The organism is Rhizobium sp. 01T444, assembly GCF_056398305.1.
This window is the reverse complement of sequence record NZ_JBFTPD010000033.1, coordinates 1-54,841: the sequence shown is the minus strand read 5'-3', so window position 1 is coordinate 54,841 and position 54,841 is coordinate 1. Positions and strand designations below refer to the sequence as shown.

The 54,841-nt window shown below is 60.6% G+C and carries 60 protein-coding genes and 1 riboswitch (1 of these 61 cut by a window edge); of the genes, 31 read left to right on the top strand and 29 right to left on the bottom strand.

The annotated features are described in order from the left end of the window. The 3 genes from AC1DTN_RS31085 to AC1DTN_RS31075 form a co-directional block, all read right to left on the bottom strand. Positions 1-387 carry the 5' portion of a hypothetical protein gene (locus AC1DTN_RS31085; protein WP_477924041.1) on the bottom strand. Its footprint begins 18 nt before the window's first position, so the window shows 387 of its 405 coding nt (coding positions 1-387); the start codon lies at positions 385-387; its stop codon lies off the left edge, out of view. Between the two features lie 150 nt (positions 388-537). Beyond that, positions 538-1,044, bottom strand: coding sequence for a hypothetical protein (locus AC1DTN_RS31080; protein WP_477924039.1), 507 nt, complete (start codon positions 1,042-1,044; stop codon positions 538-540). Between the two features lie 109 nt (positions 1,045-1,153). After that, complete coding sequence (locus AC1DTN_RS31075) at positions 1,154-1,417, bottom strand: KTSC domain-containing protein (RefSeq protein WP_113324682.1); 264 nt, start codon at positions 1,415-1,417, stop codon at positions 1,154-1,156. 252 nt (positions 1,418-1,669) lie between these two features. Between AC1DTN_RS31075 and AC1DTN_RS31070 the strand changes: the two genes are divergently transcribed. Both AC1DTN_RS31070 and AC1DTN_RS31065 read left to right on the top strand, forming a co-directional pair. After that, positions 1,670-2,362 carry a GntR family transcriptional regulator gene (locus AC1DTN_RS31070; protein ID WP_113324683.1) on the top strand — a complete coding sequence of 231 codons (693 nt, stop codon included), beginning with the start codon at positions 1,670-1,672 and terminating at the stop codon, positions 2,360-2,362. Between the two features lie 7 nt (positions 2,363-2,369). Next, complete coding sequence (locus AC1DTN_RS31065; protein ID WP_477924038.1) at positions 2,370-3,062, top strand: GntR family transcriptional regulator; 693 nt, start codon at positions 2,370-2,372, stop codon at positions 3,060-3,062. 250 nt (positions 3,063-3,312) lie between these two features. Here AC1DTN_RS31065 and AC1DTN_RS31060 read toward each other — a convergent pair whose 3' ends face one another. Next, a complete protein-coding gene (locus AC1DTN_RS31060) occupies positions 3,313-5,202 on the bottom strand; it encodes a bifunctional sugar phosphate isomerase/epimerase/4-hydroxyphenylpyruvate dioxygenase family protein (protein ID WP_477924036.1) in 1,890 nt (629 codons plus the stop codon). 235 nt (positions 5,203-5,437) lie between these two features. Between AC1DTN_RS31060 and AC1DTN_RS31055 the strand changes: the two genes are divergently transcribed. The 10 genes from AC1DTN_RS31055 (at position 5,438) to AC1DTN_RS31010 (ending at position 13,056) form a co-directional block, all read left to right on the top strand. Continuing rightward, a complete protein-coding gene (locus tag AC1DTN_RS31055) occupies positions 5,438-6,268 on the top strand; it encodes a transporter substrate-binding domain-containing protein (protein WP_113324685.1) in 831 nt (276 codons plus the stop codon). Between the two features lie 111 nt (positions 6,269-6,379). Beyond that, positions 6,380-6,829 (top strand): type II 3-dehydroquinate dehydratase, encoded by a 450-nt coding sequence (gene aroQ, locus AC1DTN_RS31050; protein ID WP_477924035.1) that lies wholly within the window; start codon positions 6,380-6,382, stop codon positions 6,827-6,829. Then, positions 6,826-7,494 (top strand): amino acid ABC transporter permease, encoded by a 669-nt coding sequence (locus AC1DTN_RS31045; RefSeq protein WP_477924034.1) that lies wholly within the window; start codon positions 6,826-6,828, stop codon positions 7,492-7,494. The genes aroQ and AC1DTN_RS31045 overlap by 4 nt, the downstream gene beginning before the upstream one ends. 7 nt (positions 7,495-7,501) lie before the next feature. Beyond that, the gene (locus AC1DTN_RS31040; protein ID WP_442205440.1) at positions 7,502-8,146 is read left to right on the top strand and encodes an amino acid ABC transporter permease; all 645 of its coding nucleotides are present in this window, start codon (positions 7,502-7,504) and stop codon (positions 8,144-8,146) included. Between the two features lie 64 nt (positions 8,147-8,210). Beyond that, a complete protein-coding gene (locus tag AC1DTN_RS31035) occupies positions 8,211-8,939 on the top strand; it encodes an amino acid ABC transporter ATP-binding protein (RefSeq protein WP_442205891.1) in 729 nt (242 codons plus the stop codon). 17 nt (positions 8,940-8,956) lie between these two features. Next, positions 8,957-10,021: a Gfo/Idh/MocA family protein gene (locus AC1DTN_RS31030; protein ID WP_477924031.1), complete on the top strand. Its 1,065-nt coding sequence runs from the start codon at positions 8,957-8,959 to the stop codon at positions 10,019-10,021. Beyond that, on the top strand, positions 10,018-10,845 hold the full coding sequence (locus AC1DTN_RS31025) for a shikimate dehydrogenase family protein (protein ID WP_439015571.1): 828 nt from the start codon (positions 10,018-10,020) through the stop codon (positions 10,843-10,845). Before AC1DTN_RS31030 ends, AC1DTN_RS31025 begins: the two co-directional genes overlap by 4 nt. A 312-nt stretch (positions 10,846-11,157) precedes the next feature. Continuing rightward, a complete protein-coding gene (locus AC1DTN_RS31020) occupies positions 11,158-11,997 on the top strand; it encodes a hypothetical protein (RefSeq protein WP_477924029.1) in 840 nt (279 codons plus the stop codon). Beyond that, positions 11,994-12,590, top strand: a complete 597-nt coding sequence (locus AC1DTN_RS31015; RefSeq protein ID WP_477924028.1) for a hypothetical protein — start codon at positions 11,994-11,996, stop codon at positions 12,588-12,590. Before AC1DTN_RS31020 ends, AC1DTN_RS31015 begins: the two co-directional genes overlap by 4 nt. After that, positions 12,571-13,056 (top strand): hypothetical protein, encoded by a 486-nt coding sequence (locus tag AC1DTN_RS31010; protein ID WP_477924026.1) that lies wholly within the window; start codon positions 12,571-12,573, stop codon positions 13,054-13,056. The genes AC1DTN_RS31015 and AC1DTN_RS31010 overlap by 20 nt, the downstream gene beginning before the upstream one ends. A gap of 134 nt (positions 13,057-13,190) precedes the next feature. Here the strand turns inward: AC1DTN_RS31010 and AC1DTN_RS31005 are convergent, their stop codons facing one another. Then, positions 13,191-13,526 carry a hypothetical protein gene (locus AC1DTN_RS31005; protein WP_477924024.1) on the bottom strand — a complete coding sequence of 112 codons (336 nt, stop codon included), beginning with the start codon at positions 13,524-13,526 and terminating at the stop codon, positions 13,191-13,193. Positions 13,527-13,996: 470 nt separating this feature from the next. Further along, complete coding sequence (locus AC1DTN_RS31000) at positions 13,997-14,221, bottom strand: hypothetical protein (protein WP_310386432.1); 225 nt, start codon at positions 14,219-14,221, stop codon at positions 13,997-13,999. Positions 14,222-15,122: 901 nt separating this feature from the next. Here AC1DTN_RS31000 and AC1DTN_RS30995 point away from each other — a divergent pair. Both AC1DTN_RS30995 and AC1DTN_RS30990 read left to right on the top strand, forming a co-directional pair. After that, positions 15,123-15,458: a hypothetical protein gene (locus tag AC1DTN_RS30995; RefSeq protein ID WP_442205432.1), complete on the top strand. Its 336-nt coding sequence runs from the start codon at positions 15,123-15,125 to the stop codon at positions 15,456-15,458. Between the two features lie 202 nt (positions 15,459-15,660). Continuing rightward, positions 15,661-15,945: a hypothetical protein gene (locus AC1DTN_RS30990; RefSeq protein ID WP_477924021.1), complete on the top strand. Its 285-nt coding sequence runs from the start codon at positions 15,661-15,663 to the stop codon at positions 15,943-15,945. A 326-nt stretch (positions 15,946-16,271) separates the two neighbouring features. Here the strand turns inward: AC1DTN_RS30990 and AC1DTN_RS30985 are convergent, their stop codons facing one another. Continuing rightward, positions 16,272-17,405, bottom strand: a complete 1,134-nt coding sequence (locus AC1DTN_RS30985; protein ID WP_477924020.1) for a hypothetical protein — start codon at positions 17,403-17,405, stop codon at positions 16,272-16,274. A 305-nt stretch (positions 17,406-17,710) separates the two neighbouring features. Here AC1DTN_RS30985 and AC1DTN_RS30980 point away from each other — a divergent pair, with 305 nt between their 5' ends. The 7 genes from AC1DTN_RS30980 (at position 17,711) to AC1DTN_RS30950 (ending at position 24,847) form a co-directional block, all read left to right on the top strand. Next, complete coding sequence (locus tag AC1DTN_RS30980; protein ID WP_477924018.1) at positions 17,711-19,630, top strand: adenylate/guanylate cyclase domain-containing protein; 1,920 nt, start codon at positions 17,711-17,713, stop codon at positions 19,628-19,630. 833 nt (positions 19,631-20,463) lie between these two features. Further along, complete coding sequence (locus AC1DTN_RS30975; RefSeq protein WP_477924016.1) at positions 20,464-20,889, top strand: hypothetical protein; 426 nt, start codon at positions 20,464-20,466, stop codon at positions 20,887-20,889. 88 nt (positions 20,890-20,977) lie between these two features. Beyond that, complete coding sequence (locus AC1DTN_RS30970; protein ID WP_310386442.1) at positions 20,978-21,205, top strand: hypothetical protein; 228 nt, start codon at positions 20,978-20,980, stop codon at positions 21,203-21,205. After that, a complete protein-coding gene (locus AC1DTN_RS30965; protein ID WP_477924014.1) occupies positions 21,202-22,665 on the top strand; it encodes a TolC family protein in 1,464 nt (487 codons plus the stop codon). The genes AC1DTN_RS30970 and AC1DTN_RS30965 overlap by 4 nt, the downstream gene beginning before the upstream one ends. Before the next feature lie 14 nt (positions 22,666-22,679). Next, the gene (locus AC1DTN_RS30960; RefSeq protein ID WP_477924012.1) at positions 22,680-24,029 is read left to right on the top strand and encodes a multicopper oxidase family protein; all 1,350 of its coding nucleotides are present in this window, start codon (positions 22,680-22,682) and stop codon (positions 24,027-24,029) included. A gap of 30 nt (positions 24,030-24,059) precedes the next feature. Then, positions 24,060-24,539, top strand: coding sequence for a cupredoxin domain-containing protein (locus AC1DTN_RS30955; RefSeq protein WP_439015583.1), 480 nt, complete (start codon positions 24,060-24,062; stop codon positions 24,537-24,539). Positions 24,540-24,562: 23 nt separating this feature from the next. Then, entirely contained in the window at positions 24,563-24,847 is a 285-nt protein-coding gene (locus tag AC1DTN_RS30950; RefSeq protein ID WP_477924010.1) for a copper-binding protein, read from the top strand. 381 nt (positions 24,848-25,228) lie between these two features. On the opposite strand, the gene AC1DTN_RS30945 is transcribed toward AC1DTN_RS30950, so the two are convergent. The 11 genes from AC1DTN_RS30945 to AC1DTN_RS30895 all read right to left on the bottom strand — a co-directional run bounded on the left by AC1DTN_RS30945 (position 25,229) and on the right by AC1DTN_RS30895 (position 35,439). Continuing rightward, complete coding sequence (locus AC1DTN_RS30945) at positions 25,229-25,558, bottom strand: hypothetical protein (RefSeq protein WP_477924008.1); 330 nt, start codon at positions 25,556-25,558, stop codon at positions 25,229-25,231. A gap of 62 nt (positions 25,559-25,620) precedes the next feature. After that, positions 25,621-26,529 carry an RDD family protein gene (locus AC1DTN_RS30940; protein WP_477924007.1) on the bottom strand — a complete coding sequence of 303 codons (909 nt, stop codon included), beginning with the start codon at positions 26,527-26,529 and terminating at the stop codon, positions 25,621-25,623. After that, entirely contained in the window at positions 26,526-27,605 is a 1,080-nt protein-coding gene (locus AC1DTN_RS30935; RefSeq protein ID WP_477924005.1) for a stage II sporulation protein M, read from the bottom strand. Before AC1DTN_RS30935 ends, AC1DTN_RS30940 begins: the two co-directional genes overlap by 4 nt. After that, a complete protein-coding gene (locus tag AC1DTN_RS30930; protein ID WP_477924003.1) occupies positions 27,602-28,909 on the bottom strand; it encodes a DUF58 domain-containing protein in 1,308 nt (435 codons plus the stop codon). Before AC1DTN_RS30930 ends, AC1DTN_RS30935 begins: the two co-directional genes overlap by 4 nt. Further along, positions 28,910-29,866, bottom strand: coding sequence for an AAA family ATPase (locus tag AC1DTN_RS30925; RefSeq protein WP_477924001.1), 957 nt, complete (start codon positions 29,864-29,866; stop codon positions 28,910-28,912). Next, positions 29,853-31,133, bottom strand: coding sequence for a hypothetical protein (locus tag AC1DTN_RS30920; protein ID WP_477924000.1), 1,281 nt, complete (start codon positions 31,131-31,133; stop codon positions 29,853-29,855). The genes AC1DTN_RS30925 and AC1DTN_RS30920 overlap by 14 nt, the downstream gene beginning before the upstream one ends. Beyond that, on the bottom strand, positions 31,126-31,854 hold the full coding sequence (locus AC1DTN_RS30915; RefSeq protein ID WP_477924076.1) for a hypothetical protein: 729 nt from the start codon (positions 31,852-31,854) through the stop codon (positions 31,126-31,128). Before AC1DTN_RS30915 ends, AC1DTN_RS30920 begins: the two co-directional genes overlap by 8 nt. A 29-nt stretch (positions 31,855-31,883) precedes the next feature. Continuing rightward, positions 31,884-32,327 (bottom strand): DUF805 domain-containing protein, encoded by a 444-nt coding sequence (locus tag AC1DTN_RS30910; protein WP_477923999.1) that lies wholly within the window; start codon positions 32,325-32,327, stop codon positions 31,884-31,886. A gap of 311 nt (positions 32,328-32,638) precedes the next feature. Then, positions 32,639-33,085, bottom strand: a complete 447-nt coding sequence (locus AC1DTN_RS30905; protein WP_477923998.1) for a DUF805 domain-containing protein — start codon at positions 33,083-33,085, stop codon at positions 32,639-32,641. 203 nt (positions 33,086-33,288) lie between these two features. Next, positions 33,289-33,960: a VIT1/CCC1 transporter family protein gene (locus AC1DTN_RS30900; RefSeq protein ID WP_477923997.1), complete on the bottom strand. Its 672-nt coding sequence runs from the start codon at positions 33,958-33,960 to the stop codon at positions 33,289-33,291. A 72-nt stretch (positions 33,961-34,032) separates the two neighbouring features. Then, positions 34,033-35,439 (bottom strand): DUF5939 domain-containing protein, encoded by a 1,407-nt coding sequence (locus AC1DTN_RS30895; RefSeq protein WP_477923995.1) that lies wholly within the window; start codon positions 35,437-35,439, stop codon positions 34,033-34,035. 225 nt (positions 35,440-35,664) lie between these two features. Between AC1DTN_RS30895 and AC1DTN_RS30890 the strand changes: the two genes are divergently transcribed. Together AC1DTN_RS30890 and AC1DTN_RS30885 are read left to right on the top strand one after the other, a co-directional pair. Next, positions 35,665-37,800, top strand: a complete 2,136-nt coding sequence (locus tag AC1DTN_RS30890; protein ID WP_477923994.1) for a M48 family metalloprotease — start codon at positions 35,665-35,667, stop codon at positions 37,798-37,800. A gap of 155 nt (positions 37,801-37,955) precedes the next feature. Then, the gene (locus AC1DTN_RS30885; protein ID WP_477924075.1) at positions 37,956-38,462 is read left to right on the top strand and encodes a hypothetical protein; all 507 of its coding nucleotides are present in this window, start codon (positions 37,956-37,958) and stop codon (positions 38,460-38,462) included. A 50-nt stretch (positions 38,463-38,512) separates the two neighbouring features. On the opposite strand, the gene AC1DTN_RS30880 is transcribed toward AC1DTN_RS30885, so the two are convergent. The 3 genes from AC1DTN_RS30880 to AC1DTN_RS30870 form a co-directional block, all read right to left on the bottom strand. Further along, positions 38,513-38,968, bottom strand: coding sequence for a DUF4952 domain-containing protein (locus tag AC1DTN_RS30880; RefSeq protein WP_477923992.1), 456 nt, complete (start codon positions 38,966-38,968; stop codon positions 38,513-38,515). 88 nt (positions 38,969-39,056) lie between these two features. Beyond that, the gene (locus AC1DTN_RS30875) at positions 39,057-39,578 is read right to left on the bottom strand and encodes a cytochrome P460 family protein (protein ID WP_477923991.1); all 522 of its coding nucleotides are present in this window, start codon (positions 39,576-39,578) and stop codon (positions 39,057-39,059) included. Positions 39,579-39,792: 214 nt separating this feature from the next. Then, positions 39,793-40,236: an SRPBCC family protein gene (locus tag AC1DTN_RS30870; protein WP_477923990.1), complete on the bottom strand. Its 444-nt coding sequence runs from the start codon at positions 40,234-40,236 to the stop codon at positions 39,793-39,795. 227 nt (positions 40,237-40,463) lie between these two features. On the opposite strand from AC1DTN_RS30870, the gene AC1DTN_RS30865 reads away from it, so the two are divergent. The 5 genes from AC1DTN_RS30865 (at position 40,464) to AC1DTN_RS30845 (ending at position 44,116) form a co-directional block, all read left to right on the top strand. Then, complete coding sequence (locus tag AC1DTN_RS30865; RefSeq protein WP_477923989.1) at positions 40,464-41,783, top strand: DUF7256 domain-containing protein; 1,320 nt, start codon at positions 40,464-40,466, stop codon at positions 41,781-41,783. After that, on the top strand, positions 41,771-42,175 hold the full coding sequence (locus tag AC1DTN_RS30860) for an SMI1/KNR4 family protein (RefSeq protein WP_477923988.1): 405 nt from the start codon (positions 41,771-41,773) through the stop codon (positions 42,173-42,175). Before AC1DTN_RS30865 ends, AC1DTN_RS30860 begins: the two co-directional genes overlap by 13 nt. 43 nt (positions 42,176-42,218) lie before the next feature. Beyond that, positions 42,219-42,551, top strand: coding sequence for an HNH endonuclease signature motif containing protein (locus AC1DTN_RS30855; protein ID WP_439015604.1), 333 nt, complete (start codon positions 42,219-42,221; stop codon positions 42,549-42,551). A gap of 71 nt (positions 42,552-42,622) precedes the next feature. Further along, positions 42,623-42,919, top strand: a complete 297-nt coding sequence (locus tag AC1DTN_RS30850; RefSeq protein ID WP_477923986.1) for a hypothetical protein — start codon at positions 42,623-42,625, stop codon at positions 42,917-42,919. A gap of 129 nt (positions 42,920-43,048) precedes the next feature. Then, complete coding sequence (locus AC1DTN_RS30845) at positions 43,049-44,116, top strand: DMP19 family protein (RefSeq protein WP_477923985.1); 1,068 nt, start codon at positions 43,049-43,051, stop codon at positions 44,114-44,116. A 185-nt stretch (positions 44,117-44,301) separates the two neighbouring features. Here AC1DTN_RS30845 and AC1DTN_RS30840 read toward each other — a convergent pair whose 3' ends face one another. Both AC1DTN_RS30840 and AC1DTN_RS30835 read right to left on the bottom strand, forming a co-directional pair. Further along, positions 44,302-44,628 (bottom strand): hypothetical protein, encoded by a 327-nt coding sequence (locus AC1DTN_RS30840; RefSeq protein WP_113324786.1) that lies wholly within the window; start codon positions 44,626-44,628, stop codon positions 44,302-44,304. Positions 44,629-44,782: 154 nt separating this feature from the next. Next, entirely contained in the window at positions 44,783-45,541 is a 759-nt protein-coding gene (locus AC1DTN_RS30835; protein WP_477923983.1) for an SDR family oxidoreductase, read from the bottom strand. A 264-nt stretch (positions 45,542-45,805) separates the two neighbouring features. On the opposite strand from AC1DTN_RS30835, the gene AC1DTN_RS30830 reads away from it, so the two are divergent. Further along, on the top strand, positions 45,806-46,498 hold the full coding sequence (locus tag AC1DTN_RS30830; RefSeq protein WP_477923982.1) for a hypothetical protein: 693 nt from the start codon (positions 45,806-45,808) through the stop codon (positions 46,496-46,498). Between the two features lie 315 nt (positions 46,499-46,813). Then, positions 46,814-47,896 carry a MerR family transcriptional regulator gene (locus AC1DTN_RS30825; protein WP_477923981.1) on the top strand — a complete coding sequence of 361 codons (1,083 nt, stop codon included), beginning with the start codon at positions 46,814-46,816 and terminating at the stop codon, positions 47,894-47,896. Between the two features lie 273 nt (positions 47,897-48,169). On the opposite strand, the gene AC1DTN_RS30820 is transcribed toward AC1DTN_RS30825, so the two are convergent. The 6 genes from AC1DTN_RS30820 to AC1DTN_RS30795 all read right to left on the bottom strand — a co-directional run bounded on the left by AC1DTN_RS30820 (position 48,170) and on the right by AC1DTN_RS30795 (position 51,863). Further along, on the bottom strand, positions 48,170-48,595 hold the full coding sequence (locus tag AC1DTN_RS30820) for a GNAT family N-acetyltransferase (protein ID WP_477924073.1): 426 nt from the start codon (positions 48,593-48,595) through the stop codon (positions 48,170-48,172). A 118-nt stretch (positions 48,596-48,713) separates the two neighbouring features. Continuing rightward, a complete protein-coding gene (gene crcB, locus AC1DTN_RS30815) occupies positions 48,714-49,136 on the bottom strand; it encodes a fluoride efflux transporter CrcB (RefSeq protein WP_477923980.1) in 423 nt (140 codons plus the stop codon). Positions 49,137-49,212: 76 nt separating this feature from the next. Next, a riboswitch (Fluoride riboswitch) is annotated at positions 49,213-49,274 on the bottom strand. 84 nt (positions 49,275-49,358) lie between these two features. Beyond that, the gene (locus AC1DTN_RS30810) at positions 49,359-49,820 is read right to left on the bottom strand and encodes a MarR family winged helix-turn-helix transcriptional regulator (protein ID WP_113324793.1); all 462 of its coding nucleotides are present in this window, start codon (positions 49,818-49,820) and stop codon (positions 49,359-49,361) included. A 104-nt stretch (positions 49,821-49,924) separates the two neighbouring features. Further along, positions 49,925-50,641 carry an SDR family oxidoreductase gene (locus tag AC1DTN_RS30805; protein WP_439015611.1) on the bottom strand — a complete coding sequence of 239 codons (717 nt, stop codon included), beginning with the start codon at positions 50,639-50,641 and terminating at the stop codon, positions 49,925-49,927. Positions 50,642-50,710: 69 nt separating this feature from the next. Then, the gene (locus AC1DTN_RS30800) at positions 50,711-51,085 is read right to left on the bottom strand and encodes a hypothetical protein (RefSeq protein ID WP_113324795.1); all 375 of its coding nucleotides are present in this window, start codon (positions 51,083-51,085) and stop codon (positions 50,711-50,713) included. Between the two features lie 490 nt (positions 51,086-51,575). Further along, positions 51,576-51,863 (bottom strand): DUF4242 domain-containing protein, encoded by a 288-nt coding sequence (locus tag AC1DTN_RS30795; RefSeq protein WP_310386499.1) that lies wholly within the window; start codon positions 51,861-51,863, stop codon positions 51,576-51,578. 153 nt (positions 51,864-52,016) lie between these two features. Between AC1DTN_RS30795 and AC1DTN_RS30790 the strand changes: the two genes are divergently transcribed. Then, a complete protein-coding gene (locus tag AC1DTN_RS30790) occupies positions 52,017-54,644 on the top strand; it encodes an ATP-binding protein (protein ID WP_477923979.1) in 2,628 nt (875 codons plus the stop codon). The last annotated feature ends 197 nt before the right edge of the window (positions 54,645-54,841 follow it).

Here is a 54,841-nt window from a genome sequence, read left to right as displayed (position 1 = left end):
CGGCGGCAGGGTAATGAAGGGATTGTCGGGATCGTAGCTCATCTTCGGCTTGCCCTTTCCGACCTTGAGCAATCCCGGCGCAAGATGCCCGTTCGGGCCGAAGAGATAGGCGCTTCCCGCGCAGAGATGGGCAAGCGCGCGATAGTCGAAATAGCGGAAGGTGCTGTCGGCAAGGAAAGCCGCCTCGTTATAGGCCTTGCCCTTGATCTCGGCAAAGCGGGTCTCGGTCATATAAGCGTAGAGCGCCTTCTTGTTGAGCGATGCACCGCTGCACAGAGTGGCGAGCGAACTTGCGAGTTTCACGACCCTCAATGTCTGGGCATCCGGGTTGTCGAGCGGCTTCATCGCCTGGGCGACGTAATAATTCGCCGCCGGATCGTTCGTCATGGATTTCTTCCAGAAGGCCGGCAACTCCGCCGCGGTGGCCCAGTCAACAGAAGCAAGGCCTGCAGAAGCGATCGCAAGAATTGCGGCGAATAGAGAAAATCTGAAATTATAGGTCACTTCCCCCCCATCCGGCACACCTGCCCTGCATCGTCAGCGCTGCTTCAGCTCGAGCCGGATCCTGTAAAAATTCTCTGCATCCGCCATCGCCTTCACGTCGCATTGCTTCGTGCCGACGGCCACGGTGACGATATCGCGGACATCGGTGGTCAGCCAGATCGGCGCCTCGCGCGTATAAGAGCGTCCGGGAAGCGCGCGCCAGTTGACGAAGAAAATACCCACCTCCTCGCCGGCCGCATTGAGGAAGCCTGCGACGACGCAGACCTGGTCGTCATCATCTGGGTCTTCGTTCCTGAGCGTGATTCGCGAGGTGACGGAGTTCGTCTTCGGGTCGGTGCGGAAGGCGAAGCTGTAATATTGCGGCCGCTTCCAATCCCATTTGTCCTCGACGAGTTTGCAATATCCATTCTCGACGGAGAGACATTCCTGCGCGGCGTGCACGCGCCAGACGTAGTTCTGCCATCCGTCCTCGTTGGGAACGGGGGCATGGTCGCTGGTCAGGAGGCCAAGGGCGATAGAGAGCTGTTTGAGGGTCGGCATAACAGGATGCTCGCCGGATTCGCCGCAGCGCGCAAGCCCCTGATCACAAGGGCCTGCAGGCCGGACCGAACGAGCCGGCCTGCATCATCTCAATGTCTTGCAGGCACGATCAGGACAATTGACCGCGCTTGCCGGTGACCATGCGAAGCACCTGTTTCGCGCGTCCTTCGGCACCTTCGGCCGAGCGTGGATAGGCATCGCGGATATGGCGCGTGTAATACCAGCCGGGGGACGTAGCCGTGACCAGGTTTTCATACACGACCAGTGGCACGTTGAAATATCTGCGGTGGCCCTTGAGGCGAATCTCGATGTCGAGGACCCCAGTCGACGGGTCGTAGGCAACGGATTTCACGAGTTTTGACGAAAGTTCCATCGTTGCTCCTATGCTGCGTCGCACAATGGAACCCCGGTTGGGATAATAGTCAAGCCTTTGTAATGTTTCGGGACACATTACCTCATAAACCTTGCCTTACGTGAATGCCGCTCTAAAAGGCGCCGAACCCAGACAGATTGCCGCCATGCAGCATTTCGCCTCACCTGCCCCTTAACCCAAAATCCGTTTTCCATTGAACGCACCCGACTTCTCCAGCTATATAGGAGAAAACGCAAAATCTCGGAGACAAGCATGCGGCAGGAAGATATCGAGGAGTCCGTCGCTGAGAGTGGCTACAGGCAGATTCGCGCGGATATAATCTTCGGGCGGCTTTCGCCGGGGCAGAAGCTGAAACTCGAAAATCTCAAAGGCGCCTATGGCACGAGCGTCAGCACGCTGCGCGAGATCCTCAACAGGCTGACCTCGGAAGGCCTCGTCGTGGCCGAAGGTCAGCGGGGTTTTGAGGTTGCCGGCGTTTCCGTTGCCGATCTCCGGGAGATCGCGGCGCTCCGGCTGCTGCTCGAGGAACATGCGCTGGAACAATCCTTCGAACAGGGGGATGTGGAATGGGAGGCGCAGCTGGTCTCCGCCCATTACAAGCTGGCGCGCATGGAAAAGGTCATGGCAACGGGCGATACAGCCCAAGCCGAGGACTGGAAGCGCTATGACTGGGAGTTTCACCAGGCGCTGATTGCAGCCTGCGGCTCGCGGCTTTTGATGGAAACGCATTCGGCCGTCTTCGACAAATATCTGCGTTATCAGATGGTGGCGCTTTCCTATCGCGGCAGCGTAGCGGAAGAGGAGCACCGGCAGCTTCTGGAGACCGCCCTCAAGCGCGACAGCAAGACCGCCAAGGAAATCCTTCAGCGCCATATTCAGGCGGGCGTCGAACATGCGCTCGGCAGGGGGCTGTTGTCCTCCCTGCCCGCGCAGGCCAGGGGATGACGGCCTGATGCGCAGCGAAAAACCCATGCCGAAGATGGCGAGCGAAGCCTCCGAGACGATCAGCGATGTCGTCTTCCGGCAGATCCGGCAGGATATCATATCCGGGGCACTCGCCCCCGGCGCCAAGATCAAGCTCGAACAGGCCAAGGAACATTATTCGATCAGCGTATCCTCGCTGCGCGAGATCCTGAGCCGTCTTGCGATGGAAAATCTCGTGCTTGCCGAGGGACAGCGCGGCTTCGAGGTAAGCCCGGCATCAGTCAAGGAGCTGGAGGAGCTTGCCGATCTGCGGACCGTGCTCGAAACCCACGCGATCGGTCTTTCCTTTGCCGCCGGAAACCTGGAATGGGAAGGCCGCATCGTCGCCGCCCACCACAAGCTGGCGGCGGCCGAGCGGAAGCTTCTGGCGGGGGACGCCTCTCGCACTGTCGATTGGGTGCGCTATGATTGGGAATTCCATCAGGCGATCGTTTCCGCCTGCAATTCCGCGACGCTGATGGCGACGCTGTCCTCGGTCTTCGACCAGTTCTTGCGCTATCATATGCTGGCGCAAAGCTTTCGCGGGCAGGCTGTGGTCGATGATCACAAGCTGCTGTTCGAGCTGGCGCTGAAACGCGATGTCGAAGGGGCAAGAGCCGTGATCCGCAGGCATGTGCAGAGCGGTGTGGATCATGTGCTGAAAAGCGGGCGGATCAGCTGACGGCAGAGGTTGGGATTCACGCCTGTGCCATGCTGGATCAGCGAGGTCGTGCGAAGGGTTTCGGCTCACTCTCTACGTCATCCTCGGGCTTGTCCCGAGGATCTAATGATATCGGGAGGTGGCAGATAGCCATGGCGAAATCGCGTCAGGCTCCTACCCGATACCAACTGTGTGTCGAGACCACGGCAGATCCTCGGGACAAGCCCAAGGATGACGAAAGAGATGATGGCGTCGTCCAGCGACTCCCACCTCACCCCGCATCCCTCGGAATCCCCTCCGGCCGCATCTGCTTCTTCAGCGCCGCAATCCGGAAGATCGCGTTCGGCGCCCCGTATCCGCGATAGGCGCGGCGCTCCACCACCTCGAAGAAGAAGCCCTCCCCGTAAGTCCCGCTATAGAGCTGGAAATACTCGCCCTCACCATCCCGGTCATAGAGGATGTTTTCCGCCTTCAGGCGTTCGGTCAGCTCCGGCTCCAGGCCGAAGCGGGCCTCCACATCGTCGTAATAGTTCGGCGAGATCGGCAGTGGCTTGAAGCCTTTGGCGCGTAAGCGCTCGGCGGTAGCGAAGATATCCTTGGTCGAAAATGCCAGATGCTGGATGCCGGAGCCGAATTTTTCGGCGATGAAATGGCCGGCGAGCGTGCGGCGGTTTTCCGCACCGTTCATGGTGATGCGGAGTGTCCCCGCCTCGTTTTCGATCACCTGGCTGCGCACCACGCCGGCGGGATCGATTATATCGACCATGGGGGTTTTACGGGTCTCGAAGATCGAGGTGTAGAAGAGCAGCCAGGTCAGCATCTCGTCATAGGCGACGGTCTGGGCGATGTGATCGACCTGCAGCAAGCCAGCATCTTCGGCCTCGCCCGCCTGTTCCGCCGGTTCGAAATCGATCTCGGAGAAGCGGCCGAGCGGGCTTTTCTCGTCGATGAGATAGATCAGCCCGCCGCCGACACCGCGGATCGCCGGCAGCTGCAACTCGCCTTCAATGACGGCTTGCGTGAAGGGTTCGGCATCGAGCGCCAGCGCGCGGGCATAGGCCTCCGCCGCATCCTCGACGATAAGCGCCACCGCATAGGCGAATGTGCCGTGCACGGCATAGGCGGCATTGGCAAAACCTTCGGGATCGACATTGATGAGGATACGGATATCGCCCTGCTGGAAGAGCGTCACCTTCTTGGAGCGATGCACCGCGGTCTTGCGGAAGCCGAGCGCTTCCAGAATGCCGACCAGCTCCACCGCTTCCTCATCATCGGTGGCGAATTCGATGAAGCCGACGCCTTTGACGGCCGCGCGCGGGGGCATATCGATGCCGACTGGCGTCTCCACCTTGCGGCGGATCTGGTCGGCCAGATAGATCAGCGAGCGGTGGCCATCGGCGGCGATCGCCCGTGTCGAGCCGCCGCGGAACTGGTCGTTGAATATCTCCAGCGAGAAGAAGCCGTCATAGCCTGTGGAGGCCACGGCCTCGGTGAATTCCGTCACCGGCAGATCGCCCTCGCCCGGCATGTTGCGGAAATGCCTGGACCAGTAGAGCAGGTCCATATCGATCAGCGGCGCATCGGCAAGCTGCACGATGAAGATCTTTTCCTTCGGGATCGAGCGGATGGACGTGGTGTCGATCTTGCGCGACAGCGAGTGGAAACTGTCGAGGATCAGCCCGACATTCTCGTGATCGGTGCGCCGCACGATCTCCCAGGCATCGCGGTGGTCGTTGACATAGCGGCCCCAGGCAAGCGCCTCGTAACCCACCTTCAGCCCGCGCTTGGCCGCCCGCTCCCCCAGCTCGTGGAAATCGGACGCTGCCCGGTCTATGCCGCCAAGGGCTGCCTGCGAGACATTGGAGCAGACGAGCACCATGTCCGTGCCGAGCTCCTGCATGATGTCGAACTTGCGTTCGGCGCGGTCGAAGGTGCGGCTGCGCAATCCCTCCGGCATGCCCTCGAAATCGCGGAAGGGCTGGAAGAGCGTGATAACAAGGCCGAGATCCCGCGCCATGCGGCCGACATCGGCGGGGCTGCCGTCAAAGGCCAGGAAGTCGTTTTCGAAAATCTCCACGCCGTCGAAGCCGGCGCGCGCAATCGCTTCGAGTTTTTCCGGCAATTCGCCTGAGAGCGTCACCGTCGCAATCGAGGTCTTCATGGCTCGCAAATCCTCCTCGTTATCGGGCGCGATGGCTGAAACCAGCGACCCTCCTCATGGCATTATGGCAAACGTCGTTAGGATTGCAATTCAATTGATCAAATCAAAAGTCTCATATGATTTTCAAAAACTATGTTGATTTATGAGCGCCCCTCTGGCAAACATGATGTGAACAGTCGGGAGAGGATGACTGTGAGGCCGTTTTTGACGGCCGCCAAAAAGGAGGAGAATTCCAATGCTGAAATCGTTGCTGACGCGGCGTGGCGCCATGCTGGGTGCCGCCGCTCTCGTGGCCGCCATCGGGCTTGCAAACCCGGCCGCCGCCGTCACCCCGGAAGAAATCAAGGCCCGCGGCAAGCTGATCGTCGGCATCCAGGGCGACAACCCGCCATGGGGCTTCGTGACCAGCGCCGGCAAGCAGGATGGCCTGGATGCCGATATCGCCACGCTCTATGCCAAAGAACTCGGCGTCGAAGTCGAATTCGTGCCGCTGGAAGTGAACAACCGCATTCCGGCGCTGACCACCGGCCGCGTCGACGTGCTCTTCGCCACCATGGCCATGCTGCCGGACCGCGCCAAGGCCGTGCAGTTTTCCAAGCCCTATGTCGCCAATGCCATCGTGCTGATCGGCGCCAAGTCCACCTCGATCAAGACCAATGAGGATATGGCGAACCTGACGATCGGTGTCGCCAAGGGTGCCGCGCAGGATACGCAGGTAACGAAGAATGCGCCGTCCACCGCCACGATCCGCCGTTTCGATGGTGACGCGGCAAGCGTGCAGGCGCTGGCTTCCGGCCAGGTGCAGGCGCTCGGCGGCAACATCTTCTATATGGATCGCGTCGAAAAGGCCCGCCCCGGCGAGTTCGAAAACAAGCTTGAATTCCAGAAGCTCTACAACGGCGCCTGCACGCGTCTGGGCGAAAAGGAAATCAACGCCTCGATCAATACGTTCATCGACAAGATCAAGGCTAATGGCGAGCTGAAGAAGATCTACGACAAGTGGATGAAGGTTCCGGTTCCGGAATTCCCGGAAAAGCTTGAGGGCATCCCCTTCGCCGTAAACTGAGCGATCTGCTCTCTTTCATGACAGCAATAAGGGCGGGCATGCCAATGCCCGTCAACGCAACAGCCATGCCCAACCACGGCATAAGGCCCTGCCCCGTTTGAGGTGCGCGACATGACCAGAACCATCTTCGTCCTCAACGGACCGAACCTGAACCTGCTCGGCGAGCGCGAGCCCGCCATCTACGGCTCGACCACCCTTGCCGATATCAGGCAGATGTGTCTCGCAAAGGCCGAAAGCCTCGGTTTTTCCGTCGACTTCCGCCAGACCAATTTCGAGGGCGAACTGGTGGAAAGCGTGCATCAGGCCCGCAAGGACGCCTGCGGCATCATCATCAATCCCGCCGGCTATACGTTCACCTCGATCGCACTGCTCGATGCGCTGAAAACCTTCGATGCGCCGAAGATCGAGCTGCATATTTCCAATGTCCATGCCCGCGAGGAAATCTATCACAAATCCCTCGTCTCGCGCGTCGCCACCGCCATCATGATCGGCTTCGGCGCCCGCGGTTATGAGCTCGCCATCGAAGCGATGTCCGGCATGGTGGGAGCAGCGAAGGTATGAACTACCAGCTGGATTTCACGCCCGTCATCGATGGCCTGCCGAGCCTGCTGCTCGGCTGTCTCGGCACCTTTCTTCTGGCGCTTTGCGGCATGGCCCTGGCGATTGTCATCGGCATCGGCGGCGTGGCGCTGCGGGATTCCCATATCARGGCGCTGCGCTGGCTGGTGATCGGCTTTGTCGAGCTCATCCGCAACACGCCCTTCCTGGTGCAGATCTTCTTTCTCTTCTTCGCTTTGCCGCTGATCGGCATCCGCCTCGACCCGACACCGACGGCCATCATCGCGCTCGGCATCAATGGCGGCGCCTATGCGATCGAGATCATCAGGGGCGGTGTGCAATCCATCCCGAGCGGCCAGATGGAGGCCGGTCTGGCACTCGGCCTCCACAAGGTGCAGGTCTTCCGACTGATCATCCTGAAGCCGGCGCTGAGGGCGATCTACCCCTCGCTGACCAGCCAGTTCGTGCTTCTGACGCTGTCGACCAGCATCTGCTCGGCCATCTCGGCCTACGAGCTGACCTCGGTCGCCCAGCGCATCGAATCCGACAGTTTCCGCAGCTTCGAGGTCTATTTCACCGTCACGGTGTTCTACCTCATCATTTCCTGGCTGATGATGCGCCTCTTCGCGCTCTTCTCGGCCCGTTATTTCACCTATCCGGTCAAGTGAGGGCGCCATGGGCAGCGAAGAATTCACCTTCCTTCTGATCGGCCTGAAATGGACCGTGTTACTCTCGGCCGTCGGTTTCGTCTGCGGCTGCATCGCCGGCCTTGGCGTAGCGCTGGCGCGCACCTGCGGCATAGTTTGGGTGGAGCGGCTGACATCGGCCTATATCGCTGTCTTCCAGGGCACGCCGCTCCTGATGCAGCTCTTCGTCACCTATTACGGGCTCGCCCTCATCGGCTTCAAGCTCGATGCCTGGGTGGCGGTGGCGATCGGCCTCACGCTCCATGCCAGCGCCTATCTCGGCGAGATCTGGCGCGGCGCGATCGAGGCCGTGCCGCGCGGCCAGACGGAGGCGGCAAAGGCGCTCAGCCTCAAATATGTCTCGCGCATGAAGGATATCATCCTGCCGCAGGCGCTGCGCATCTCCCTGCCGGCGACGATCGGCTTCCTGGTGCAGCTCATCAAGGGCACGTCGCTTGCTTCCATCGTCGGCTTCACGGAGCTGACGCGCGCCGGCAACATCATCTCCAACCAGATCTTCCAGCCGCTCACCGTCTTCGGCATCGTCGGCATCCTTTATTTCCTGATGTGCTGCCCGCTGACCATTTTTGGCGCGCGCCTTGAGCGTCGCTTCAACGCCGCGCACGCGCGCTGATGCCGCGCCCTAGCGAAACGGACCAGAGACCATGACCAACGTTCCCGCCCCATCATCTGAAACCATGATCACCATGAGCCATGTGGAGAAATGGTACGGCGCCTTTCAGGCCCTGCACGATATCAATATCGATGTGCACCGGGGCGAGCGCATCGTGCTCTGCGGCCCCTCCGGCAGCGGAAAATCGACGCTGATCCGCTGCATCAACCATCTGGAGACCTACGAGAAGGGCGAGATCCGCGTCGGCGGCATATTGCTCGGCAATCAGGCCAAGGCGATCGACGCGATCAGGCGCGAGGTCGGCATGGTCTTCCAGCAGTTCAACCTCTTCCCGCATCTGACCGTGCTGCAGAACTGCATGCTGGCGCCGATGCGTGCCCTTGGCGTGACGAAAGCGGAAGCCGAAGACCGCGCCCGCACTCTGCTTGCGCGCGTCAAGATCTCCGAACAGGCCGATAAATATCCGGTGCAGCTCTCGGGCGGCCAGCAGCAGCGCGTGGCGATTGCGCGTGCGCTCTGCATGCGCCCAAAGGTGATGCTCTTCGACGAACCGACCTCCGCGCTCGACCCCGAGATGGTCAAGGAAGTGCTGGATACGATGATCAGCCTTGCCGAGGAAGGCATGACGATGATCTGCGTGACCCATGAAATGGGCTTTGCCCGCCAGGTCGCCAACCGGGTGATCTTCATGGCAAGCGGCGCGATCGTCGAGGAGGCGGCACCGGCCGAATTCTTCACCAATCCTCGCCACGAGCGCACCCGCAAATTCCTCGGCGAAATCCTGCGCAACTAGGATCTGAAGGAGTTTCAATGTCGGATCTTTCGCGCACACGCCCCCTCGAAATAGCCGTCATGGGCGCCGGGCTGATCGGCAAGCGCCACATCGAAGGCGCATTGGCCGAGCCGCGCACCGCCCTTGCCGCCATCATCGACCCCTCGCCCGCCGCCCGCGACGAGGCCCGCGCCAATGGCCTGCCCTGGTTTGCAAGCCTCGCCGAAGCACTGGCAAACACCCGGCCCGATGGCGTCATCGTCGCCACACCCAACCAGCTGCATGTGGCAAACGCGCTGGATGTGGTAGCCGCCGGCATCCCCGTCCTCATCGAAAAGCCTGTTGCCGATGATGCCGAGGCAGCGGCAGGCCTCGTGCGCCGCGCCGAAGCATCAGGCGTGCCCATCCTCGTCGGCCACCACCGCCGCCACAACCCCATTATCCGGCAGGCCAAGCGCCTGATGGAAAGCGGCCGGCTCGGCCGCATCCGCTCCGTCCATGGCAGCTTCTGGGTCGCCAAGCCCGATGACTATTTCGAGGTGACATGGCGGCGCGAACCAGGCGCCGGGCCGATCTTCATCAACCTCATCCATGATGTCGATCTCTTCCGCCACCTGCTCGGCGAAGTCGAAAGCGTGCATGCGATGGAATCCAATGCTGCCCGCTGCCATGCGGTCGAAGACACCGCCGTCGTACTGCTGCGTTTCGTAAGCGGCGCGCTCGCCACCCTCAGCGCCTCCGACGCCGTGCCCTCGCCCTGGAGCTGGGAGCGGACATCAGGCGAAAACCCCGGCTTTCCGCAGGAAGACCAGTTCTGCTACCAGATCGGCGGCACTAAGGGCGCGCTGACGATCCCCGATCTCACCCTCTGGAGCAATACCGGCCGCCCCGACTGGCGCGAGAAGCTGACCGAGGAACGCCTGCCCGTCTCACCGGCTGATCCGCTCACCCTGCAGCTCCAGCATTTCTGCGATGTCATCGAAGGCACGGCGACACCCCTCGTCAGCGGCAGTGAAGGGCTAGCGACACTTGAGGTCATCGAGGCGATCAAGGCATCCGCGAGCACGGGAAGGACTATATTCCTAAAAGGCAAAACCCCATGATTAGCGGCACCACAAGGCTGATCGCCCATCTCGGCTACCCGACGGAAAGCTTCAAGGCGCCGCTGATCTACAACCCCTATTTCGAGGAACAGGGCATCGACGCCGTCGTCGTGCCGATGGGCTGCAAACCGCAGCATTACCCTGACTTCCTGAAGCTCGTCTTCCGCCTGTCAAACATCCACGGCGCCCTCATCACCATGCCGCACAAGATCACCACGATGGGCCTGCTGGACGAGATCTCCACCAATGCCCGCGTCGCCGGCTCCTGCAACGCCGTCAAGCTCGGCCCCGACGGCAGACTGATCGGCGACATGTTCGACGGCGAAGGTTTCGTGCGCGGCCTCAAGCGCAAGGGCCAGACCATCGCCGGCGCCAAAGCCCTCCTCATCGGCGCCGGCGGCGTCGGCTCGGCCATCGCCGCCTCCCTCGCCTCCGCCGCCATCGGCCACCTCGCCCTCTACGACGACAGCAAGGCCGCCCTCGAAGGCCTGACAACCCGCCTCAACACCTACTACCCCGCAACCAGGGTCACCACAGGCTCAAACGACCCGGATGGATTCGACATCGTCATCAACGCCACGCCGCTCGGCATGCGCAAGGATGACCCGCTGCCGCTGGATGTGAACAGGCTTTCAGCCGGTACCTTCGTCGGCGAAGTGGTGATGAAGGAGGAGATCACGCCGTTTCTGGCGGCCGCACGGGAGAGAGGATGCCGGTATCAGGTGGGGACGGATATGCTGTTTGAGCAGATACCGGCTTATTTGGAGTTTTTTGGGTTTGCGACGACCACGGCGGAGCATTTGAGAAGGGTGGCGCGGTTGTAAGGGGTGGTGGCGATATCAAGTGAAGCGCGTGAGCTATAGCTAAGACTTACCTGCGCGCCTACGTTGGAATAATCCGGCCAGGAACTATCGCGCTCCCCTAGTGTGATCGGTCGTTCGAAGACCCGCTCGCATCGAATCTTCTACCGTTGCTCCCGCGCTTCTTCTGGTGTTCATTAATCCAAGCGTATCTAAAACGGCATTTGAACCCATTGCATAAAGCAATTTCAGCGAGTTAACGGGAACTTGGTAACCCCTGTTGACATACACTTTCAATTGCCCACATTGCGAGTGCAGAAGAGGATCGAGGCCGCCATGGCATGGAACACCGCAAACCCGGATCACGCGATCGACCGCGCGTCCGTCTCCTTCCTTTATGCATCTTTGCCGGAAAAAGCTCTCCAAAAGTTAATGAGCTTAATCAAGGTGGAGGCGGCAAAGCTGGGACTGGATGATGTTCTTAGCTTTCAGCCACAGCCAACATTTCAAGTGATCGGAGAGATGGGCGCGCAGGTCGTTGCAGGTGCACCTAGTACCTTAGCCGCTCGCAGTTTCCGGCGTATTGCCGCTGATCGCGTGGAAGAAGAGGTTATATGTGGCCCCGAATTTATTATTTACAATGTATACGCATACACGGGATGGAACGAAATCTTCCCTCGAATTGTCGAATGCCTCAAGCTTGGCATTCAATACCTGAATGATAATATTGATGGCATCCATACCGTAAAGTTTGAGTATTGGGATCGGTTCACGCGAGAAGAGGCAGCCGGACCAACATTCGTTAATTCAAGTACTCAGATTATTGGCCCCGCGTTCAAAAGTATCGATGGCTCTTGGCATTCGCACGTCGGATACTTTAAGACGATTGACAACGTTAAGATGCTGTTAAACGCAAATGTGGATGTTATAGCAGCAAAGGACGCGCTAGCGAACGGAAATCCGTTCCCATCCGTTCCCGCAGGAGCAAGTCTTTTGTGCCGAATTTATACGCTTGCGCAAGCAACATACGAGAATGAGAGAGTGTATCCGGATTTCGATACCTGCATGGGTGCTGTTGACTTGGCGCACACTGAACTTAAAAGCATAGTCGGCGCAATTATAAGTGATGAGCTGGCTAAAAAAATCAATCTGGACGCCAAAGAGTTCCAACTATGACCGCCGCCCCAGCTACGTTTGAATTTGCCCCACCTAGCCAAGTTGCTCAGGGAGCCAGTACACCGACAATGGTGTTTGGCGCAGTCTTACGTGGAATGTTGAAGGTTACTGCGATGGAGTGGGCAAGGCCCTCACCAACGGCTGTGCCTGAAACTATGTCCGACGACATAGCGACTGTTACTGAAGGACGAGTTACCGCGGTTCGCCTAGCCGATGATATTGAACAGCGCTATTCCCAGTTTCAAAAGCAATTACAAAGGATAGCGACTAGGGAGGCGAATTGGGACGGTGCCGATGGTAAGGCGCCATCTCAGCGCGCCATGCAAGACGCTGAGGCGTTTTTGGCCTTTCTCAGAAATCATTGCTCGTTACCCCATACGATTTTCGCACCTGGAGACGGTGAGATCAATTTCGAATGGAAGGCGAAGAGGCGCTTCACTGAAGTTGGGTTTATAGGCGACGCGTCGGTTAGCTGGTATCACCGCGACGATACGGGTGAAATCTTCAGAGATGAAGGTTTTGACGCCACACACTTTGAAGCGAACGTCGATCTTTTGAAAGCACTCGATATCTATGACGGTAGCGGCGCATGATGATGGGCGGCGCTGTCCGGCTTCTCCAGGCCCGGTGAAGGCAGACGAAACGCTAGCGCTAGGACTTTATTCTCCGGAGCTTATTGATAAGGTGACTCGAAAGATCACCAAGGAAGCTCTTCGTTCAGACTATCTTTCCAAGCAAGTTCATCATGACGAATGCGGGAATTCCTCCGGCCTCTCGGTTGCCCGCGTTGGAAACTCGCTTGGTGTCGAAGAATTGAAGAAGATTATCACAGAAATCGCATCCAAGCCGACGTCTGGTGGTGTCAAGCGCGAAGCGTTTGGGCATGCAACAATCAAAGCGTCTTGGTTGCATTCGCGGGATTTATCCGTCCTAGACGATGGAATGGATTCCTTTACCAGCCACGCCGTTGTCAGGTCTGAATGCTCTCGATCCCAAATTAAAAAGGTTCGAGACGACATGATCGAAGAACTCAATAAGACCGTTGTCACTTGGCTCTAGCTGCCACCAGAGCCTTCACAGATTGGCGGTACGCCCCAGCGATATAGTCGACAGGGCAATAAGCTCAATGTTTGCTGCGAGCCATCGTAATGTGTCTCACAGAAAACGGCTGCATTGCACTCCCCACCCCTCATCTACAACTTACACCCCTTCGACAGCGCCGCGCTCTCCATCGCCGAGACCTTGCCTTTCGACACCGCAACCTCGCCTTCCTTATCCCCACCGGCCACACTGCCGATCGGCACGCCGACCAGGAACACACCAAACGCATCGCCGTTGGCGGCCGAGATCTGCTGCTTCGAGAGGCCGTCGAGCTTCACCTTTTCCTTGGCATGTTCGCTGGCGATCTGCGGACAGCTGAGATTGGTGTAGGCCTGCATCGGAATATCGGCCTGGACGATGGCGTCAGGTCTTTTCGCGCAGGACGTGAGCGCTGCGGCAAGCGCCACGGCGAGAATGAGTTTTTTCATTAGATAACCCCAGTTAGCAGGTGATCTCTAACATCGCCGCCCGCCTGGCGCGAGTAATGCGCAAGAACAACCACAGAAGAATTCTTGGGCGCGGCCGGTGGCCTTGTGCTGGCGAGGACGGTCTTTTGACCCGCGGATGGAGGAGAGCATCGGCTTTGGGCCGGCAGGGCCATTGCACCTGTCGCCCTGTGGCGGGACGGCTATCGTGAGGCCCCGTCAGCACGAATGAGCGGCTCTCCCCCCTAACCCTTTTGGATGAATTGCGAATCGACCGCGACGCGACCAAAGTAGCTAAGCGGCGGTAGTAGGATTACAAGGACCGAAACCGATGTGGGGGGCTTGCCGAGTATTGAGTGGGAGCCCTTCGATTATGCCGTTTTAGCGGCGGATGCGAACCGGTGCATGGCAGCAGCCATGGGCTCTACCGGAGCCAGGCGCTTGTCCTGATGTAATCACCCAAAGGAAGTAATTTACGGTTCATGCAGTTCACCGGAAGCGTGGAGCTGCGAGATACCGAGTTTTATGATCCTGATGAGATCGGTTTTTCGAGAGCCGTAGGTCTTGCGATATTGTTCGAGCGTCGGCTTGCTGCTGGCGATCTCGGCGAGCACTGGGTCTCGATTGGTTGTTGCTACTAAAGCACCTTTGGCCCAGACACGATCGAATAGAGCACGTTCCTCGTCTTGAGGTGACATGTATGGCCTTCCTTGAAGATTGATTGGATTTTGCAGACGGGCAGAAAACCCGGGGTCACTGCAGTCATGCAAGAATGATGCTCCATGCAAGCATCGCAAAGGCAGCCGCAATGAGTATCCAAATGCAGATTTTAAATCCCGCACTGGACCTGATGCCTGTGCGCCACTTTGTCGTCGGCATATTCCCGGGGTTGACCTTCAACATAACCGCCTCCTGCTTTCCGCTTTAAGAGGCAGCCGCTCCAGTATGAAGATAGCAGGCTCTGGGGAGTTGAATGACGAACGGGAATGTCCGTCGCCTAGCCTCATATAACCATCCGGCAGCCTTATTGTTCCATGCCGTGGTCTGCTGTCATTCGCCGTGGTGAGCAGCGCCCTGCCCCGTCATTGCCACGGCCCGCGGCCGCACACATCACCGGAGAAGAAGTGGCAGGAACGTCACGATCGATGGTGAGCCGGCTTTGATCTGCCTTCGTTCCGTGTCCCTGCTCATCTGTCGATTAATTAGAAGATGCTACTTCATAAATGCTTGAAAATTCATCCTACGTTCACGCAGACAGATAGCATCTTCTAAATTACTATGGAAATATTTTCAAATAAAAATACCAAAAACTTCAGAAAATATCTCGTAATAAAGTTGTATTTTTCCGGTTTTATTTATTTTCAAAATGACAAAAGTCATACTTTTCATTTTTATTATCAAAAAATATTTTATTATTTTGAAAGCCTGCGGTGAGAATGCTACTGGTTATTTTGAAAGCTCCGAATTTGATTTGCAGTCGGCATCCGCAGGAGCTGTTGCGGACTCGTGGCCACAGCGGCCGTGCCGTCGAAACCTCCGCGACAACAGCCGAGAGCCTTGGAGAACAGCGTCCCGGCCCGGCGCGAATAACGGAAACGATTGGCGAAACAGATGCAGTCGGTGCGATATAAGAAAAAAGATCTGGAGTTCGCGCGGCTCCACGCCGCAAAGGCGGCGCGGCACATCACCAGCCAGGAAATCGTCCTTAGAAGGCTGCGCATGATCGGGGCGCCGCTGGATCTGGATTATGCGTTGCTTGGCAGGCTTTACGATCGCCAGAGGAAGGTTCTCTACCATCTGAAGCGGATCGAAGACGTCCTCGACGTGAAGTCCCAGCCGATACAGCCCGACCCACCTGAACCCGGTCGACACGACCCCAGCCTGCATAGCGTTGTGCGCTTCGGCCAACGGCCGGCGCGGTTCGATTGGCAGTGACGCCGGCTTTCCACGACAGCCTGACCAGCCTTGAACGCCGGGGCCTCCCGCCTTGGATAAAGCGCAATGGAAGCGCATAGTCAGCTATTCGGCGGTCAACGAAGCGGGCCCAGCCAGACAAAGGCCCCTTCGCTCCGATCCAGGGAAGGTGAGAATCTTCCACCTTCAAACACTCAATCGCGACATGCGAGAACGGTTGGCCATGGTAAAGATCTTCCTTCCAGACGGAACTGCTGCAGCGAGCCGGAAGCGCTGGCGTCTGCTGGGCGGGCTCAAGCGCGCAGACTATGCGTCGTCCGATCCCCGGCCCCCCGAAAGCGGCGAACATCATGAAGAGGCGCTGGTGATCCGGCACATGAAAGACGTGACGATCCCTCGCCCTGGCTACCCGGCTTCCCGGCGGCGCAAGCTGAACCCCGACCAGAAAGCCCTGGCATCATGGGAGAACGAAGGAGGCGCAGTCCGCATGGAAACCGCCCTTCGTTAAAGCGATAAGTCCGGTCGACGGCCGGACAGGCTTTAGCCAACGCAATTTCAAGATGGTTTCGACGCTGAGCCTGCGAGCGATCCAGGCCCAAAAGGGCCGAAACCTCCTCAGAATTTGAGGCCGGTTATAGGGCTCGCCACGCAATACGTCCGCGAGCCTCTATACCTGCTCAGTCCGCCAAAACGCGTTAAGCGCGTGAAATAATCATAGATGGAAGCAAGAGTCGCGTGAAAAGTGTGTGACACGGCACACTGCGCAATATCGTTTCCATAGAGCGCTCTTTTCGCCGGCCCATGGGCGTGCTTGTCCGATCGATACCCACCGGTCTATCCGGCCTGCAGCACCTCCCCGTCATAGCTCCTGTTTGCTGCATTCTGCACCAGTGCGATCGCAACAGGCGGCAAGAGGAAGCTCCAGAAGGCGAGCCAGGCGATGGAGATCAGGCGCCTCTTTCCGCTCTCGCCGCCGCGATCATTGAGGAGATCGCCAAGCGTCATGAGCAGAACCGGCAGACCGAGCGGCACGAAAACTGCGATCAGCATCGCGGCAAACGGTGTGAGCAGGCGCTGCGAGGGTGCTACCCCCGCAAGCTCTCCATGGATGCGATAGCACCACCAGGCGAGATAGATGAGCGCCGCGATCGCAATGACGAGCACCGCGAGCGCCAGAAGCTGGGTGAACTCGAAAGTGCCGCCCGCCTCGATATCCCCGCCCTGCAGGCCATAGATCCCGAGACTGAGGAGGAAGATCAGCACCATTGGCACAACGAGGATCACGGCAACCATGAGCGGCGATCGCTTTTGCGGCGCAATCGGCCTGTGGCGCTGACGCGGCGCGTCATCGAAGGCGAGAGGCTGCGCCGGCAGAAGCAGGAGGACGGCAACCACCAGGCAGGCGAGAAAACCGAGGGTCAGGGGCACCCCGCCCTGACCGGCCTGATAGAGCCAGGAGGCGACGACGGGCGCGAGACCCGAGGTTAGAATCGTGGTCGACATCAGTGTCAGCGCGCAGCCGAAATCAATCCTGCCGGACCGCCCGCCGACCAGGAAGATCGCGATCGCCAGCGGGAAAACCGCCCGCGCCGTGCCGAACAACAGCCCGAAGACAAACAGGAACGCGGGCGAAGCCCAGAGCGCCGGCGCCGGGATGACTGCAATGGCGACAAGGGCGCAGGCGACAAGCGGCGCGATCAGCGCCGGCCGGCCATGGCGGGTGGCGACGACGAAGGCCAGGAAGGCACCGATGACCCAGCCGGCATTGGAGCCGAGGTAGAAGATCCCGACCGTCTGAAAGCTGCTTCCGGCTTCGCGCGAAATCAGCGGAAAGACCGTGGTGAGCCCCTGCCCGCCAAAGGCCAGAAGCAGCGAGGCCAGAAACAAGGCCCAGTAGCGATAGGTGCTGAGGAAATCGGCCAGCGTCCATTCGGCCCCGCCGGCAGGCTGAGAGATATCGTCCGTCAATGAAACGCCCCCATTCGAAAATCATCGCTCCTCGCCCTCAATGGCGAACCGGTGGAAATACCGCCCATGGCGCAGATAGAAGTGTGTCGGCGATTTTCGAGAGGCTTGGGGGCCATTCAATCGCGGGCTTTTCATTCGCGCCCCAACGACCGGCGAAAACGTGGCATGTGTGACAGCCGCATCCGGCTTGTATAAGCCCTCAAAAAGCGGTTAGCTGCGACAGTTGGGTACGCTCATTCCTGCACAACCACACAAGTTTGAGATGAAACCTGTGCCGAACGCGCCCGCATTTCGAGGAAAGTCTCGTGCGCTGGTCCAAACCCTTAAGGCTGCATCTCGGCGTCCTGGTCGTCGCATCGCTGCTGTTCACGTCGATGCCGATCATCTGGCTGGCCTTCAGCCGTGGAAGCGATGCTGCCGTGAGCGCCGGCGTGCAGCAGATGCGCGATATGAGCGTGCGGCTGATCGAGGGATATCGCAACACGCTGCAGGGAGGCACGGAGGCGGTGGCGCTCGCTTCTACCCTGCCGCTGCTCACCTCTCCGCCGCCTCAGGATATCAAGGCAAAGCAGGAATTCTTTCTGGAGATTCTGCGAAACGTCCCCAATGCGACGAGCATCTACACCGGCTATCCTGACGGCTCCTATCTGCAGGTCATCAACACCCAAAGGCGCGATATCTCCCGGACGCTTGCAGCGCCTGACGGCACGGCTTTCGCGATCCGGACGATCGCTGGCAGACAGAGCGCCAATGTCATCTCGACGCTGCAGTTTCTCGATATAGAGGCAAGGCCGATCGGCGAGCGGCAGGTCGAATACGCATCCTTCGATCCGCGCCAGCGCCCCTGGTATCAGGCCGTCGTTCAGGATGGCGCAACGGTTTCCGTCGGCCCCTATATCACCGGAACGCTTGGTGTGCCGACGCTGACGATCGCAGCACCCATGCGGGACAACGGCCAGGTGGTCGTCGGCATCAACATTCACCTGCAGACCATCAGCCGCCTGCTGGATGCGCGCGAGATTTCCCCGCGGGCGCGCGCCTACATCATCGATGCCGGCGATGATCTCATCGCCCATTCCGACCCTGATATCATGAACCGGATCATCGCTATATGGTCGCGAACGTCAGGTTCGCTTGTTGCGACGGCAAACAGTTTCGACTCGAGCCTCGAAACCGTGGCAAGGCTCAGGCGCGATCCCGCCTTTGCCAATGGCGGCCTGGCACGCGTCGAGCTCGATGGCGAAAGCCAGCTCGTGCAGATCGCGCCCGTCAGCGTCTCCGGCCTGTTTGAGGGAAGTGCCGCCGCAATCATCGTGCCGATGGAGGATCTGGTGGCGGAGGCCCACCGGCTGCTGCTGCACAATCTCCTGATTGCCGGAGCCCTCCTGGCAGCCGGTGTCGCGGCATCGGTGCTGCTGTCGCGCATGGTCAGCCGCTCTCTCAACCGGCTGGCCGACGAGGCGCGCAGGATCGGCGATCTCGATGTCGGCGAGAAAGCCGTATCGCATTCCTGGATAACGGAGATCAACACGCTGGCGACTGCGCTTGCGGCCAGCCGCCACGCCATCGGCCAGTTTGCCCTCTATGTGCCGCGCGAAGTCGTCCGGCGGATTGTCAGCCCAGAGGGGCGAACGGTCGTCAAGGCGACGCGGCAGGATGTGACCGTGCTCTTCACCGATATCAGGGATTTCACCGCCATATCCGAGCAGCATTCGCCCGAAGACGTGGTCGATACGCTCTCGGCCTATTTCGAACTCCTGAACACCATCGCCGAGCGCAATGGCGGCACGGTCGTGCAATATCTCGGCGACTCCATCTTCGTCATGTGGAACGCCCCCGTGCAGGACGACAGGCATGCCGAAAACGGCTGCCGATGCGCGCTCGCCATGAAAGCGGCGGTCGACGGCCTGAACGAGGAGAACACCAGAAACGGCCACCCCGCCCTGTTCACGCGCTTCGGCTTGCACACCGGCCCGGCCGTCGTCGGCAGTTTCGGCGCCATCTCGCGCCAGCAATACACGGCCATGGGTGATACGATCAATGTCGCCTCGCGGCTGGAAGGGTTGAACAAGGATTTTGGTACGTCGATCCTGGTGAGTGCGGCCATTCACGACGCGGTTGGCGACGGGTTTGAGTTTCGGCCGCTGGGGCTGGTGCAGGTGAAGGGGCGCGCGGAGAAGGTGGATTTGTGGGAGCTGGTTGGGGAGAGTGGCGACGCCCGGTAGCAAATGCCGCCATCATTGCGCTACTAGAAATTGAACGGCAATTTTGCTACAAAGGATAGGCTTGGAAGCTTTTCAATACACGCTTGAATAATCAACGCAGAATTCCGTTCTTCGGTGGCCGGAATGTCCGTTTGGAGGCGTCGATGGCTTTCACACCTTCAACAGCGTCCATGGTGTCTTTCGCCGTCATATCGGTCAGCATTTGCGCACAGAGCGATGCCCATCAATCCGGCAGCGGTTGGGCATACCCGCCCTCGTGCTGCAAAGGCAAAGATTTCGGTGGAGACTGCGAGGCTATACCTCGATCCCGGGTGAGGAAGAGTCCCGGAGCGTTCTCCGTTATCCTTCACCCGGGAGACCATCACCTGGTGACGAGAAACCAGTCGTTCCTGATCCCTTATGGAAATGAGTCACCATCCGGAGACGGCGATTTTCACATCTGCCTTCAACCGACGGACGAACCCAATGAGGCGGATGGGATAGGACGAGGCGGACGCTACCATATGAACTGTTTCTTTGCGCCTCCTGACGGCGTTTGATCGCCAACGGGCTTTGGTGGCAGTTGCTGCCCAATATCGGAAATCCGCTGACCGTCGATCAGGCGGGACGGAACGCTCGACCGGATGATCCTGCCGCGTGACGACCAGCCGGTGACCTGAATCGCCAATGCCGATAAAATCGCAATCGAGCGCGATAAAGATATTGACCTTCCAGCAGGGGGAAGCCTTAGACGCACATCCGAACAGCCTCTCAAAGGTCGCGAATCATTGGAAGGTCTGTCGAGGATATTGAAGCGGAGCTGCCTTGATCGCAGCTCCGGGGTTATGGGCAAAATGTATCTGAACGCACTGGGCAGACTGCTCCTTTTCGTGCGGCTGGTGATCATCGTATCGCTGGCAGGATACTCGCTGTCCAATGCGAATGCCGCCATGCACGGTTCGGCTTTCTCCGACTTGCAGTCGCCGGCGATATTGGCTGGCGCGCATGACCACCATGCCATGTCAGGCGACGATCATGCCGCTTCGAGCGAAGACGTCACGGTCCAGGGTGTTGCCGACCGGCATGATCACGGCTCGTCCGCGAGCGATGACGAGCAACTTTCCAAGCAGCAATGCTGCAAGGATTTTTGTGGCGGCTTCGGTATCGTCTGCGAAGCTCACGAGGTCGGCGGACCCATAATCTCTTCAATCCGCCAGTTCGTCGACGATCAGAGCATTCTGGGCGAAGTGCCGCCTCTTCATCGTCCGCCCAAGATCTGAATAGCTGTCGTCCCCGCGTCTGCGGGTCCGAAGGCATGCCGTGGTGAACCGCGCCTGCCCGTGAGACTCTACTATTCGGATTTTTAAGATGAAACCTTCCATATTGGTGGTGGGGCTGCCGCTTATTGCGGGCGGCTGCGCATCCACTCTTCCTCCCGATGTCATTGCACCTGTGGATGTCGAGCAGACCTATTCCGTTCGGCCGCTCCAGTATCGTTCGCCCATCTCGGGATTTGTTGCCCGACAGCCGGTCGATCCCAAGCCCTGGCGACAACAGAACGAGCAGCAGTCTCCGCAAAAGGGAGACGCTTCATGACCGTCGTCAGAAAGCTACTCGCCCTCACCGCCTTGCCCCTCGTCCTCGGAGGCTGCGTGAGCAGTACCGAATATGCGGCGAAAGAGGCCGGTTTCGCGGCAGTTTCCGCCAAGGTCGGCGGGGTTGCCTCCAAACAGACCGTCTGGGTTCAAAACCGGCAGGAAGCCGAAGTGGCCTCCGCTCAGGTGAAGGCGCTTCTTGCGCGCGGGAAGACGCTGGACGCTGAAACGGCAGTGCAGATCGCCCTTATCAACAACAAGGGCCTGCAGGCCGCCTACGCCGATCTCGGCGAGAGTGCTGCCGACGCATGGCAGTCGACGATGCTGCTGAACCCGACGGTCTCGGTTGGCTTCTCCGGTATCGGGACGCCGGAACTGGAAGCGTTCCGGACGATCGAGGGCGCGATCACCACCAACCTCCTGGCGCTGATGACAAAGAAGCGCGATATCGAGATTGCCGATACGCGTTTCCGCCAAGCGCAGCTGAACGCTGCGGTGCGCACGCTGCAGCTTGCAGCCGATACCCGCCGCGCCTGGATCAACGCGGTCGCCGCATGGGAGAATGTGGCACAGCTCCAGCGCGCACAGGCCGCCGCCGATGCGGCCTCCGAGCTTGCCGAGAAGCTTGGCGAGACCGGGGCGATGGCCAAGGGAGCACAGGCTCGCGAGCATGTCTTCGCAGCCGAACTCGCCGGTGAAACCGCCAAAGCCCGCCTGGCCGCCCGCCTGGCGAAGGAAGAGCTGACAAGGCAGATGGGCCTGTGGGGCTCGGATGCCGAATTCCAGGTGCCGAACAGCCTGCCGCCCCTGCCGAAGACAACAATGAAACGCGATACGATCGAGGCGGAAGCGCTCGGCAACCGCATCGATCTTCAGGTCGCCAGGCTCGAACTGGAAGCCACCGCGCGCTCCTATGGCCTGACCGAAGCGACCCGATACGTCACCGATCTCGAAATCCTTGCCGGAGCCGAGTCCGAGAGGGAGATCGGGGAGGACGGCAGGAAAAAGTGGGAGACGACGGCGGTCGGAGAGCTGGAATTCGCGATCCCGATCTTCGACACCGGCAAGGCCCGCATGCGCAAGGCCGAGCTTGGCTACATGCGTGCAGCCAATCAGCTGGCGGAGAAGGCCGTGAACGTCCGCTCGGAAGCGAGATCGGCCTATGAGGCCTATCGGTCGAATTACGACATCGCCCGCCATTACCGCAACAGCGTCGTCCCGCTCCGCACCAAGGTCGAGGAGGAATCCCTCCTCACCTACAACGGGATGATCACCAACACCTTCGAGCTGCTCACCGACACGCGGGACAAGATCAACTCCATCCTGCTCTCCGTCAACGCCAAGCGAGACTTCTGGCTCGCGGACGCCAACCTCGCGCCCGCCGTCTATGGCGGCGGCACGTCCGCGGCATCGGCCGGGACCGAGGTCGCCTCGTCGTCCGAGAGCGGCGGCGGTCATTGAGAAAGGATTTTCACATGTTCAACAGAAGACAACTTTTCGGTGCCGGCGCTGCCCTGATGGCGGCCGGAGCCTGGACGAAGACATCAGCAATGGGCCTGCCGGATGCCCCGGCCATGGGCTCGGCCGACATGCAGCCCCCGCTGCATCCAACCTCCGGGCCGGACTACCAGCCGGTCGTGACGCTGAACGGCTGGACGCTTCCGCACCGGATGAACAATGGCGTCAAGGAATTCCACCTCGTCGCCGAGCCGGTGGAGCGCGAGATGGCCGACGGGATGACTGCTTATCTCTGGGGCTATAACGGGCAGTCGCCGGGACCGACGATCGAGGCAGTCGAAGGCGACCGCGTTCGCATCTTCGTCACCAACAAGTTGCCGGAACATACGACCATCCACTGGCACGGCATGATCCTTCCATCAGGCATGGACGGCGTGGGCGGCCTGACACAGCCTCACATCCCCGTCGGCAAGACCTTCGTCTACGAGTTCGACCTCGTGAAGTCAGGCACCTTCATGTACCACCCGCACTCCGACGAGATGGTCCAGATGGCGATGGGCATGATGGGCTTCTTCGTCATTCATCCCAAAGATCCCGCGTTCATGCGCGTCGACCGCGACTTCGTCTTCCTGCTCAACGCCTATGACATCGATCCCGGCTCATATGTGCCGCGTGTCATGGAAATGACCGACTTCAACATGTGGTGCTGGAACAGCCGGGTCTTTCCCGGCATCAGCCCGCTGGTGGTCTCGAAGAACGATCGTGTCCGGGTGCGGGTCGGCAACCTCACCATGACCAACCATCCGGTCCATATGCATGGCTACGACTTCGAAGTCACCTGCACGGATGGCGGATGGGTGCGGCCGGAAGCACGCTGGCCGGAGGTGAGCATCGACATTCCCGTCGGCGCGATGCGGGCCTACGAGTTCGACGCCAAGTATCTCGGCGACTGGGCGATCCACTGCCACAAGTCGCACCACACGATGAACGCGATGGGGCACGACATCCCGACCTTCATCGGGGCGGACAAGTCGAAACTCGCCGAAAAAATCCGCAAGCTTCAACCTGATTACATGCCGATGGGAACCAAAGGCATGGCCGATATGGGCGAAATGGAAATGCCCATTCCCGAGAACACCGTCCCCATGATGACCGGTTGGGGTCCGCACGGCCCCATCGAAATGGGCGGCATGTTCTCCGTCGTGAAAGTCCGCGAGGGTATCTCGGCGGACGATTACGCCGATCCGGGCTGGTACGAAAACCCGCCCGGCACCCAGGCCTGGGAGTGGACCGGCGAACTGCCGGACGCGACCAAAGCCAAAGACGCAAACACCACCATCACGCCGAAGCCGATGCAACACGGCTGACGCAAATCCCCAGCAACCAAAGGACCTGAAATGAAAATTTATACTCTCGCACTGGCTCTTGCGGCCATCGCCGGCCCTGCCCTGGCCTCCGGCAACCACGCTGGCGGACACGGTGAAAAAATGGCGGTCGGCGAACCCGGCGACAAGTCGAAGGTCACCCAGACCATTCGCGTCAGCATGAAGGAAACCGAGGACGGCAAGATGCTGTTCCAGCCCGCCGTGATCAAGGTTCGCAAGGACCAGACGGTCAAGATCTCCATCAAGAATGCCGGGCAAAGCGACCACGAATTCGTGCTCGACCAGGAAGACAAGATCCTGGAGCACAAGAAGGTCATGGAGAAATTCCCCGAGATGGAACATGCCGACGCGAACTCGCTCCGCCTGACGGCCGGCCAGTCCGGCGAGATCGTCTGGAAGTTCACCACCGGCGGCGAATTCAAGTTCGCCTGCCTAATCCCCGGCCACTACGAGGCCGGCATGCACGGCGACGTCACCGTCGCTGCCGAATGACACATCTAAAGAGGAGACCGAAAATGAAGACTGCAATCAAGATCACCCTCGCCTTCATGCTGTCTGTCGGCGCCGCAGCAGGCGCAATCGCACAGGAATACACCAGGGGCGTCGTCAATAAGGTCGACGCCAAGGCGCAGAAGGTCACGATCAAGCACGAAGACCTGAAGAATCTTGACATGCCCGCCATGACCATGGTGTTCCGCGTCAAGGATGCCGCGGTGCTCGAGAAACTGAAGGCAGGCCAGAACATCGAGTTCGTCGCCGACCGCGTCGACGGCAAGCTGACCGTGACTGAGGTCAAGTAGCCGGATCAGGCCCGGGTCCGTCGCGGACCCGGGCCGTTCCCATTCCGTCTCTGCTGTGCATGGATCAAGGAATTGGGGCGTCCTTTGCGCGTCCGAATAGACGCACGGATACTCCGAAGATTGCGGCAACGGCTGATATGGCGGCAGACTCGGCGCGATCTAGACGGCCTAACGCGGAGTTTTACGCTTATTTTTCGTCACGGCGCGCCACGCTTTGAAATCATTCATGACAAGCCTGAAACCTTCTTCCAAGGCACGCGCAACAAGCATGTTCCATTTGCCATAATACACAGGCTGTTCAAGCGGCGACTTTTTATCAATCTCGGCCTTCGGGCCTCCTTTGTCTTGATCTGATGCCGACTTATCAATCCCAGCGGCCCATCACTGCCACCATTTGGCTTTTTCAAGCGTGACCTTGCGCAGCACATTGTGGCTGTCGCGAACCCGGATCTCGATGACCTTGCCTTTGTTTCCTTTTTTCACCTCCTCGCAAACTGCAAACAACGCCGAAAGTAACGGCTCGCCAACAGGATTCGACATTCCAAGAGTGGTTGCAGCTTTCATTGCCGACTCTGGCGTCATCTTGAAGCCGCATGCCGATTTCGTCATTCCATGAAAGTAGATTGCCGCGGCGGCTGTGCGATCGCCAGCCTGAACGTAACCCGTAGCAGCAAAAACAAGCGCAAAAGCACAAAAAATACGTAGCTTCATTACAGTATCCCTCCAGTATAATCTCTGGCGCAATAAGCTGGCGAACCCCACACTCTCCGCCGTCAAACAAGCTTCTTCGCCTCTGTTTTCGTATGCTCGTGATACTTGTTCTCCCGCACCTTGCCGAACAGCTTCAGACTCTCCAGATGCTCGCGCTGGGCGCGGTAGAAGTCGTTCAGGAAGATGAGCTCCTGGCCGGGCTTCACGGCATCCTCATAGCGAATCCTTCTCGTAATCGTGCGCACGATCTTGATGATCTCCTCGGTGTTGGACTTCTTCGTCGTGTCGCGAAGCACGTCCTCCAGCGTCTGCAGCTCGTATTTGCCGTAAATATCGAGATGCTCGGGCAGGAATTCGAATGCCGGCCTCGACGAAGCCTTGGCAGGAGACGACAGCGCGAGGTCTGACAGCAGCACGGAGCGCGGATTGTCGACCACCAGTGTGCCGGCGATCATGTCGCCGATGCGTTGCCGGCGGCGATTGGCGAGCGGAACGATCACCACCACCAGGAGCCAAACGACCGTCAATCCACCTTCCAGCCCCGACTGTTCGCCGATCGTGCCCAGAAGGCCCATCGGAGCGAAGATCTCCACCTCTTTCATGAGGTTGCGCGCCGCCACCTGATGCGGCGTCAGGCGTCGGCCATCGACATTGATGACGCGGATGCCCGTTATCCGTTTTCCGAGCGTGCGCCCGTTCCAGATCAGCTCCGAGAGCACGTAATAGGGTGTCCGCAGCAGAAAGCCCATCAGGGTGATCAGGACCGTCATGGCGCTCAAGGGCAAGGCCCCCGTGAAGATGACGGCAAGCGCGATAATGACGAAAAGGAGGGTCGTGAAGATGATATCGAGGATCTGCGCGCCCAAACGGGCTCCGATCGAGGCGATCGCGAAACTGATCGGCACGCCCTCTGGCGGGACGAACTGCATGACGCGCTTGCCGTCTGCCATCGTCTGGTCCGGCTGCTTCATCTGCCCGCCCCATGCTTGGCCTTGCCTTCGCGCCCTGCAAGCGAGAGCCATGCGACCCAGAAGACACCCATGCCCCAGCCGATGCCGATCCGCCAGACCGGCTCCTGGACGAGCTGGCGCAGGAAGCCTTCGATAAAGGCTGCCGCGACCAGCATCAGAGCCGCAAGGATCGCGAGCTTGACGGCATCATGCCCCTGGTGGCGCAGAGCCTCTTTGCGGGTTCGCGCGCCCGGAAGAAGAACGGCAAGCCCGAGCCCTGCCCCGCCGGCGCAGGCAATGGAGATCGCCGCAAGCTCGGTGACGCCGTGGATGGAAAGCCAGGCGAAGGCGTCGTAGCCCAGCCCTTTCTGCCGGAACATCGCGAAGAAGGCGCCGAGCATCAGGCCATTGTAGAAGGTCAGAATGAAGCTCGGCATGGACACGAAGACGCCGAGCGCAAAGATCAGTACGGCGATCCCCGTATTGTGGGAAAAGAGATAGGCCGAAAAGGCGGCGAGCCCGTCGCTCTCATGCCGTTCATTGCCGTAGATCGTCGAGCGCAGGTAATCGGCCGATGCGTCCGGCGTGCGCTGATCGGCGAGCTCCGACGGCACGAACGTATAGAACCAGCTCGGATCGCTGCTGCAGAGCCTGTATCCGGCCAGAGCGCCGAGAACGAGCGCCAGGAAGCCGATGAAGAGAGGCAAGGCTGAGCGGCGCACCGCCTGCGGAATGCCCTTGAGCAGCAGGCGGGACATCAGCCCGCCAAGGCTTTCCTGCGGCGCATAGACGACGAGATAGGCGCGCGCACAGAGGCTTTCGAGATAGGCGACCAGCGCCCGGTCGAGCGAAATATCGCGCGCGACGCTGAGCGAATTCATCGCCTGGCGATAGCCGGCCGCCAGATTGCGCACCTCGTTATAGCTGAGCGCCGCAGCCCCGCCCTCCTCCGCCCGGCTCACCAGCTCGTCCAGCTGGCGCCAGTGCGCCTCGCGCTCCAGCCGGAAGCGGGCCGAGCGCAGCAGATCGTTGGGCACCCCGCCGGCATAAAGTGTGGCGCCGCTATCCATCCTGGGGTCGATGCGCAGATCCGTCATATCATCTCGCGGGATTTGATTTCGATGTAGCGGGCAATGAGATCGGAGGTCAGCGCGTCAGGCGTGCTGTCGAGGCAGAGCACGCCGAGACGGGCGAGCTTCTCCATCACGGCGCGCCGCTCGTTGAGGATTTGGCGGGCCGCGACCGAGCGGGCGATGGCATCGAGCGTCGTCTCCTCCGGCTCCGTCAGCTTTGCCAGCATCGGATCGCGCAGAGCAACATAGACGATGAAGTGATGCCGGGCGAGCACCTGGATGTTCTCGATCATCAGCTCCGCCGTGATGCTGTCGACGAAATCGGAGAATATCACGATCAGCGAGCGCCGCTTCAGCCGGCCCGACAGATGCGTCAGGCCCAGCGTATGGTTGGTTTCCTGCGTTTCGTAGCGCAGCTCGGCGCATACCGTCTGCAGCCGCGCAAAGGCGGCGCGCCCCGGCAAGGCCGGCACGAAAAGGCGCGGACGGCTGTCGAAACTGTAGAAGCCGACGAGATCGCCGGCGAGCCCTGCTCCCCAGCACATGGCGAGTGCGGCATTGATGGCGCGATCGAGCTTGGTGAAGCCGCCGAGCTGTTCGGCCATCAGCCGCCCGGAATCGATGCAGAGGATGATCTGGTGGTTTCGCTCAGCCCGCATCTCGCGCACCACGAGATTGCGCATGCGCGCCGAGCGCTTCCAGTCGATGCTGCGCGGGTCCATACCACTGGCGAATTCCCGCAGCTGGTGAAACTCCGAGCCCTCGCCGCGCAGCCGCAAATCCTTCTGGCCGGCTTCCAGCGGCAGGATCTGCGTCTTGATCGCCCCTGAAAGCACCGGCGAGATATCGGGAATGACGGAGATCTCGCGCGCCACCGGCAGGCGCACGATCCTGTCGATGAGCTTCAGCCGTGATGGCCATTTCAGCCAGAGCTCCCGCACCGAAAATTGCCCGCGCCGCGTCAGCTGCAGATCGAAGGACGCCCTCACCGGCCCGGACGAGGCACGCTCCATCCGCCGCTCACCGATAATGAGTTCGGGCGCGGCATCGATCCTGATGTCGATACCCTCGGGCAGCTTGCCCTTCTGCCTGCTGATGCCGACCGTGAGGGGCATCGAGTGGCCGACAAACCCCTGCGGCGGCAGATCGACATCGACAGCCATTCCGCCCGATAGCGCCGAGATGACAAGATCGCCGGTCGTGACGGCCGCCAGCACCACCCAGGCGACGAGCAGCGGCACGCTCATGTCGCGCCACCACACGCTGACGATGGCCGTCAGCGCCGCCATGGCAAGAACAAGCGCGATCAGGAGCGAGGACGGCCGCATTTACCGGGGCGCATCCACGCGGTTCCTGAGGCTGCGCAGCACGTCGTCGGGCGTGCGCCCGTCGATCTCCGCGGAAGGCGACAGCACGATGCGGTGGCGCAAAGCCGGCGTCAGCAGCGCCTGCACATCGTCAGGCAACCCGTAGTCGCGCCCTTCGAAAGCAGCGCGCACGCGCACGGCCGCGGCCAGCGCATCGGCAGCGCGCGTCGACGCGCCATAGAGAATATCGGGATCGGAGCGCGTGGCGCGCACGAGATCGACGATATAGGTGAGGATCGACTTGTCCAAATGGATCGCATCGATCAGCGCCCGGCCCGCCGCAAGCGCCTCGCTGGTCACCAGCGGCCGGATACCGGCTTTGCTGATATCGGCCTTCAGCGCCTGATCGGCATGGCGCGACAGGATCGAGATTTCCGTATCGCGATCGGGAAAATCGACGACGAGCTTGAACAGGAAGCGATCGAGCTGCGCCTCGGGAAGCGGATAGGTGCCCTGCTGCTCGATCGGGTTCTGGGTGGCCAGCACGAAGAAATCCGGCCCGAGCGAATAATCGACCCCGTCAAGCGTCACCATCCGCTCGTTCATCGCCTGCAGCAGCGCCGATTGCGTCTTCGGCGGCGCGCGGTTGATTTCGTCGGCGAGAAGAATGTCGGTGAAGACCGGACCCTTGGTCAGGTGGAACTGGTTGGTCTGGAAGTTGAAGAGATTGACGCCGAGCACATCGCCGGGCATCAGGTCCGGCGTGAACTGGATGCGCCGGTAATCGAGCGCCATGGCGGCCGAAACCGAGCGGGCAAGCAGCGTCTTTGCCGTGCCGGGCGGTCCCTCGACAAGGCAGTGCCCGCCCGAGAATATCGAGATCAGCACGAGATCGATGATCGCATCCTGTCCCTGCACCGCCTTGCCGACTTCACCCCTGATAGTGGTGATGAGATTGCGAAATTCACCTAGATCCAAGGTCGATGCTCCCCAGCGATTTCCTGAATATTTCGAGATTGCGATGCAGATCTGACCGCCGCATGACATGGCCCTGCTCGATCAGCGCCTGCGATGCGGTTTTCAAAGCCTCGGCCTGCGCCTGATCGCGCCGCCCCAGCCGCTGAAACAACCGATCGATACCTGCCTGGTTGGCGAAACCCGGGCCGAAGACCAGCTGCGCCTTGTCGGCCAGAAGATTTTGCACGAACTGCGCCACCATCCGCCCGTCATTGCCGGACAGGCGCAACAGCCGCGCGGTCGCTTCGATCGCCGCGCTCTTCGACAGCTCGATATTTCCGGACGCATCCCTAAGCGGCGGCCCGAAACGCCAGAACCCGCGCCAGAAGCAGATCGCCACGACGACGAAGAGCGTGCCCCAGATGACGGAGAGCGGATAGGCAAAGAAGCGGGTGAGATCGGAGCCGGAACGCTCGTAGGTGCGGCCTTCATCTTTGGGTTTCGCTTCATCCAGCGGCGCCCCCGAAGCATCGAGGTAGACAGGCCCTTTATCGTTCAATGCGCGCAGATGATTGATCAGCGAGACGGCAAAGGCGGCGTTTTCGGCAAGCGTCAGTCCATGATTGTTCAGGAGATCGGGATCCGACAGCAGATCGACATATTCGTTTTTCTTGCACCGCACGAGTAGTACGCCCGAAGGTATGCTCAGCATCTGCCGGCACTCCTTTGGCAGGCTTGCACTGTCGAAAGTCTGAGCCTGATAGAGAGAAATCTTGTGCGACGGCTCAGCGCGATAGCTCACCTCATCTCCCTCGAAACCCGGCCCGTTACGCTGCAGGCGCAGACCCGCAAAACCAAAATCCGTCTTGTCGAGTTCGTTCTGCAAGAGGGAAAGGTCCAGAAGATCTGATTGCCCGGCAACGCCCTTCTTCAACAGAGTGGCGCGCCATTTCGGCATTATGATCAGCGTCGCAAGCCCTTGGCCGACCGCCTCGCGGGTCCAGCTTTGGGGACCCGCGCCGCCCTTTTCCTCGTCTACCGCAGATGCGGCAACCTCCGCCGCTGAGATCGGCAGCGAAAGGATGCGCAGTGAGACTTCCGAGCCCGCCCTTACGATATGCGGATCGGAGCGGACAACGGGAATGCCCTTGGCCTCCAGCCACACTTCCAAGCCCTTGTTGCCAAGTGGCGAGTGGTCGAAATCATTGTCCCGCGGCAACCCAAACAGCGCCAGCGCCGCAAGCCCTAGCAACACGACCAAAATCAGAATGGGACCGGCATTACGCATGGGCGAGCCTGCCTACCGATAGCAAGGCCCGCGCCGAGCCCAGAAGCGTATCGAAATGCCCTTCCTGCAGCGCGCGGCCACCATAATGAACAAGCTCCGCCTCGGAGAGCAGATATTCCAGCCGCTCACGGTCGGGCATGGTTGCCGGCAGACGGGCAAAAACCGCTCTCTCGGTATCCGAGCGGAAAAGCCGTGTTCCCGTCACATCGGCTGCATGCAGCAGGCAGTGCCGGAGCAAAAGCACAAGCGCCTGCCGGCGATCTGCCATGGCGGCAATGCGCTGCAGGACATCATTGGGCCGCTCCTCGCCCGCGACATCCGATGTGCGCCAGCTCTCCGGCGCCTCCCCCTGCCGCGTCTTCACGTCACGCGGCGCAGATGAGAGCAGCACGCCGCCATTGCCGAAAAACATTGCAAGCCCGATGATGACGACAAGGGCGACAAGCACCAGCGCGACGGCCACGGAACCACCGATGGCAGGCTCCTGCGTGGAAAACAAACGATTGTCAAGCGAAAGCGTCGCATCCGGCACAGGCTTGGGCTTTTCGGAACCATCACCATAGGTGAGCTTGCAGCGCACGCCATTCAGCACGCATTGCGTGGCATATTCGCTACCGACAGAGTTGAAAGGTCGGTCGCCCTTCCCGCCCTGCTGACTACCGCTGTCCTGCGCCAGCGCAGGGGAAAATTGGGCCGAGGCGGCCAGCGATAGAGCCACCAGCAGGCCGGCGTGACGAATGGTCGTGCGGCTCAGGCAAAAACCTCCGCTCTCATCTCGGGCCGCAGCGGATCCGGCCCGAACCTGTTCGGACCTTCCGTGCCCCTGAGCACGGTGATAACGAGGATCGCGAGGCCCGCAACAACATTGAGGTAGGGAATCAAGTTTGCGATAAAAAGCGCGAGATACCACCAGCCGGAAATGTTGCGGTCATGGAAACGGCGAACCGTAAGGGATAGCTGCGGCAGCAGCATTGCGAGCGCAAACAGTCCGGCGATGATCCCGACGGCAATGAGCATTGACGAAGGTCCATCCTGACCATCGGAACCGGCGGCCAAAGCAGCCAAAATTCCAAGTCCGATCAGCACCAGCCAATAGAACAGCTGAAACCACCAGCATTCCGAGCGGGAGGCCCGACCGGAGAAGGTTGCATATTTTTGCGTCAGAACCGTCCGAACAGCGTCGGTAAACCCCATAAAATGCCCCCATTTCTGCTTGTTGCAAGCGTGGTGACCCCTCACCATCGCCTTGGAATGACAGTTGTTTCGAATGAGAAACAGCTACGATTCAAACACAGAATTGCAATAAATCAGTCGTATCCGTCACTATTCAAAAATGATAACGCTTTTGCGTTCAATTTCTTCATCACATAGCTGGAATTAGGCGTTCGATTCCATCGGAAGCGGGCCGCCGCGCTGTCCGCCCTGTCCCGCCCCTGCACAAGGCAAAACAGGGTCAAGATGGCAATAGCGCAGCCAGCAAACCCGACATTCCCGATGGCGATGCCTTAGGCAAAAACCTCGGCTCTCACTTCCGGACGCAACGGATCCGGGCCGAACTTGTTCGGGCCGACAGTGCCCGGAAGCACGCTGATCACGAAAATGGCGATGCTCGCAATCAAACCGACATAGGGAACCAGCCCCAGGATCACCAGCGCGAGGTACCACCAGCCGGAAATGTTGCGATCATGGAAGCGGCGTATCTGAACGGCTAACACCGGCAAAATAGTTGCAAGCAGACACAATCCGCCTATGACCATGAGACCAATGACAAGCGACGAAAGTCCATCCCCACCGCCAGAGGCAGCGGCGACCGCACCGACGACAATTCCAAATGCGGTAAAGGCCAGGACATAGAATAGGTAAAACCACCAGTATTCCGAGCGGGATGCCCGGCCGGAGAAGGTTGCATATTTTTCTCTCAGAACTGTGCGAACAGCTTCAGTAAACCCCATCGAAATGCCCCCATTTCTGCTTCCTGCCGGCGCGGCGACGACTCACGATCGCTTTGAACCGGCAGCCGTTTCGGATGAGAAAGTGCTACAATTCAAACGCAGAAATTGCAATAAGCTAGGTATATCGGACTCACAATTTGAAAAAGTAACGATTGCACGTTGAGTTTTCTCATCAGCGCGCCGCGCGTCAGGCATTTAATCCCTTAGCCGCCCAGCGCCACCGCGATTGCGACCAGAAACAATCCAAGGCAGGTCATCGCCATACCTGCATAAAACGGCCGGCCACCTGAAAAACCTGCCCATGCATAACCCGTCACGAAGAGCAGGACGACCAGAAACAGGTTGCTCGCTCTCAGCGCCCGGTCAGCATTGTCGATCAGAAAGAAAGGGATGACGGCGGGAAGCGCGGTGGCCGAGACCAGCAGGAAGATTGCGACCGCAGCGCGCAGATCGGCCTTCGTCAGGGACAGTTTTACCGGCTCGGCACGACGCGTGAGCGCAAGCATCGAGCGATAAAGCGCCTCCGCATCGGCAGCCTCTGCAGAGAGCGGTGATCCTTCGACCGGAAACTCTTTTGCGATGACGGTGAGCGCGGTGGCTTCGTCCCTGGCCGCCCTGATCTGCCGAAACAGCCGAAGACGCCTGCTCCTGTAAAATGTCGTCCCCAGGATGAACAGGACGGCGTCTATGATGCCCCAGGCGACGTTGCATCCGATTGTCGCAACGACGAGGTCGCGGACATCCAACCCTTCCTCGCCAAGCACGAGCCTCGAACCGACCGTCCACGTCAGCGCCATGATCAGCCCAAAAAGCACCTCGCCGAGCGCATCGCCGGGATCGAGGTCTGCGAAGATGGAACCCGGAGACATATTCATCGTCTGTGCCCTTGTCTCGTTCGCGGTTATTTCACTGCTCGCGAGCCCGCACGACCTGAAACGTCCGATCCCTCACGACAGCGCGAAAATCCTCACTTCCCGCCCGATGCCCTGAAGTTCCTCCATGCGGGAAACCTGGCTGATGCCGCTGTCGCGCAACATCTCCGAAACCTGCTCATTGCCGACGACCGCCTCCGTCGTCAGGATCACCTGCGGTTCGGCAAGGCCCTGCACGCGGGAGGCGATGTTGACCGTCTGGCCGAAATAGTCCTGCCGGTCGTTCATGCTGACGGCAAGGCAGGGGCCCTCGTGGATGCCGATCTTCAGGAGAAGATCCTCGCTGCCGCGTTCGGCATTCAGCCGCAGCATCGCTTCACGCATCCTGAGTGCTGCCGCCACCGCGCGGTCCGGGCTCGGGAAGGTCGCCATCACGGCATCGCCGATAGTCTTGACGACTGCGCCGGCCTCGGTGGCGACGATCTCGTGCAGAACCCGGAAATGCGTGCGCACCAGATCGAAAGCGGCGAGATCGCCGACGCGCTCGTAAAGCGCGGTCGAGCCGCGCAAGTCGGTGAAGAGGAATGTCAGGCTGGTGATCTTCAAGCGCTGGTCGACATCGAGCGTGTCGGTGCGGTAGATGTCGCGAAAACTCTGATTGGTCAGCAGACGCTTGGCCGTCAGGAAGGGCCGCCTGTGGCCGAGAATGTCATGCATCTCGTCTGACGCGATGCATACATTCGGCAGCACGCGGCGATCGGTGTGGTTTTCCAGCGTCAGGCGCAGCAGGCCGGGGCGCAGTGTCAGCGTTTCGTTCTGCGCATGACCGTGGCTGAGGACCATAGACAGGTTCTGGCGTTCGCTGGTCGGCTCGCCTTGCACGTCGAGGAACTGCGCCGAATGCGTCACCGCATCGAAGATGATGATGAACTCCGCCGGCAGCTGCAGCGAGACGAAGGCCCGCTCGCCGGGGTCCAGTTCGACCATTTCCAGCAGGATGCGCGCAAACCTTTCTTCGAGGTCATCGGGCAGGTCGACCCCGGACGAGAAGAAGATCTGCCGGTAATATTCGAGCGGCGGCAACCGGTCGGGGTCGTGGGCGGCGATCCTGCGCACGCGCGGACTGACCGTGAAGGTAACCTCGACCATCTCGTCGAGCGTCGGCTCGTAGCCGGCCGCACACAGCGCGCAATGATAGGCGTCCCGGTCGACGGCTTTCAGGGTGGCACCCGTATCGAGCACGCCGCCGCATCCCGGGCAGAGCACATTCCAGGTCATCTCGAAGGCGCCGATGCGGGCGGCATGCAGAAACGCCGCGATCACCTTCTCCTCATCGAGATTGTGTGCTTTGGCGAAGGCCAGCGCATTGATGCGGTTGAGCTCGCGATCGGCGCCATGCCTGACGACATGCTCGATGCATTCGACGGTCTGCGGGTCAGCCGCCTGACGCAAAGCGGTAAAAAGCACGTCCACTTCGCTCATGGGACAAGTCTCCGTGCACGCAACGCTACGGCGGATAATCCGTCGCAGAGCGGAATTATATCACGAAATCTCCTGATAGAAATCTGGACAGCCCAAAGTTGCATTGCGCTCGATCGAACGTCAATTTTTGTAAGTCAGTTGATCTCAGCCGCTTGCCCTACAATTGATACGGGAATAATTCCTAGGCACTTTATTCGTGACCGGTCACCCGACCAGGGAGGGACAATGCGGAAGTTCAAGATTCCTCACAGCATGAGCCTTGTGATCTGGCTGGTCCTTGTTCCGGCACTGCTCTTCGGTCTCGGGCTATGGCAGGCCGAGCGCGCTGCCGAGACAGCGGCACAGTCGCAGCAACAGGCACAAGACCTCAAGGCAACGCTCGCCGAGGTCAGGAAGATCGCGGAAACAGAACCGGGAGCCATGCTGACGTTTCAGTCAGACGCGGGGCCGAGGTCGCTCTCTGCAATGGTCGCCGTACCGCAGATCGAGGCGGCACTGGACCAGGCAGAACAGGATCTCGAGATTTCATCGATCCGCCGGCCGCTCCCCTGGGGCACGATCGGTGGCGCGATCCTGGCATTCGTCAGCGGCATCCTCGGGCTTGCCACGGCGACTATCAGCGGCTTGAGGGCACGGCGATCTCAGGAGCAGTTGGTCAGGAGTTTCGGACGCTTACGCATCATTCTGCCTTTCGTCCTTGCGGCCCTTGTCATCGGATTTTGCATCGGTATCGTCTGTGCAGCCGTATTCGAAGCGATCAGCATGGGCCTATGGGCGGACTTCTCGTCCGGCAGCGCCAAGCTTTTCGTCCTGGCCCTTGGCCTAGCCGGGCTTGCCGCCTACAGCGCCTTCCTTGCATTGCGCGGTCTCAGGAACGTCTTTGCGCTGTTCGCTCCCCAGCCAATGGATGTTTCCGGGCGCAGGGTGGAGGAAACCGATGCACCGGGGCTTTTCCGCTTCGTCCGCGATCTCGCCGACCGGCAGAAAGCCGTGCGGCCGGACACCGTTGTAGTCGGTCTCACCAACGGTTTCTTCGTCACCGAAAGCGAATTGCGGCTTTGGCCGGAAGACGAAGTCATCGGCGGGCGAACACTCTACCTGCCCGCTCCCTATCTCGACCTGCTCGACGAGCCGGAGGTCGCGGCGATCATCGGTCACGAATTGGCGCATTTTTCCGGCAAGGACACGCTCTACAGCCAAAGGTTCACGCCGATCTATGCCGGCCTCTGGCGATCGCTTTCAGCTCTGCAGCGCGGCGACGGCGGCAGCTTCGTCTTGTATCCAGCAGCCATGCTGGGCTTTCATGCCCTCCAGCGGTTCGACCATGCGGTCAACCATTGGAGCCGCATTCGCGAGTTCGATGCGGACCGAAGCGGCGCGCGATCCAGCTCCGTCGTCGGCGCGGCCTCTGCCCTCATCAGAACCGGGCTGATCCCTCCCGCCCTCGATCACGTCTTCAGCCTCGTCGCCAATCGAGTGCTGGCTGCGGAAAATTCGGAGCCTGAGCCTGACCTGGTTGCCAAGACCTCGGATCTCGTTCGTCTCCATGGCTGGTCCGATCCGGTCTCCCTGCTCGAAGATCGGCAGCCGCATCCGACCGATACGCATCCACCGACCAACCAGCGCATTCAGGCAATGGGGCTCACGGTCGACAAACGGCTGCTTGACCTCGCCACGCGCGCTCCAAAACCAGCCGGCCTCACATTCGCCTTCGAGCTATTTTCGGATTGGAAAGCGCTTTGCAGCCAGCTGAGCGGCGATTACCTGGACCAGGTGCGCGACCTGCGCACGGCTCGCCAGCAGGCGCTCGAAGAACTCGCCGCCGCGGCGCCGGGCGAAACGATCCTCTACGATAACGTCAAGCCGATGATCTGGACGATGGCGATCGTCGCAGCCATCTTTGCAGGGTTCGGAGTGATGGTTACGGTCTTTGCGGCGGAGCTCGGCTTTGCGCAGGATTATTTCGCCAGGACACTGCTATCCGGTATCGCCGCAGCCGGCGTCATCGGCTGCGGCCTTTACGCGCTCTATCTTCACAAATCGGCAGCTCAACCCCTCATGGTCCTGACGCCGGCGGAGTTGCGGGCCTCGATGCTCGATGGGCCGGTTGCCTGGACCGATGTCGCCGCCCATCAGGTATTTGCCTCGAGCCGGTTTGCGCTGCGCCTTTGGCTGGCCCCGTCTGCCTCGCTTCCCGCAAAGAAGTGGCGAGCGCTTTACAGCAAGATCGACCGCAAACAACGCGTCGTTACCATCGGGGCAATGGGCATCCGCGGTATGAAGGCCACGGAATTCAGCGCGCTCGTCGAACGTTACCATAACGCAGCTCACGCGCTGAAGGAGCTTTCCGAGTTCTCGTGAAGTCAGCAAAATGCGCAGCGGTTTCGCGTGCGGAATTGTGTGAAAACAAGGAGATAGAGCATTTCCGTGATTTGAGGAAAAACGGAAATGCTCTAGACGTTTGGCTGGAGCCGTTGGACTGGGTCACTCCGGATCAGAGAAAAGAGATAACAAAATTGCAGCAGCGAAACTCACTTAAGGTCGTAGCCACCCTGGCGGTCGTCGCATCCCTATGGTGCACTCTGCCTCTGCAAGCGCAGGAACCAGCCGGCGGCCTGACGTGGTCCAAGGATCCGGCCAGCCATTGCGAATTCGTGTCTCCTGTTTCCCTGACGTCAGGTCCGACATACTGGACCGGCGCATGCCCGGGAAATAAGGCTTCCGGACCGGGAATGCTGCGTCGCCGCGATGGCGATCGCGCCGGCCCCGCTTTCTACGGGGAAATGCAAGCCGGAGTGCCCGTCATCGGCGTGATCGACAACGAAGGCTATCGTGTCGGCGGCTTCAAGGACGGCGATATCGGCGGCGATGCGGAACTGGAACCTCAGGTCAGGCTGGACGCGTTCCGCGCAGCAGCAAAGGCCGCGCGGGAAGTTGCCGGGCTATACGCCAAACAGGGGAATGCAGCCTCGTCCCGCCACTACGAAACCATCGCGCAGCAGCTGGATATGCAGATCGAATGATGGTCCGACACGGCGGTTCCGCGGATTGCGATCCGCTTCGCGCCGCCTTGTCACATGTCTTCCGTAAACGTCTCCACCGTGATCCCGAACACGGTGATCTGGTGCCACTCGCTGCGGCTGGAAACCATGGTTTCCTCCGAGACCATGGAGATCAAAAAGTCACGGCCCATTGAATCACGGAACTGGCTGGCGGGAGAATCCCATAGGCAGCAGGAGCGTTTGAGGCGGTTCAAACCCACAGTCTTGATGAGATAGGCCTCGGTGGCAGCCGCGTCCCGGCCGGATACGCGATATGTCGCCTCAAGCGGTTTGCCCTGCCGATCCGGGGCGTAGCTGCACCCGGCAAATTCTACATGATCGGGCTTCTTCTGCATCTGCGCCAGAAAATCGCCGCAACCCTGCGCCGTCACCTCGGCGTCCAGGATAGGAGCGGACCCTGCCATCACCGGCGGCGCGACGGCGCAACACAACGACCATATGGCAAAAAGACAAGCGGCGAACTTCATATCCAACCTCGACTGCGCCGCCTGGACGCTCTTATGCGCGGCATGGATGCTTTATAGTGGATAATCAATTTCAGGACAGATGCCACTGTCAGGGTGCGTACCGGCTGAACACGAAGTCGCGGTCCTTGACGATCGAGTGGCAGGAAAAGCATGCTTCGGGCATTGCCGTGGTCGAGGGTTTACCGTCGTCAAATTCGACATATCCCCAGCCGCCGGTCGAAGCATATTTCTTTGCGTCCTTGATCATGAATTGCACACCGTTCTTGGGCGCCCCGGCGACGAATGACTGGGGAGCGCCGAAGGCTTCCTTGCTTTCTTCCAACGGGTGATAGTCCCAAGCCAGGCGGGCAATGATGGTGCCGTCAGGATAGGTAGCGGCCCCTTCCCGGAAGGCTTTGATCGCAATATCGTTGCCCAGGATGGCTCTGAGATCGTTGAGCTTACCCTCTTCGTGCGCCACGGCGATGAGCGGCCAGTCGCGGTAGCCGCCAGGCATTTCAGTCAGGACTGGGGTGCGCCCCTTATCGGTCTCTCCGGACGCACTGGCATTGTAACCGATCAAGCCGGTAACCAAACCAACCGTCAACGACACCACGATAATCTTCTTCATCGAAATACTCTCCGCCATCAGGTCCACGCGGCGATCCTGGCAGATATTCCGACGGGCGAAATCATACTTTGATATGGTAGAAACAGTTCCGGATAGTTCAGCTGGATTTCGGCCGGAACAGGCCATTTCCCGAGACGACCCGGATGCACGAATACGGAAAAGGCCGGGGCTGAAAGCAGTTCCCAGACCCCGGCCTCCGCTTGGGTTCTGACGCTTATTGCTGGATATCGGGCTCGACCAGACGTGCAAGGTTGCGCAGCGATTCCTGCCAGCCGAGGTAGCAGGCCTCCGGCGGGATGAGGTCCGGGATGCCGGCCTGCACCACATGGAGTTCGGTGCCGACCGAGACCTTCGTCAGGGTCACGGTCACGTCCATTTCGCCGGGCAGGTTGGCGTCGTCGAACGTGTCGGTGTAGCGAAGCCTCTGGCCGGGAACGAGTTCCAGATATTCGCCGCCGAAGGAATGGCTGTGGCCGGTCGTGAAGTTGCGGAAAGACATCCTGTGCGTTCCGCCGACAATAGGCTCCAGATGATGGACCGTGCAGGTAAAGCCGTTTGGTGGAAGCCACTTGGCAACGGCGTCCGCCTCCAGGAAGGCGCGATAGACCTTGTCCGGGCTGGTCGCCAGGACGCGGTGAAGTTTGATTGTGCTCGGCATGATGATCCTCCTTTGGATTGAACTTTGGCAATGCCTCGAGGACGGGCCTGATCTCGCCGATCCGACACTGCGATCCGAAATTTTCGGTTCCGCCCGGTGTCGGTCATTCCCCGCTCCCCGAAGCGGACCCAATACCGCCTGGTGCCCGACGCAGGATATAGCGGTCATTGCCCTGTCTCCAACCCGTCCTATCTCTTGCGCGGGATTATCAGCGAGAGAGGACGCGCATGCCGATAGACAATGCGAGATTGGCGCCGATGCAGCCGGGTGTATCTGTGGAGGAGCTGAAGGCGGCTTTGGGGGCGAACTGGAAGGAGCCGGGCATCCAGGCGGAAGGCCGTCTGCATATCGAGGAATTCGGCACGCGCATCACCGCCGATGGCAGGCTCGGCGAGGTTTATTTCCGCGCCCCCTTCGATCTTCCGGGGCCAATCCATGGCGTCAAGATGGGAATGCCGGCGGGCGAACTGCATCGGCTTTATCCCGGCGCCGAGCGCATCTCCGACGAGAGAGAGGAATATGGCTGGACCATTCTGAAGATGAACCTGTCGGATACGCTGGAGCTCGGCGTCGCCATCAGGGAGGATGTCGTCAGGATGATCAGCCTCACGGACCCGACGGCGATCTATCCGGAACGACCCTATAAATATGCCGATCCCGATCTCACCGAGGCCTACGACCTGACGCTCGCCGACCCCGTCAATCTCGCGAGGCGACCCGAGAACGGCTGGTGCTATGGCCGCCCGCCCGGCATCGATGCCTCGAAGTGGCCGATCAGCGCCACCAACGGCATGCCGCTTCGCCACGCCTTCACGGTAAAATTGCCGCCGCAATATCGCACGCTCGGCAATGCGTATGTAGCGATCTCGCTCTTCGTCGACGAGCAATGGGAAACGCCGCCGGCAAGCAGGAATGCCGGAGCAGGCGGCGCGCGGCGGGCCGATCCGCGTCGCTTCGACATGGAATTCATGGACAACGGCTACACTCTCTTCTGGCTGACGGATGAGGAATTGGCAGCACCTCTCGGCGCTCCGCCGGAGATCGAAGGCGCCCCTATTCCGGGCTGGCTCTCGAAATCGCCGCTCGATTATTTCGGCGAATTCAACCTGCCGAGGACGGTGGCCGAGCAGCAGGCGAAAAACGTCTTTTCGCCCGGCGGACTTGCCGTCAACGAGCTTCTGGCGGCAGCCCGGCCTCCGAAGGGCTGGAAGAACTTGCCGGGAACAGAAGCGCTCGATTACGGTTGGCCGATCGAGATCACCTTGCGCGAGGGCGACCCGAATGTCGGCAAGCCAGCGCGCGAATTCAGGCACGAAAACGAGTTCAGCGGCTATATCGCCGCCTATTCGGAGGAAGGCCAGAAACTGGGGCTGGAGCGCTTTCAGGACTGGCACGCCCATCTCGGCGGCACGATGTTTCCCATGCAGGGCTATCCCGATTTCTCGCCCTTCTACATCGAGATCTCGGAGATCTTCGGCGGCTTCAATTTCGGCGACGGCATCGCCCAGATCGACCTCAAGGAGATGAAGCTCGAATGGGCCTGCTGATGCTGGAGAAATTTGGCGACGGCTGCCAGTTGCCGGGCGCAAGCCCGCCCGATATCGCCGCCTGCGAGGCGAAACTGAAGATTATCCTGCCGGCGGAGATCAAGGCCTTCCTCGCCTCCTCCAACGGCTTCAACGGCCAGGTCGGCCAGGGCTATCTGATCCTGTGGAGTGCGGCGGAACTCTCCGGGGCTGACGGCTACGAGATCTTCGAGTTTCGCGACGACAAGCTGCTGATCGGCTCGAATGGCGGGCCGACGGCCTATGGCTTCGTCAAGGGCGATTATGTCTCCATTCCCTTCGTCTTTGCCGGAAATTGGCTGAACGAAGTGCGCGTTCTCGGCCGTTCTTTCGAGGAATTCATCGAGGCAATCGAGCGCGGCGACGGCTGGTAATGGCCGGTTGCCTGCCGGTCCGGCTTGCGGCTAATCTTGCCTGATGGCGCGAAAGAGAAACCAAGAAGTCACCTCCTGGTATGAGGCACCGACGCCTGATATCTGCCCGCTCTGCGGCCGGGTCGTTCCGAAAGAACAGCGGGACGAGCACCATCTCGTACCCAAGAGCCGCGGCGGACGGGAGACGCAGGTTCTGCACCGCATCTGCCATCGCCAGATCCATGCGCAGTTCAGCGAAGCGGAGCTGGAACAGTCCTACACGACCGTCGAGGCCCTGCTTGCCCACCCCGCTATCCAGACCTTCGTCGCCTGGGTGCGGAAGAAACCGCCGGGGTTTTACGATGGCACGCGGCGGAGCAACCGTCGGCGGGAGTGAGGCGGGCTCGTCAGCGCTGCCGAACCTACCCGACCTTGCCTGCCCGCCTGCCCTTATCCTTGCCCACCCGCTTGCCCGCGACATCGAGCAGCCGCCGGAGGGTCGGGCATTCCATATGGGAAGGCCGGCGCGGCACGGCCTCCGGCCTGCTCGGCCTGTCGCGCAATATCGGCCTGATCTCCGGCGCATCCCTGATGGGCGCCGTCTTCGCCTATGGCGCCGGCACAGAGGATTTCATTCATGCGACGCCGGCAGCGATTTCAGCCGGCATGCAGCTAACCTTCCTGCTTGCCGGAGCGCTGATGATTGGCGCCATGGCGGTTGTCTTCGCTGGTGCCTTCGAACGGACATCGGCCAGGGCACAATAGTCCGTAACTGCCTTGGGCGGCGCTACCACCGCCCGAGGCCACCTCTGCTAAAGCAGCCGAGAGCGCCCGACGGGCTTGAACTCTGCAAATGCTCCGCCAAATTTACCCGCGCCACGGGAAAAAATATCCATGAAATATGCCAGTCTTTTGCTTGCCGCTCTGTTCACCAGCGCGATCGTGGCGAAAGCTTCAGCGGCATCCGATCAAACGCAACCGGAGGCGCGCGATTTGCAGGCTCTGACGACCATCTCCACCGAATTCGTCATCGAGACGACCTTCCTGCCGCAGATCATGCGGGTGAAATATGATGACGACAAGGGGGCGATACTGGCCGATATCGGCAGGCTGGAGCCTGAGGTGCGCAACCTCTTCTGGCTCTCATACCTGCATTATGTGGTGCCGGGCGGCGAGTTGCATCACTTCTTCACCACGATTGCCGAGGCGCGCAAGATCCAGGAGGAGGCCAAAAAACTGCTGGTCGCTCAGGGCCAGTCCGTCAGCGACGACACGCTGCACGAGATGACCGAGATGAGCAAAAAATCAGACCCGGCACGCAACGCGGATGCGGTGCTGCAGGCGCTGACTGCGGCCGGCCTGACGCGGCAGGCGCAGGCCTTTGCCGCAGTGCGCGACCTCGCAGCCAAAAGTGAGGACGCCGATTTTGCCGCGCTCGATGTCGCCTTCGGCGAGATGACTGAGCTTCCGGGCGCCATCGGCAGCTATGTCGAGCGTACACCTGGTCTCGTCGAATGGTCCGCCAAGGCGCGCGAAAAGATCGGTGACGAAGACCGGCTCAGCTACCTGACGGGAAAACTCAATGCGATGGAGGACGCCGAGATCGATCGCCTTCCAAAAGCGCTGAAGCAGATCTACGTCGTCGATTATTTCAACGCCGAGATGCTGAATGGCGGCGTCCATCAATTCTTCTTCAATTCGTCCGGCGGGTATGCCCCCGATGTCGCAGTCGCCTTGCGCGAACTCGGCTTGACCACACATGCCGATGTTATCGAGCGCGGCATCGACATGTTCAGCAAGCCCTATCCGACCGACATGCAGAAGCGGCGGGTGCTGAATTTTGCCGGCGAATGGGGCGCATGGGACGAGGCACTCTCCGCCCTCACCTATGAGGTTGACGACGGAGAGATATCGCCTGCCCTGATCACGCTCGCAAAGCATGAAAATCTGCTGCCGCGATAGGCCAATTGGTTCGACAGCAGGAAGAGCGCCGCCTACGCAATTTCTTGCGCCGCGGCCATCCGCTTCATCGGATACAGGCTCGAAATATAGTCGAGGAATTCAGGATTATTCTCGCCGCCGGCGGTTAGGGCCCTATCGCTTCAAATGAATCCATTTTGCGGTTGTATGGGGTCACACAGGGCAACTCAGGCAAATACGGTAATACAGACGGCCATCCAGATTAACGCCGTTCCCAGTGCCATCGCTCGCCTGGCGACGACGACTTTGTCTGCCTCATCCTCCGCGACAGGTGTGGTCACAATCCAGGGCACGCAGCCAAGTGCTGCAAATCCGATGACAGCAACAATCATCACAAGATAATCGATTGCACGCCAGGTCCCCTGTTCATAGACCCCCCAGTAACCCAGAAAGGCCATTCCGACTGCAAACATGGTGGCGGACGCAGAGCAAAGCCCTGTAACGGACCCGGTAGGTGCGCGCATGGTGCTTTTTTCACGTGTCTGCGAGTTCATGACGCAATATCCACGACGGTTGGCTGTCTCCCTGCAAATATGTCAGGAATCGAGTGCGGCGTGAAGCGCCGGTGACCCTCTGGGACGTGACCCTCCGGGACGGCCGCGAAATTCCGCGCCTCGGGCGGCGCAACATCGCCCGAGGCCACTTCTGCTAAAGCAGCCGAACCGACATGCCGCCATCGACGATCATCGGGCTGCCGGTCATGAAGCTCGATTGGTCCGACAGCAGGAAGAGTGCCGCCTGCGCAATTTCTTGCGCCGCGGCCATCCGCTTCATCGGATGCAGGCTCGATATATAGTCGAGGAATTCAGGGTTATTCTCGCCGCCCGCCGGCGTGATGGTTCCACCCGGCAACAGGCTGTTGATCCTGATGCCATCGGCCGCGTAATCGGCGGCGACCGATTGTACGAGGCCGATCAGGCCCGCCTTGGAGGCCGCATAAGCCCCCATGCCGGGCAAGCCGCCATTGCTGTATCCGACGAAGGATGAGGTGAAGACGATCGAGCCGCTGCGTTGCGCTTTCATCACCGGCAACTGCGCCTTCAGCGCAAGGAACGCGCTCGTCAGGTTGGTGGAAATCACGGCCTCCCAATTGGCCGCACTCATCTCGGCAAAGGCGCCCATTTCGCCGACGATGCCGGCATTGTTGAAAGCGCCGTCGAGCCGGCCATAGGCATCGAGCGCCCGGTCGACGAGGGCCTGCGCGTAAGCTCCCTCACGCACATCACCGGCCAGAGACACGGCCGTGCCGCCGCTTTCAGTGATCTCGGAAACCAGCGTGTCGAGGTTCTGCGCCCGCCGTGCACCGAGCACGAGCTTCGCGCCCTTCGCTGCAAAGAGCCGAGCGGCGGCCGCTCCGATGCCACTGCTTGCGCCGGAAATGATGATCACCTTGTCTTCCAGTTCCATGTCCAAACCTCCTGTTTTGATGGTCATGGAGGGGTAGGAAATATGAGAAGCGGCAGCCACCCGATTCCGGATCGGCGACCCGCCGGCCGACGCTGAACCCCGTTAACCATCTCCCGCTCTCTAAGACCATAGTCCGGCGGATGCCGGACCTCGGTCCGATGCACGCCCCGCGTTTCGCGCCTAACATCATCTTCATTCGATAGCCGCCTTCCCGAGTCGGCTATCTCACGATTTTTGATGAATTATTCTGCGAGGGAGACCCGGATGCGTATCGCAACTCTTGCGTCCATAGCCGCACTTTCGATGATCATGGCTTCGAGCCCGCTGACGATCACCGGCGCCGATATTGCCGCCATGGCAAAGGGCGGTGGAAACGGTGGCGGCAACGGGGGCGGTAATGGCGGAGGCAATGGGGGCGGTAACGGCAGCAGCAATGGTGGCGGTAATGGCGGCGGACAAAGCGGCAACCACGAAAACCGCGGCCACCAGTCCGGCAATTCCCAGACGGGCAGTTCATTGCACGGCGGTTCGAAATCCGAGAACGGAGCCAAGGGCAAATCCGGCGAGGCGAAGACGAAATCGCTCAATGCAAAAAACACCACAACCGATATCAAGCAAAAGAACCTGGCCTCCGAACTGAAGGGCCTGAACTCTCTCAACCGCAGCTACAAGGCCTATCTGCACACGTCCGATCCGAAGATGACCGCGATCGCTGCCTACGCGGTTGCCTATGCCCAGTTTGAACTCGACAACGGCATCGAGCCTGCAATCGACGATCCGGTGCTGGGCGATGCGGCACTGGAGGATGCGCTGGCTTCCGCAACGCGTAGCGGCGAAGTGAGCCCGGCAGTCCTCGCCGAGGCCAAGACCATCCTCGGCGTCGGAGAGGCCGACGGCAAAATCGACCAGATCCGTGAATCCCTGTCCTACTCCGCCCCGACCTCGACAGGGAATTAACGGCCGCTCGATCCGCCGGGCGGCATACCCGGCGGATCGATTGCACCTGTCATGGGTTTTCCCATGGGCAGAATAATCTCTTTCCCCCTGCATTGCGCCATTCGCCGCACCGACGCTCCAACTCTTTGAATCGACGCATCAGGCTTTCCGAAGATCGATTCCGATTTTCGGGCCGATGCTGTGGCCCGGTTCCGAGCGACATCCCGGCCGCCCTGCAACAGGCATCAAGCCGAAATCGAAAAAACCGCGAAAAACCTCTTGAGCCGGACCCAGCGTCATAGCTTAGAAGGGTTCCGAGACATCGCGGGAGGCTTGATGGACGCCGAAACAGGAAAACAGAGCTGGCTGACGGCGGCGCAATGTGCCGAGCGGATCGGCATGACGGTGCGTGCGCTGAGGCTCTATGAAGAGACCGGCCTCATCCGGCCGCCGCGCACGGGAAAGAACTGGCGGCTCTACGGCACCAGGGAAATTGCACGGCTCACCGAGATCCTGGCTCTGAAGCGGCTGGGGCTCAGCCTGCAGGACATCGCCCGGCTGCTCGCCGGCCACGCGACCGATCTCGACCGCATGCTCGCCATGCAGAACCTCGCATTGCAGGACCAGCTGACCCGCACGCAACGCAGCCTCGCCATCATCGACGCGCTGCGGGCGAAGATGGCCGCAGGCGACATTCTTTCGATCGATGAACTGCTGAAGCTCGCAAAGGACACGAACATGACCGACACCTCAGCCGATGCCATCGCCTGGCGCCGCTATGAGCAGGCACGGCCGCGCACCGAACAGAAGATCGACCCTGCCCTCTATGCCGGTTATGCCGGACACTATCATCTGGGCACGTCGGCCTATGTGGTGAGCCTGCGCGACGGGCGGCTCTTCACGCGGCTGACCGGCCAGCCGGAACTCGAAATCTTCGCCGAAGATGTCGATCGCTTCTTCTACAAGGCGGTTCAGGCGCAGATCACCTTTACCCGCGACGAAGGCGGCACCGTCACCGGCCTCGTGCTGCACCAGAACGGCTATGAACTGGAAGCATCCCGCATGGACGAACGCGCCGCGACCGATCTGGAAGAGGCGCTTGCTGCGCGCATCCGCGACAAGCAGCCGGTGGAAAACAGCAGGGCACTGCTGGAGCGGGTCATCGAACAGCACCAGCGCGGCGAACCCGACTATGAGCGGATGAGCCCGCCGCTCGCCGCCGCCGCACGCGAACAATCCGCCATGATCAAGGCCGATCTCGATCGAATGGGGCCGCTCAGGGACATATCCTTCAAGGGCGTGACGGCGGAAGGCTGGGATGTTTACGACGTGACCTTCGAAAACGGTAATCTCGAATGGAGCTTCGCGCTGGCGGCAGACGGAAGATTCGGCGGGATGTTTATTCGACCGGCGCTGTGACGGAGGCGTTTCGTGACGACCCCTCCCTGCAAGGGAGGGACTAACTAGTGGCACCGCCCTGCTCCTCCGCCTCCCTCATCTCTGTGCCCTCGTGGTCAGCACGAGGAAACAGGAATGAGGGAGGTTAGGGTTGGCGTCGATACCCAAAGCTACGCCAGCATTTTGGCCTTGCCGAGGGCAAGAAATCTCGCGTGCGGCAGCTACCCGATTTCAGATTGGCGGCATGGAAGGCATTTCGCCTTGCGCGCAGACGTCGGCTTTGCTGCAGCCATGTCAGGAAATTTGCTTTGTAAGGAGCGGAGTGGCTCTGTCCACATCGACGAGGAGCCATCCGAGCTTTTTGTAGAAGGCCACAGCATCCGGTGCGGCATGAACCTCCAGCCGCGTAAGGCCTTTGTCGGCGGCAAGTCGTTCAAGCGCGTGCATCATGGCCCTACCAATTCCTTGCCGCTGATACTGCGGAACGATCGCGACGAGCCGTACGGTTCCGGAGTCGGCGTGCGCGGGCCCGATATCCAGCCGGACGGTGCCAACGGGCACATCGTCGCAAATGAACAGCAGGGGAAAGTGATTTTCCCGACGCTCGTCCGGATGCATCTCATCATAGTCAGCCTGGCCGCGCAGTTCGAAGAGAACGTGACGCCTGATCGCGTGATAGTCCTGCCACTGGTTTCTGTCCTGCACCTGTAGGAGCTGCATTTTCATCGCCCGCTCGCCTCGTGTCTTGTTGCTGCAAGGTGTGTTTACGCTGGAGTACTTATCCTCGCAGCCCCGGCGATAAACTTTTTGGAGTCTTTGGTCCGCACACGATCCCACCTCAAGCCTGCTCCTCGATCGCCACCTGCGGAACCCCGCCATTGATCCGCGTCGCGATCAGATGCCCGAGTGCCACCGCCCCGATGCAGAGCACGACGGAGGCCGCGACATTGATGCAAGCCCTGACCGTTGCGCCCGAGCGCAGCAGGTCGAGTGTCTGCAGGCTGAAGGAGGAGAAGGTCGTGTAGCCGCCGCAGAGCCCGATCATCACGAAGAGGCGCATATTGTCCGAGGCCGGAAACCGGCCATTGGCGAGCGTCAGCGTGCTGAACAGGCCGATGATCAGCGAGCCCGTGACATTGATGATCACAGTGCCCCAGGGCAGATCCCGGCTGATCGGCATGGCGATGATCGATACGGCATAGCGGGCGAAGGTGCCGAGCGCACCGCCGGCCATGACGATAAGGCAAGTATAGAAGGACATGCTCGCTCCAAAATCTCGGGCGGGCAATAAAAAAACCGCCTTGCGGCGGGCTCCGGACAGATTCCCACCGCGGTTAAACACGGTAGGAGTCATCAGCCTTGTGGGCGGTTTCGGGGGCACTCCATCCCCATCGCCGGGATGTATAGCCTGGGCTGCGGCGGGCTGGCAAGGGTGAGTGTCAGCCTCTCCATCGTCGAGGGAGACACACCCGCACCTGAAAATTCATTCCCTCGTGGCGTCCGCCACCAATTCCCCAACGACAACATCCCTCAGCCCCTGACGCAACGCCGCGATATTCGCAGCCCCATTCAGCTCTTCAAATTCACGTTGCGCCGCTTCCCAGAGCGGCTCTGCCTTCTTGTGCAGCCGCCGGCCTTCGTCGGTGATTTCGACGATCCGCACCCGGCCGTCGGCGGGCGACGGACTGATCGCGACAAAGCCGTCGCGTTCAAGGAAGCCCAGCATCTTGCCCATGGCCGTCCGTTCGATATCCAGCCGTTCGGCAAGCGTGTTCACGGTGGCACCGCCGGCTTCCTCCAGGGCAGCCAACATCAGGAACTGGGTAATGCGCAGGCCGACGGGTTCGAGGTGGCTGTCGTAAAGCCTGGTGATCTGGCGGCTTGCCTTTCTCATGGCAGAACAGGTGCACTGATCGATCCCAAGCGGCTGGTCGGCCAACAACATCGCATGTTCCTTTCGATTCCCGCCTCATAGGTGCCATGGGCGCGGCCCTCAGAAAAGCTCCGCGCCGATAATATGGTTCAACGGCATCGTCGCGATAGCCGGCGTCAGATGACGCCTTCCGGCGGTGTGATGTAGCCAGGCACGTCGGCCGAAAGCGTGCTCTTCAGCACGGTCGTGCCGCGATCGGCCATGACTTCGCTCCTGCCGGCGGCAAGCGCGTCATAGGTCTGGCGCACCACATCCTGCGGACTTGCCTTCGGCACGTCGATGCCATCGGTCAGATCCGTATCGACGAAGCCGACATGCAGGCCGAGCACCTGGATGCCTTTCTCGCGCAGGTGAAAGCGAAGCTGGTTCGTGTAGCTCCAGGCCGCAGCCTTCGATGCCGCGTAAGGGGTAAGGATTGGGCGCGGAAGCCAGACGATATCGGAGAGGACATTGATGATGGCTGCCTGTGGCTGCGCCGAAAGGATCGGCTCGAAGGCCCGGGTGACACGCACGACGCCATGATAGTTCACGTCGAAGAGACGCTGCGACTGTTCTTCGACATCACCAGACAGGGGGCCGTCGATCAGCTCTGCGATGCCGGCATTGTTGATCAGCAGCGTCGTATCGGCGGCGAGTCCGGCAGCGGCGGCGATCGATGCCTTGTCCGTGACGTCGATCCTGACCGGGATGATATCGGGCTCATTGAAGCCAGCGGTGTTGCGCATGCCGGCATAGATCTTGGCTGCCCCGCGGCGGCGGGCCTCACGTGCGAAGGCAAGGCCGAGGCCGCGATTGGCGCCGGTGATGAAGACTGTGCTGTTAGCGATATCCATGGCTCATATCCTTTGAAAAGGCGGGATCAGGCGGCATTCTGCACGCCCGGTCCGGCGGGTGACTGCGATTCAGAGAAATAAATGCTCCGGCAGTTTTGCCGAGAGCGCCTCTCGCAGGCCGGCGGCAAGCGACAGGACGGAGCCGAGCGGGCTCATGCGTACGCTGACGTGCGGCACGGATCCGTCCGGGTTGCGATCGACGATGACAGCCGCGGTCAATTTTTCACCGCTCACCAGAACGGCTTCATATTCGAGGAAGAGCCGAGAGCCGACGACCTCGAAGAAGGTCGGCGTCTGCAAGGCATAGAAGGTGCCGACGGTATTGACGGCGAGCGTGATCTCGTCGCGGCCGACAACGGGTCCGCGCAGCACGGAGCTGACGAGCTCGGCGTCGGCGGTCAGGTCGTCCAGAAAGGGATGACGGTCATGTTTATCGTGTGACATGGTTTCCTGCTTTTACGTGCTGATGCGGTTTTGCGGTCAAATAAGAGCATATGCTCCTATTAAGGTAAACGTAGGAGCATATGCTCTTTTCGTCAAGATTGAACGCTGACCTCTGAGATGATGGGGGATCGATGGAAGGAAAGAGGTAGAGAAAGGATTCGAAGATGTGTACGGCCTTCGGCTCACCTGACCGTTGTCGAGCCACGGGTCTCGATCCGTCCTTCAAACTCCCGCCGGGAGAAGGAGATCCAACACGACCTCGGCATTCTCAGGGATGTCCCCCTCGCCCCTGCAAGGACGCCCGAGATCAAAACAACAAAACACACGACGCAATAAAAACTGTCAGGTATCGTCCGGGTCCAAAGCGTCGACCATCAGCCCGGTCGTTCAAATAATTCTCCCGTCCCCCCATTCCCTCCCCAGCCTTACCCGAGGAGGGAACGAGGTGAGCGCCGGCCGCCGCCCCTCGCGTTGCGGCCGGCGTGGTAACTCATGCGCGGGCGGTCTGCCGAGCCGTCTGGGGTCCAAATTCCGAGGCGATCTCGCTCACCAGGTCTGCCGGGAAGCCGCCTTCGCGGGCGTGGCGGTAGACGGTTTCGGCGCTGTCGGCCTCATGCACGCAGTAGATCTTGTCGCCGGCGACATAGCTGGTGATCCATGTATAGGGCCGGTCGAGGCCGGCCACGACCTGGTTCGACTTTGCGGAAATGTTGCACAGGTCTTCCGAGGTGAGCTTGCTTGCGCCGGGAATGTTGCGTTCGATAAGATATCTGGGCATGGCGACCTCCTGTTCGCATCCTTGTTGACGAAACGGACGCTAGGCCGATGCCGGGGCCGGCGCATCGGGATATCTCCCCATTTTCTGGCGCTCGCCGCCCTATTTTGGCACGTTCCTATTCCCAGCCGGCAATGATGCTGGCAATAATCCGCCATGCGACTAATCGAGCGCGCCCCCAATCTCGATCATCTTCAGTCGTTGTTGCGCGAGGCCGCCAACGGCAATGGCAGGGTCGTACTTCTGGAAGGGGAAGCAGGGGCGGGAAAATCCTCCCTCGCCGCAGCCTTCGCCGGCGCCGTGCCTGAAGGTACCCGCATCCTCTCGGGCGCCTGCGAGAATTTCGGCACGGCCGAGCCGCTCGGGCCCTGGCGCGATATTGCCCGGCAAGCCCGCTGGACGCTGACAAGGGCCTCCAGCGGCAACTGGATCACGCTCTTCTCCGAAGTGCTCGATCTTCTGACCGAGGCGCTCCAGCCGACATTGCTCGTCATCGAGGATATTCACTGGGCCGACGACGCCACGCTGAACCTCATCCGCTATATCGGCCGCCGCATCCGCCACACCTGCCTGCTGCTGGTCGCAACGGCGCGGAATGACGATACGCCGGGCCAGACGCGGCTCAGGCGGCTGCTCGCCGATATTCCGCCCGCCCATTGGCTGCGCATCACTGTCCCGCCGCTGTCGAAAGCCGCCGTGCTGGAGCTTGCGGACCGGAAAGGTCTCGATGGCGAGGCGATCTTCAGCGCCACCGGCGGCAATGCCTATTTCGTCAGCGAGCTCGTGGATTGCGCCGGCAGCGATTGCCTGCCGCCACTCAGCCGCGACCATCTGCCGACAACCATCCGCGATGCCGTGCTGGCGCGGGCCGATATCCTTGACGAGGCCGACAGGGAGGCGCTCTGGGCCGCCTCCACCTCGCCCGATGCCTTTGCGCCTGAATTGATCGAGGCGATCTGCGGCAGTGATGCCCGCGCCTCGCTTGAAGCCTGCACGGCTTGCGGGCTTCTGGTGCCCGCAAGTAGTGGCCCGGGGGGCAACCTCTTCATGTTCCGCCATGAGATCGCCAGGCAGGCCGTCGAGCAATCGCTGCCGCCGCTGCGCCGCCGGGCGCTGCATGAAAAGGCGCTTGCCTATTTCCGCAACCGTGCCGAGGCCTCGGTCGCGCGCATGGTCCACCATGCCAATGAGGCGCAGGACATGAGCGCGATCTCGGAGCTCGCCCCGAAGGCCGCAGCCGAGGCCGGCAGGCTCGGCGCCCACCGGCAGGCGATGCGCCATTACGAGCTGGCGCTCGTCCATGCCGGCGAGTTAAGCGATGCGAAGCGCGCCTGCCTCTACGAGGGCTATGCCTTCGAATGCCACCTGACCGGCCAGATGGAACGGGCCATTGCCGCCCAGACCAGCGCGCTTGCGCTCTACCGGGCGCTCGGCGATATCAGGCATGTCGGCGATAACCTGCGCTGGCTTTCGCGGCTGAGCTATCTCGCCGGAGACCGCAAGGGCGCCGATGCCTTCGGCCGCGAGGCTGTTGAGGTGCTGGAGCAGGCAGCAAGCCCGGCCGAGCTCGCCATGGGCTATTCCAACCTGTCGCAGCTCGGCATGCTGGCGGGCGATGCCGAGACCGCAACCCTCTACGGCGAGCGCGCCATCGCGCTCATGACATCAGACGATATCGCCAGGCCCGAGGTCCTCTGTCATGCGCTGAACAATGTCGGCACCGCCATCTGCTGGCGGGAGCCGGAGCGCGCCCGCCAAACACTCGATCAGGCGCTGGCAATCGCCCTCGAGCATGGCTTCCAGGAGCATGCGGCCCGTGCCTTCACCAACCGCGCCTGGGTGGAAATCCAGCTCCGCGCAGTCGATGCCGCCGAGAACGTGCTGGCGCACGGCATTGCCTATTGCATCGAGCATGACCTCGATACCTGGCGCGACTATATGCGCGGCGAGCTCGCGGAACTGCTGACCTTCCTCGGCCGCTGGGAGGAGGCCGCCGCAGCAGCGCAGGCCGTGGTCGACAACCAGAATGCCCCGGCGCTCTCCCGCTACCCCTCGCTCGTGGCGCTGGCGACGCTCAGAACGCGGCGCGGCGAGACATCAGGCGAACTGCTGCAGGAAATGGCGAAATTCCTCGAAAACACCTTCGAATTCCAACGCCTGTCCGCCCATGCCGCGCTGGTGGCCGAACGCGCCTGGCTCGGCCTCTGCGACCGGGAGGAAGCGCTCGCCGGCCTGCGGCAGGCCGCTTCCCTCTGCAGCGACGATGCCGCCGGCTCGATGATCGGCTTCTGGGCGCATATTCTGGGTGAAACCGGCCTTGCGCCTGAGGACTCCAGCGGCGACGCCGCCGTCATCGCCATGCTCAACGGCCGATGGCAGGAGGCCGCCGATATCTGGACCGACCGCCGCGCGCCCTATCTCGCCGCCCTTGCCCTGCTCGACGGCGATAATGACGCGCTCTACCGGGCCCTGACGACGCTGGAAGCCCTCGGCGCCACTGCCGTTATCACCCACGTGAAGGACCTGATCCGCAGGCGCAGCGGCCGGCTTGCGACGCGCGGCCCGCGGGCCAGCACCCAGGCCAACGCCGCCGGCCTCACGACACGGGAAATGGACGTGCTGCGCCTGATCGACGAGGGTCGCTCGAATGCCGAGATCGGCGCGCGCCTGTTCGTATCGGCCAAGACGGTGGATCATCATATTTCCTCGATCCTTGCCAAGCTGAGCGCAAAATCGAGGGGACAGGCGGCTGCCGAGGGACGGAGGCTGGGGCTGCTGGGATAAGGTGAGCCACAGCGCGCGGGACACCCCCTCTGTCCTGCCGGACATCTCCCCCACAAGGGTGGAGATGTCCGGCAGGACAGAGGGGGTGTCACTCGGCACAGCTTCAGTTTTCAGCCCTGACCCGTTGCTGCCGGGACCCGAAAGAACAGGTGAAATCCATTAGAGAATAAAAGTATCGGATCCGCACATTCATAGAC

Excerpts from the sequence above, each read along its gene's own strand:
- AC1DTN_RS30965 (WP_477924014.1), top strand. The coding sequence starts at position 21,202 with ATGACCGTCGTCAGAAAGCTACTCGCCCTCACCGCCTTGCCCCTCGTC.
- AC1DTN_RS30920 (WP_477924000.1), bottom strand. The coding sequence starts at position 31,133 with ATGCGTAATGCCGGTCCCATTCTGATTTTGGTCGTGTTGCTAGGGCTT.
- AC1DTN_RS30835 (WP_477923983.1), bottom strand. The coding sequence starts at position 45,541 with ATGGAACTGGAAGACAAGGTGATCATCATTTCCGGCGCAAGCAGTGGC.
- AC1DTN_RS31080 (WP_477924039.1), bottom strand. The coding sequence starts at position 1,044 with ATGCCGACCCTCAAACAGCTCTCTATCGCCCTTGGCCTCCTGACCAGC.
- AC1DTN_RS30860 (WP_477923988.1), top strand. The coding sequence starts at position 41,771 with ATGGGCCTGCTGATGCTGGAGAAATTTGGCGACGGCTGCCAGTTGCCG.
- AC1DTN_RS30975 (WP_477924016.1), top strand. The coding sequence starts at position 20,464 with ATGTATCTGAACGCACTGGGCAGACTGCTCCTTTTCGTGCGGCTGGTG.
- aroQ (WP_477924035.1), top strand. The coding sequence starts at position 6,380 with ATGACCAGAACCATCTTCGTCCTCAACGGACCGAACCTGAACCTGCTC.
- AC1DTN_RS30960 (WP_477924012.1), top strand. The coding sequence starts at position 22,680 with ATGTTCAACAGAAGACAACTTTTCGGTGCCGGCGCTGCCCTGATGGCG.
- AC1DTN_RS31075 (WP_113324682.1), bottom strand. The coding sequence starts at position 1,417 with ATGGAACTTTCGTCAAAACTCGTGAAATCCGTTGCCTACGACCCGTCG.
- AC1DTN_RS30865 (WP_477923989.1), top strand. The coding sequence starts at position 40,464 with ATGCCGATAGACAATGCGAGATTGGCGCCGATGCAGCCGGGTGTATCT.
- AC1DTN_RS31030 (WP_477924031.1), top strand. The coding sequence starts at position 8,957 with ATGTCGGATCTTTCGCGCACACGCCCCCTCGAAATAGCCGTCATGGGC.
- AC1DTN_RS30805 (WP_439015611.1), bottom strand. The coding sequence starts at position 50,641 with ATGGATATCGCTAACAGCACAGTCTTCATCACCGGCGCCAATCGCGGC.
- AC1DTN_RS30955 (WP_439015583.1), top strand. The coding sequence starts at position 24,060 with ATGAAAATTTATACTCTCGCACTGGCTCTTGCGGCCATCGCCGGCCCT.
- AC1DTN_RS30795 (WP_310386499.1), bottom strand. The coding sequence starts at position 51,863 with ATGCCCAGATATCTTATCGAACGCAACATTCCCGGCGCAAGCAAGCTC.
- AC1DTN_RS31035 (WP_442205891.1), top strand. The coding sequence starts at position 8,211 with ATGATCACCATGAGCCATGTGGAGAAATGGTACGGCGCCTTTCAGGCC.
- AC1DTN_RS30845 (WP_477923985.1), top strand. The coding sequence starts at position 43,049 with ATGAAATATGCCAGTCTTTTGCTTGCCGCTCTGTTCACCAGCGCGATC.
- AC1DTN_RS31020 (WP_477924029.1), top strand. The coding sequence starts at position 11,158 with ATGGCATGGAACACCGCAAACCCGGATCACGCGATCGACCGCGCGTCC.
- AC1DTN_RS30810 (WP_113324793.1), bottom strand. The coding sequence starts at position 49,820 with ATGTTGTTGGCCGACCAGCCGCTTGGGATCGATCAGTGCACCTGTTCT.
- AC1DTN_RS30905 (WP_477923998.1), bottom strand. The coding sequence starts at position 33,085 with ATGGGGTTTACTGAAGCTGTTCGCACAGTTCTGAGAGAAAAATATGCA.
- AC1DTN_RS31000 (WP_310386432.1), bottom strand. The coding sequence starts at position 14,221 with ATGTCACCTCAAGACGAGGAACGTGCTCTATTCGATCGTGTCTGGGCC.
- AC1DTN_RS30825 (WP_477923981.1), top strand. The coding sequence starts at position 46,814 with ATGGACGCCGAAACAGGAAAACAGAGCTGGCTGACGGCGGCGCAATGT.
- crcB (WP_477923980.1), bottom strand. The coding sequence starts at position 49,136 with ATGTCCTTCTATACTTGCCTTATCGTCATGGCCGGCGGTGCGCTCGGC.
- AC1DTN_RS30895 (WP_477923995.1), bottom strand. The coding sequence starts at position 35,439 with ATGAGCGAAGTGGACGTGCTTTTTACCGCTTTGCGTCAGGCGGCTGAC.
- AC1DTN_RS31040 (WP_442205440.1), top strand. The coding sequence starts at position 7,502 with ATGGGCAGCGAAGAATTCACCTTCCTTCTGATCGGCCTGAAATGGACC.
- AC1DTN_RS30800 (WP_113324795.1), bottom strand. The coding sequence starts at position 51,085 with ATGTCACACGATAAACATGACCGTCATCCCTTTCTGGACGACCTGACC.
- AC1DTN_RS30940 (WP_477924007.1), bottom strand. The coding sequence starts at position 26,529 with ATGAAGCAGCCGGACCAGACGATGGCAGACGGCAAGCGCGTCATGCAG.
- AC1DTN_RS30890 (WP_477923994.1), top strand. The coding sequence starts at position 35,665 with ATGCGGAAGTTCAAGATTCCTCACAGCATGAGCCTTGTGATCTGGCTG.
- AC1DTN_RS30910 (WP_477923999.1), bottom strand. The coding sequence starts at position 32,327 with ATGGGGTTTACCGACGCTGTTCGGACGGTTCTGACGCAAAAATATGCA.
- AC1DTN_RS30870 (WP_477923990.1), bottom strand. The coding sequence starts at position 40,236 with ATGCCGAGCACAATCAAACTTCACCGCGTCCTGGCGACCAGCCCGGAC.
- AC1DTN_RS30875 (WP_477923991.1), bottom strand. The coding sequence starts at position 39,578 with ATGAAGAAGATTATCGTGGTGTCGTTGACGGTTGGTTTGGTTACCGGC.
- AC1DTN_RS30900 (WP_477923997.1), bottom strand. The coding sequence starts at position 33,960 with ATGAATATGTCTCCGGGTTCCATCTTCGCAGACCTCGATCCCGGCGAT.
- AC1DTN_RS30945 (WP_477924008.1), bottom strand. The coding sequence starts at position 25,558 with ATGAAGCTACGTATTTTTTGTGCTTTTGCGCTTGTTTTTGCTGCTACG.
- AC1DTN_RS31055 (WP_113324685.1), top strand. The coding sequence starts at position 5,438 with ATGCTGAAATCGTTGCTGACGCGGCGTGGCGCCATGCTGGGTGCCGCC.
- AC1DTN_RS30820 (WP_477924073.1), bottom strand. The coding sequence starts at position 48,595 with ATGCAGCTCCTACAGGTGCAGGACAGAAACCAGTGGCAGGACTATCAC.
- AC1DTN_RS31065 (WP_477924038.1), top strand. The coding sequence starts at position 2,370 with ATGCGCAGCGAAAAACCCATGCCGAAGATGGCGAGCGAAGCCTCCGAG.
- AC1DTN_RS31015 (WP_477924028.1), top strand. The coding sequence starts at position 11,994 with ATGACCGCCGCCCCAGCTACGTTTGAATTTGCCCCACCTAGCCAAGTT.
- AC1DTN_RS30880 (WP_477923992.1), bottom strand. The coding sequence starts at position 38,968 with ATGAAGTTCGCCGCTTGTCTTTTTGCCATATGGTCGTTGTGTTGCGCC.
- AC1DTN_RS31010 (WP_477924026.1), top strand. The coding sequence starts at position 12,571 with ATGACGGTAGCGGCGCATGATGATGGGCGGCGCTGTCCGGCTTCTCCA.
- AC1DTN_RS30935 (WP_477924005.1), bottom strand. The coding sequence starts at position 27,605 with ATGACGGATCTGCGCATCGACCCCAGGATGGATAGCGGCGCCACACTT.
- AC1DTN_RS30790 (WP_477923979.1), top strand. The coding sequence starts at position 52,017 with ATGCGACTAATCGAGCGCGCCCCCAATCTCGATCATCTTCAGTCGTTG.
- AC1DTN_RS30855 (WP_439015604.1), top strand. The coding sequence starts at position 42,219 with ATGGCGCGAAAGAGAAACCAAGAAGTCACCTCCTGGTATGAGGCACCG.
- AC1DTN_RS30930 (WP_477924003.1), bottom strand. The coding sequence starts at position 28,909 with ATGCGGCCGTCCTCGCTCCTGATCGCGCTTGTTCTTGCCATGGCGGCG.
- AC1DTN_RS31025 (WP_439015571.1), top strand. The coding sequence starts at position 10,018 with ATGATTAGCGGCACCACAAGGCTGATCGCCCATCTCGGCTACCCGACG.
- AC1DTN_RS31070 (WP_113324683.1), top strand. The coding sequence starts at position 1,670 with ATGCGGCAGGAAGATATCGAGGAGTCCGTCGCTGAGAGTGGCTACAGG.
- AC1DTN_RS30830 (WP_477923982.1), top strand. The coding sequence starts at position 45,806 with ATGCGTATCGCAACTCTTGCGTCCATAGCCGCACTTTCGATGATCATG.
- AC1DTN_RS30950 (WP_477924010.1), top strand. The coding sequence starts at position 24,563 with ATGAAGACTGCAATCAAGATCACCCTCGCCTTCATGCTGTCTGTCGGC.
- AC1DTN_RS31005 (WP_477924024.1), bottom strand. The coding sequence starts at position 13,526 with ATGAAAAAACTCATTCTCGCCGTGGCGCTTGCCGCAGCGCTCACGTCC.
- AC1DTN_RS30840 (WP_113324786.1), bottom strand. The coding sequence starts at position 44,628 with ATGAACTCGCAGACACGTGAAAAAAGCACCATGCGCGCACCTACCGGG.
- AC1DTN_RS30990 (WP_477924021.1), top strand. The coding sequence starts at position 15,661 with ATGGTAAAGATCTTCCTTCCAGACGGAACTGCTGCAGCGAGCCGGAAG.
- AC1DTN_RS30970 (WP_310386442.1), top strand. The coding sequence starts at position 20,978 with ATGAAACCTTCCATATTGGTGGTGGGGCTGCCGCTTATTGCGGGCGGC.
- AC1DTN_RS31060 (WP_477924036.1), bottom strand. The coding sequence starts at position 5,202 with ATGAAGACCTCGATTGCGACGGTGACGCTCTCAGGCGAATTGCCGGAA.